60 protein-coding genes and 3 pseudogenes (1 of these 63 running past the window's edge) are annotated in these 57671 nt (G+C 39.8%); 24 read left to right on the forward strand and 39 right to left on the reverse strand.

Going from position 1 to position 57671, the window contains the following annotated elements; all coding sequences use genetic code 11:
• The 3 genes from J678_RS12650 to J678_RS12660 form a co-directional block, all read right to left on the reverse strand.
• A partial coding sequence (locus J678_RS12650) for a hypothetical protein (protein WP_017393281.1) occupies positions 1–305 on the reverse strand: 305 nt, incomplete at its 3' end.
• 180 nt (positions 306–485) lie between these two features.
• Positions 486–1007 carry a chromate transporter gene (locus J678_RS12655; RefSeq protein ID WP_017392906.1) on the reverse strand — a complete coding sequence of 174 codons (522 nt, stop codon included), beginning with the start codon at positions 1005–1007 and terminating at the stop codon, positions 486–488.
• Positions 1007–1567 (reverse strand): chromate transporter, encoded by a 561-nt coding sequence (locus tag J678_RS12660; protein ID WP_004709256.1) that lies wholly within the window; start codon positions 1565–1567, stop codon positions 1007–1009. Before J678_RS12660 ends, J678_RS12655 begins: the two co-directional genes overlap by 1 nt.
• Before the next feature lie 101 nt (positions 1568–1668).
• Here J678_RS12660 and J678_RS12665 point away from each other — a divergent pair, with 101 nt between their 5' ends.
• The gene (locus J678_RS12665) at positions 1669–2571 is read left to right on the forward strand and encodes a LysR family transcriptional regulator (protein ID WP_017392907.1); all 903 of its coding nucleotides are present in this window, start codon (positions 1669–1671) and stop codon (positions 2569–2571) included.
• An 88-nt stretch (positions 2572–2659) separates the two neighbouring features.
• Here J678_RS12665 and arsB read toward each other — a convergent pair whose 3' ends face one another.
• Together arsB and J678_RS12675 are read right to left on the reverse strand one after the other, a co-directional pair.
• The gene (gene arsB / locus J678_RS12670) at positions 2660–3694 is read right to left on the reverse strand and encodes an ACR3 family arsenite efflux transporter (protein WP_017392908.1); all 1035 of its coding nucleotides are present in this window, start codon (positions 3692–3694) and stop codon (positions 2660–2662) included.
• A gap of 104 nt (positions 3695–3798) precedes the next feature.
• A complete protein-coding gene (locus J678_RS12675; protein ID WP_017392909.1) occupies positions 3799–4128 on the reverse strand; it encodes a metalloregulator ArsR/SmtB family transcription factor in 330 nt (109 codons plus the stop codon).
• An 84-nt stretch (positions 4129–4212) separates the two neighbouring features.
• Between J678_RS12675 and arsC the strand changes: the two genes are divergently transcribed.
• Positions 4213–4641, forward strand: a complete 429-nt coding sequence (gene arsC / locus J678_RS12680) for an arsenate reductase (glutaredoxin) (protein WP_017392910.1) — start codon at positions 4213–4215, stop codon at positions 4639–4641.
• A 68-nt stretch (positions 4642–4709) separates the two neighbouring features.
• Here the strand turns inward: arsC and J678_RS23050 are convergent, their stop codons facing one another.
• From J678_RS23050 to J678_RS12695, 3 genes are all read right to left on the reverse strand, one after another.
• Positions 4710–4871, reverse strand: coding sequence for a DUF1427 family protein (locus J678_RS23050; RefSeq protein WP_000784879.1), 162 nt, complete (start codon positions 4869–4871; stop codon positions 4710–4712).
• Between the two features lie 57 nt (positions 4872–4928).
• Positions 4929–6803, reverse strand: a complete 1875-nt coding sequence (locus J678_RS12690; protein WP_017392911.1) for an amidohydrolase — start codon at positions 6801–6803, stop codon at positions 4929–4931.
• A gap of 109 nt (positions 6804–6912) precedes the next feature.
• Complete coding sequence (locus J678_RS12695) at positions 6913–7599, reverse strand: hydrolase (protein WP_017392912.1); 687 nt, start codon at positions 7597–7599, stop codon at positions 6913–6915.
• A gap of 195 nt (positions 7600–7794) precedes the next feature.
• Here J678_RS12695 and J678_RS12700 point away from each other — a divergent pair, with 195 nt between their 5' ends.
• Positions 7795–8685, forward strand: a complete 891-nt coding sequence (locus tag J678_RS12700; protein WP_017392913.1) for a LysR family transcriptional regulator — start codon at positions 7795–7797, stop codon at positions 8683–8685.
• Between the two features lie 39 nt (positions 8686–8724).
• Here the strand turns inward: J678_RS12700 and J678_RS12705 are convergent, their stop codons facing one another.
• Positions 8725–9474 carry a GntR family transcriptional regulator gene (locus tag J678_RS12705; RefSeq protein ID WP_017392914.1) on the reverse strand — a complete coding sequence of 250 codons (750 nt, stop codon included), beginning with the start codon at positions 9472–9474 and terminating at the stop codon, positions 8725–8727.
• Positions 9475–9872: 398 nt separating this feature from the next.
• On the opposite strand from J678_RS12705, the gene J678_RS12710 reads away from it, so the two are divergent.
• Positions 9873–11342 carry an NCS1 family nucleobase:cation symporter-1 gene (locus J678_RS12710; RefSeq protein ID WP_017392915.1) on the forward strand — a complete coding sequence of 490 codons (1470 nt, stop codon included), beginning with the start codon at positions 9873–9875 and terminating at the stop codon, positions 11340–11342.
• The gene (locus tag J678_RS12715) at positions 11339–12073 is read left to right on the forward strand and encodes an aspartate/glutamate racemase family protein (protein WP_017392916.1); all 735 of its coding nucleotides are present in this window, start codon (positions 11339–11341) and stop codon (positions 12071–12073) included. Before J678_RS12710 ends, J678_RS12715 begins: the two co-directional genes overlap by 4 nt.
• A gap of 66 nt (positions 12074–12139) precedes the next feature.
• On the opposite strand, the gene tauD is transcribed toward J678_RS12715, so the two are convergent.
• The 4 genes from tauD to tauA are packed head-to-tail and all read right to left on the reverse strand — an operon-like array spanning position 12140 to position 15740.
• Positions 12140–13021 (reverse strand): taurine dioxygenase, encoded by an 882-nt coding sequence (gene tauD, locus J678_RS12720; RefSeq protein ID WP_017392917.1) that lies wholly within the window; start codon positions 13019–13021, stop codon positions 12140–12142.
• A gap of 8 nt (positions 13022–13029) precedes the next feature.
• Positions 13030–13899: a taurine ABC transporter permease TauC gene (gene tauC, locus J678_RS12725; protein ID WP_017392918.1), complete on the reverse strand. Its 870-nt coding sequence runs from the start codon at positions 13897–13899 to the stop codon at positions 13030–13032.
• A complete protein-coding gene (locus J678_RS12730) occupies positions 13896–14690 on the reverse strand; it encodes a taurine ABC transporter ATP-binding protein (RefSeq protein WP_017392919.1) in 795 nt (264 codons plus the stop codon). Before J678_RS12730 ends, tauC begins: the two co-directional genes overlap by 4 nt.
• A 9-nt stretch (positions 14691–14699) precedes the next feature.
• On the reverse strand, positions 14700–15740 hold the full coding sequence (gene tauA, locus J678_RS12735) for a taurine ABC transporter substrate-binding protein (RefSeq protein ID WP_025466113.1): 1041 nt from the start codon (positions 15738–15740) through the stop codon (positions 14700–14702).
• A 442-nt stretch (positions 15741–16182) separates the two neighbouring features.
• On the opposite strand from tauA, the gene J678_RS12740 reads away from it, so the two are divergent.
• Positions 16183–17367 carry a hypothetical protein gene (locus J678_RS12740; protein WP_017392921.1) on the forward strand — a complete coding sequence of 395 codons (1185 nt, stop codon included), beginning with the start codon at positions 16183–16185 and terminating at the stop codon, positions 17365–17367.
• 60 nt (positions 17368–17427) lie between these two features.
• Here J678_RS12740 and J678_RS12745 read toward each other — a convergent pair whose 3' ends face one another.
• From J678_RS12745 to J678_RS12760, 4 genes are all read right to left on the reverse strand, one after another.
• Positions 17428–18894, reverse strand: coding sequence for an MFS transporter (locus J678_RS12745; protein ID WP_017392922.1), 1467 nt, complete (start codon positions 18892–18894; stop codon positions 17428–17430).
• A 194-nt stretch (positions 18895–19088) separates the two neighbouring features.
• Positions 19089–20480 (reverse strand): LLM class flavin-dependent oxidoreductase, encoded by a 1392-nt coding sequence (locus J678_RS12750; RefSeq protein ID WP_001986580.1) that lies wholly within the window; start codon positions 20478–20480, stop codon positions 19089–19091.
• Positions 20481–20658: 178 nt separating this feature from the next.
• On the reverse strand, positions 20659–21954 hold the full coding sequence (locus tag J678_RS12755; RefSeq protein WP_017392923.1) for an acyl-CoA dehydrogenase family protein: 1296 nt from the start codon (positions 21952–21954) through the stop codon (positions 20659–20661).
• Positions 21955–22072: 118 nt separating this feature from the next.
• Positions 22073–22891 (reverse strand): hypothetical protein, encoded by an 819-nt coding sequence (locus J678_RS12760; protein ID WP_017392924.1) that lies wholly within the window; start codon positions 22889–22891, stop codon positions 22073–22075.
• Positions 22892–23545: 654 nt separating this feature from the next.
• Between J678_RS12760 and J678_RS12765 the strand changes: the two genes are divergently transcribed.
• From J678_RS12765 to J678_RS12785, 5 genes are all read left to right on the forward strand, one after another.
• Positions 23546–24991, forward strand: coding sequence for a cytochrome ubiquinol oxidase subunit I (locus J678_RS12765; protein ID WP_004709299.1), 1446 nt, complete (start codon positions 23546–23548; stop codon positions 24989–24991).
• Positions 24984–25988, forward strand: coding sequence for a cytochrome d ubiquinol oxidase subunit II (gene cydB / locus J678_RS12770; RefSeq protein WP_002049414.1), 1005 nt, complete (start codon positions 24984–24986; stop codon positions 25986–25988). Before J678_RS12765 ends, cydB begins: the two co-directional genes overlap by 8 nt.
• Positions 25989–26002: 14 nt before the next feature.
• The gene (locus J678_RS23060) at positions 26003–26137 is read left to right on the forward strand and encodes a hypothetical protein (protein WP_000749814.1); all 135 of its coding nucleotides are present in this window, start codon (positions 26003–26005) and stop codon (positions 26135–26137) included.
• Positions 26138–26237: 100 nt separating this feature from the next.
• Complete coding sequence (locus J678_RS12780) at positions 26238–27656, forward strand: PLP-dependent aminotransferase family protein (protein WP_017392925.1); 1419 nt, start codon at positions 26238–26240, stop codon at positions 27654–27656.
• A 100-nt stretch (positions 27657–27756) separates the two neighbouring features.
• On the forward strand, positions 27757–28674 hold the full coding sequence (locus J678_RS12785; RefSeq protein ID WP_017392926.1) for a LysR family transcriptional regulator: 918 nt from the start codon (positions 27757–27759) through the stop codon (positions 28672–28674).
• Between the two features lie 54 nt (positions 28675–28728).
• On the opposite strand, the gene madM is transcribed toward J678_RS12785, so the two are convergent.
• The 9 genes and pseudogenes from madM to mdcA all read right to left on the reverse strand — a co-directional run bounded on the left by madM (position 28729) and on the right by mdcA (position 36068).
• The gene (gene madM, locus J678_RS12790; protein WP_002114328.1) at positions 28729–29490 is read right to left on the reverse strand and encodes a malonate transporter subunit MadM; all 762 of its coding nucleotides are present in this window, start codon (positions 29488–29490) and stop codon (positions 28729–28731) included.
• A 44-nt stretch (positions 29491–29534) separates the two neighbouring features.
• Positions 29535–29936, reverse strand: a complete 402-nt coding sequence (gene madL / locus J678_RS12795; RefSeq protein WP_000587899.1) for a malonate transporter subunit MadL — start codon at positions 29934–29936, stop codon at positions 29535–29537.
• Positions 29937–29989: 53 nt separating this feature from the next.
• On the reverse strand, positions 29990–30922 hold the full coding sequence (gene mdcH, locus J678_RS12800) for a malonate decarboxylase subunit epsilon (RefSeq protein ID WP_017392927.1): 933 nt from the start codon (positions 30920–30922) through the stop codon (positions 29990–29992).
• A 12-nt stretch (positions 30923–30934) separates the two neighbouring features.
• A complete protein-coding gene (locus J678_RS12805) occupies positions 30935–31543 on the reverse strand; it encodes a malonate decarboxylase holo-ACP synthase (RefSeq protein WP_029771716.1) in 609 nt (202 codons plus the stop codon).
• Entirely contained in the window at positions 31534–32361 is an 828-nt protein-coding gene (gene mdcE, locus J678_RS12810) for a biotin-independent malonate decarboxylase subunit gamma (RefSeq protein ID WP_017392929.1), read from the reverse strand. The genes J678_RS12805 and mdcE overlap by 10 nt, the downstream gene beginning before the upstream one ends.
• Complete coding sequence (locus J678_RS12815; RefSeq protein ID WP_017392930.1) at positions 32358–33209, reverse strand: biotin-independent malonate decarboxylase subunit beta; 852 nt, start codon at positions 33207–33209, stop codon at positions 32358–32360. The genes mdcE and J678_RS12815 overlap by 4 nt, the downstream gene beginning before the upstream one ends.
• Positions 33202–33501 (reverse strand): malonate decarboxylase subunit delta, encoded by a 300-nt coding sequence (locus tag J678_RS12820; protein WP_016804796.1) that lies wholly within the window; start codon positions 33499–33501, stop codon positions 33202–33204. The genes J678_RS12815 and J678_RS12820 overlap by 8 nt, the downstream gene beginning before the upstream one ends.
• Before the next feature lie 2 nt (positions 33502–33503).
• Positions 33504–34389, reverse strand: a pseudogene (locus tag J678_RS12825) (triphosphoribosyl-dephospho-CoA synthase).
• Positions 34389–36068 (reverse strand): malonate decarboxylase subunit alpha, encoded by a 1680-nt coding sequence (mdcA, locus tag J678_RS12830; RefSeq protein WP_017392932.1) that lies wholly within the window; start codon positions 36066–36068, stop codon positions 34389–34391. Before mdcA ends, J678_RS12825 begins: the two are co-directional and overlap by 1 nt.
• A gap of 402 nt (positions 36069–36470) precedes the next feature.
• Between mdcA and J678_RS12835 the strand changes: the two genes are divergently transcribed.
• Positions 36471–37658: an MFS transporter gene (locus J678_RS12835; protein WP_017392934.1), complete on the forward strand. Its 1188-nt coding sequence runs from the start codon at positions 36471–36473 to the stop codon at positions 37656–37658.
• Between the two features lie 7 nt (positions 37659–37665).
• Here the strand turns inward: J678_RS12835 and J678_RS12840 are convergent, their stop codons facing one another.
• Complete coding sequence (locus J678_RS12840) at positions 37666–38259, reverse strand: GNAT family N-acetyltransferase (protein WP_017392935.1); 594 nt, start codon at positions 38257–38259, stop codon at positions 37666–37668.
• 41 nt (positions 38260–38300) lie between these two features.
• Positions 38301–38936 carry an FMN-binding negative transcriptional regulator gene (locus tag J678_RS12845; protein ID WP_004887629.1) on the reverse strand — a complete coding sequence of 212 codons (636 nt, stop codon included), beginning with the start codon at positions 38934–38936 and terminating at the stop codon, positions 38301–38303.
• 115 nt (positions 38937–39051) lie between these two features.
• Here J678_RS12845 and J678_RS12850 point away from each other — a divergent pair, with 115 nt between their 5' ends.
• Positions 39052–40542, forward strand: coding sequence for a PLP-dependent aminotransferase family protein (locus J678_RS12850; RefSeq protein WP_017392936.1), 1491 nt, complete (start codon positions 39052–39054; stop codon positions 40540–40542).
• Between the two features lie 7 nt (positions 40543–40549).
• On the opposite strand, the gene J678_RS12855 is transcribed toward J678_RS12850, so the two are convergent.
• Both J678_RS12855 and J678_RS12860 read right to left on the reverse strand, forming a co-directional pair.
• The gene (locus J678_RS12855) at positions 40550–41239 is read right to left on the reverse strand and encodes an LrgB family protein (protein WP_004887631.1); all 690 of its coding nucleotides are present in this window, start codon (positions 41237–41239) and stop codon (positions 40550–40552) included.
• A 13-nt stretch (positions 41240–41252) separates the two neighbouring features.
• Complete coding sequence (locus J678_RS12860; RefSeq protein ID WP_017392937.1) at positions 41253–41684, reverse strand: CidA/LrgA family protein; 432 nt, start codon at positions 41682–41684, stop codon at positions 41253–41255.
• Positions 41685–41794: 110 nt separating this feature from the next.
• Here J678_RS12860 and J678_RS12865 point away from each other — a divergent pair, with 110 nt between their 5' ends.
• The 3 genes from J678_RS12865 (at position 41795) to yghU (ending at position 44342) form a co-directional block, all read left to right on the forward strand.
• Complete coding sequence (locus J678_RS12865; protein ID WP_017392938.1) at positions 41795–42700, forward strand: LysR family transcriptional regulator; 906 nt, start codon at positions 41795–41797, stop codon at positions 42698–42700.
• Positions 42701–42820: 120 nt separating this feature from the next.
• Positions 42821–43447: a glutathione transferase gene (yfcF, locus tag J678_RS12870; protein ID WP_002049443.1), complete on the forward strand. Its 627-nt coding sequence runs from the start codon at positions 42821–42823 to the stop codon at positions 43445–43447.
• Positions 43448–43481: 34 nt separating this feature from the next.
• Positions 43482–44342 (forward strand): glutathione-dependent disulfide-bond oxidoreductase, encoded by an 861-nt coding sequence (yghU, locus tag J678_RS12875; RefSeq protein ID WP_031996644.1) that lies wholly within the window; start codon positions 43482–43484, stop codon positions 44340–44342.
• Between the two features lie 37 nt (positions 44343–44379).
• Here yghU and J678_RS12880 read toward each other — a convergent pair whose 3' ends face one another.
• The gene (locus tag J678_RS12880) at positions 44380–45300 is read right to left on the reverse strand and encodes a LysR family transcriptional regulator (protein ID WP_017392939.1); all 921 of its coding nucleotides are present in this window, start codon (positions 45298–45300) and stop codon (positions 44380–44382) included.
• 125 nt (positions 45301–45425) lie between these two features.
• On the opposite strand from J678_RS12880, the gene J678_RS12885 reads away from it, so the two are divergent.
• From J678_RS12885 to J678_RS12905, 5 genes are all read left to right on the forward strand, one after another.
• Positions 45426–46163 carry an SDR family oxidoreductase gene (locus J678_RS12885; protein ID WP_017392941.1) on the forward strand — a complete coding sequence of 246 codons (738 nt, stop codon included), beginning with the start codon at positions 45426–45428 and terminating at the stop codon, positions 46161–46163.
• A gap of 237 nt (positions 46164–46400) precedes the next feature.
• A complete protein-coding gene (locus J678_RS12890; protein WP_000992245.1) occupies positions 46401–46910 on the forward strand; it encodes a rhodanese-like domain-containing protein in 510 nt (169 codons plus the stop codon).
• 18 nt (positions 46911–46928) lie between these two features.
• Complete coding sequence (epsC, locus tag J678_RS12895) at positions 46929–47870, forward strand: serine O-acetyltransferase EpsC (protein ID WP_079378142.1); 942 nt, start codon at positions 46929–46931, stop codon at positions 47868–47870.
• 240 nt (positions 47871–48110) lie between these two features.
• A complete protein-coding gene (locus tag J678_RS12900; protein WP_001107594.1) occupies positions 48111–49043 on the forward strand; it encodes a family 2A encapsulin nanocompartment shell protein in 933 nt (310 codons plus the stop codon).
• Positions 49018–50979, forward strand: coding sequence for a family 2A encapsulin nanocompartment cargo protein cysteine desulfurase (locus J678_RS12905; RefSeq protein WP_017392943.1), 1962 nt, complete (start codon positions 49018–49020; stop codon positions 50977–50979). The genes J678_RS12900 and J678_RS12905 overlap by 26 nt, the downstream gene beginning before the upstream one ends.
• Positions 50980–51242: 263 nt before the next feature.
• Here J678_RS12905 and J678_RS23840 read toward each other — a convergent pair.
• Positions 51243–51363, reverse strand: a pseudogene (locus J678_RS23840) (hypothetical protein).
• A gap of 88 nt (positions 51364–51451) precedes the next feature.
• Positions 51452–52090 (reverse strand): LysE family translocator, encoded by a 639-nt coding sequence (locus J678_RS12910; protein WP_017392944.1) that lies wholly within the window; start codon positions 52088–52090, stop codon positions 51452–51454.
• 91 nt (positions 52091–52181) lie between these two features.
• On the opposite strand from J678_RS12910, the gene J678_RS12915 reads away from it, so the two are divergent.
• The gene (locus J678_RS12915) at positions 52182–53117 is read left to right on the forward strand and encodes a LysR family transcriptional regulator (RefSeq protein ID WP_002049444.1); all 936 of its coding nucleotides are present in this window, start codon (positions 52182–52184) and stop codon (positions 53115–53117) included.
• Positions 53118–53193: 76 nt separating this feature from the next.
• Positions 53194–53314: pseudogene (locus tag J678_RS23070) on the forward strand (hypothetical protein).
• Positions 53315–53363: 49 nt separating this feature from the next.
• Here J678_RS23070 and J678_RS12920 read toward each other — a convergent pair.
• From J678_RS12920 to J678_RS12940, 5 genes are all read right to left on the reverse strand, one after another.
• Entirely contained in the window at positions 53364–54230 is an 867-nt protein-coding gene (locus tag J678_RS12920) for a cysteine ABC transporter substrate-binding protein (RefSeq protein WP_017392945.1), read from the reverse strand.
• Between the two features lie 83 nt (positions 54231–54313).
• Entirely contained in the window at positions 54314–55174 is an 861-nt protein-coding gene (locus J678_RS12925) for a transporter substrate-binding domain-containing protein (RefSeq protein WP_017392946.1), read from the reverse strand.
• A gap of 30 nt (positions 55175–55204) precedes the next feature.
• Positions 55205–55936: an amino acid ABC transporter ATP-binding protein gene (locus J678_RS12930; RefSeq protein ID WP_001130362.1), complete on the reverse strand. Its 732-nt coding sequence runs from the start codon at positions 55934–55936 to the stop codon at positions 55205–55207.
• Between the two features lie 2 nt (positions 55937–55938).
• Entirely contained in the window at positions 55939–56604 is a 666-nt protein-coding gene (locus J678_RS12935) for an amino acid ABC transporter permease (protein ID WP_000418067.1), read from the reverse strand.
• Positions 56594–57253, reverse strand: coding sequence for an amino acid ABC transporter permease (locus J678_RS12940; RefSeq protein WP_001104469.1), 660 nt, complete (start codon positions 57251–57253; stop codon positions 56594–56596). The genes J678_RS12935 and J678_RS12940 overlap by 11 nt, the downstream gene beginning before the upstream one ends.
• A gap of 64 nt (positions 57254–57317) precedes the next feature.
• On the opposite strand from J678_RS12940, the gene J678_RS23075 reads away from it, so the two are divergent.
• Positions 57318–57422 (forward strand): hypothetical protein, encoded by a 105-nt coding sequence (locus J678_RS23075; protein ID WP_079378143.1) that lies wholly within the window; start codon positions 57318–57320, stop codon positions 57420–57422.
• A gap of 116 nt (positions 57423–57538) precedes the next feature.
• On the opposite strand, the gene J678_RS12945 is transcribed toward J678_RS23075, so the two are convergent.
• Positions 57539–57671 carry the end of a GNAT family N-acetyltransferase gene (locus J678_RS12945; RefSeq protein WP_017392947.1) on the reverse strand. The gene runs 152 nt beyond the window's last position, so only the last 133 of its 285 coding nucleotides appear in the window; its start codon lies beyond the right edge, outside the window; the stop codon is at positions 57539–57541.

Raw genomic sequence — 57671 nt, forward strand, 5'->3', positions numbered from 1 at the left:
TTAGGTGCATAGCCAGACACTTGTAACAGAGCCAAGATCAAAGATGTAAACTCATGTCCCATTGGTAAGCCTGCAAAGAACACACGAGGCTGTTCACCTGCTTTAGCCACACCAAAGCTTGGACGACGTGTATTGTTACCGTCAAAACGTGCAGTCACTTTGTCAGAAAGCTCAGCGATTTCAGTTACTAATTCTTTAATTTGGGCAGCTTTATCTGATTCATCTAAAGCAGCAACTAATTCGATTGGACTTTCTAAACGTTCTAGGTAAGCTTTTAATTGAGTTTTAATGTTTTGATCTAACATCTGTTTTTACTCCAATGCATCCAAATTCTTTCAATAGATGCATAGTACGTGAAAACAATGAATAGGTAAAACAGTATGTTTTTATGTATTTGATCGGTTTTTTAGATTTTATTATTACTTACTTCAAATCAAAAAAAGCCAACCTGAACTTATCCCACCGCAGATCGGCAAACTGGTCAACTAGAGCAACACGACACCAAATACAGCCCCAGCAATCAAAACATGCAAGGGATGAACTTTTTTAATTAAAGATAATAAAGTCGCAATGACTACCATAATGATAAGTAAAGTATTTATTGCTGCCGCCTCAGAAATAATCCAAGCACTGGCAAGCACAGTCCCCACAGTGACAGGTTGTAAAGCAAGCTGTAAAACACGGCGCCATTTTTTTTCTTTAAACTTAGACCAGCCTCTCATTACAAATACAGTAATAAGAGATGACGGTAAAAATTTAGCAGTGGAAGCCACAAGTAAACCTGATAACCCTGCTACATGCCATCCCACCAACGGTACAATCATCATGTTTGGACCAGGAGCTGCTTGCGCCATGGCAAACAAAGCACTAAATTCTTGTGCCGTCATCCAATGATGAATGTCGACTACTTGGCGTTGCATTTCAGGTAAAATTGTATTCCCGCCACCAAATGCAATAAGAGACAACTGAGTAAAAATGATCGCTAAAGCAAGTAGAACTGCGCCCATTACACACGTCTCCAAATAATAGATGAATAAAGTGCCAATAAAATCAACATAGTCAAAAGTAAAGGAACTTTTAGAAAAGCAATACTGACAATTGCAGCTACGACAACACACATCGCTATTGGATTACGTAATAAAGGCTTAATCATTTTCAATCCAGTTGCAACCAAAAGCCCAGCTGCTGCTGCCCCTAAACCTTCGAAAAGATGCTTAACCATCAAGTTATCTTGGAACTGTTCATAAACATAATGTAAAAGTACAACAATTACGGTAGGGGCAAGAATCAAACCAATAAGTGAGCTCACTGCTCCACGGACACCGCGAAACTCCATGCCAATCGCAACAGATAAATTAATAATATTGCCGCCTGGTAAAAATTGACACAAACCAAGTAACTCGGTGAACTTTTCAGGACTTAGCCATTGCCTTTGCTCTACAATAACTTTGCGGGCTAAAGGCAAAACACCACCAAATCCCATTAAACCTAATGTTAAAAAACCTAAAAATAACTCTGTGCAGGTGGGTACACTCTCCTTCTGCACGGCAATCTCAACATGGTTCATTTTCGTTACTTTTCACTTTATCTGACCAAGATAGAATGATACTTTTGTGATATATCTACAAATGCTTTTATTTTCGTTAACCATACCCTAAAGGTATTTCTATGCTTGATTTACATAAGCTTCATGCCTTTGTTGTAGTGGTTGAAGAAAGAAACATTACGCATGCAGCAAACCGTTTGTTTATTCAACAGCCTCCTCTAACGCGTTTACTCAAAAAACTTGAAGAAGAACTCGGTACACAGTTACTTATTCGTCAACCGCGTGGGATTGAACCGACAGAAGCAGGTTTAGCACTATTTAAAGAAGCACAACTTTTATTAGAGCATGCCCGCCATATTCCCAAATTGGTCCAAGACGTTAGCCAAGGTAAAACTGGACAGCTTAATATTGGTTTTACAAGTTCCGCAGGTTTACATCCGCTCATTTCACTTGTATTACGTTCGTATCGGGAAATGTACCCTGCTGTGCAAACCAAACTGGAAGAAGCAGGCAGTCAAAAGCAACTGGACTGGTTAATTTCAGAAAAACTTGATATTGCTTTTTTAAGAGCGCCGATTAGCCGAGATATTGGTTTGAAGCATCTTCATATATTAGACGAGCCAATGGTGGTGGCCTTACCTATCGGTCATCCGCTTACACAGAAGAAAAAAATTAGTTTAAGTAACTTGTCAGAGGAAAATTTTGTTTTATACCGTCGCTCTTCAGGGCAAGGCTTATATGACAATATTTTATATAGCTGCTATCAAGCAGGATTTAGTCCACGCATTATTCAAGAAGCACCGCGTCCTACTGCGACGCTCAATTTAGTGGCTGCTGGTATTGGAATTAGTATTGTACCAGCATCAATGCATAACTTTTGGGACCATGAAATTGTCTATCGCGAGTTTGATGATTCGATAAAACTAAATGCGCCTATTTACTTGATTACTAGAGAAAATGAAAAATCAGCTAAAGTTTCAAACTTCATTGAACTCATGCAAAAACTTTTACCGACAATGACTTAAGTTTAAAAGCCAGACAATAAAAAGTGCCTATATATAGGCACTTTTTTAGTGATCTTTAGAAAATAGTTCAAATAAATTTTGCGATTTTTTAAGAGTAATACTTTTTCTTTAACCAAAGCGAAACCGAAACCAGTGAGATCAGCACTGGTACTTCAACCAATGGCCCGATCACTGTAGTAAAAGCAACTGGTGATGCCAAACCAAAAGTTGCAATGGCTACGGCTAAAGCCAACTCAAAGTTGTTTCCCGCTGCGGTAAATGAAATAGCAGTGGTACGTGGGTAGTTATTCCCCATCCGTTTACTCATAAAAAAGCTGATAAAGAACATCACCACAAAGTAAATCGTCAGTGGAATCGCAATACGTAATACATCTAAAGGTAAGTTCACCACATCACCACCTTTTAGGCTAAACATAGCAACAATGGTAAAAAGTAATGCGATTAAACTTAATGGACTGATCTTTGGCAAAAACTTGGTTTGATACCAATCTAACCCTTTTAATTTAACTAAAAGCAAACGAGTTAAGAATCCCATTAAAAATGGAATACCCAAATACACTAAAACAGCATGGGTAATGGTCCAGAAATTGACATCAATCACTTGCCCTGCCACACCAAAATATGGCGGCAAGAAAGTTAAGAACAACCATGCATAGGTGCTAAAAAATAAAATCTGAAAAATACTATTAAAGGCAACCAATGCTGCAACGTATTGGTTGTCTCCACAAGCTAAGCCATTCCAGACCAATACCATTGCAATACAACGTGCTAAGCCAATTAAAATAAGGCCTGTCATATACTCTGGATAGTTATGCAAAAAAACAATCGCAAGGATAAACATTAAAACTGGAGCAATAATCCAGTTCTGTACCAACGATAAAGTTAAGGTTTTCTTATCCTTAAATACTTCTGGTAACGCAGCATAATCAACCTTTGCTAAAGGTGGATACATCATCAAAATTAAGCCGATTGCAATTGGAATATTAACGTTATCTACACTTAACTTATTTAAAGACACAGATGCCTGAGGAAAGAAAACTCCAATCGCTAAACCTAAAGCCATGGCTATAAAAATCCATAGCGTTAGATTTCGGTCTAAAAAGGAAAGTCCTTGTTTGGTCATGTTTTACTCGAAGAAAGAATTGATTAATTTTGTTCAATACACACAAATGACTAATACATTTATGCTAAGAAAATCCGAATTTTTAAGACAGAAATCTAGAAAGATTAATCACAGCACGTTGTAGTTATAGAAGGCTGATCTTGTTGTTTTACCCTTTTCTCAATCTCGTCATTTTCTATCACCTTTAAAATATCTAAAGCCCATATAGGTAAATCAGGATTTAAGCTGTAATAGACCCACTGGCCTTTTCTTTCATCCAGTAATACGCCATGAGTTCTTAGTAAGGCTAAGTGTCGAGAAATTTTGGGTTGGCTCAACTCGAGTTGTTCGGTGAGCTCACACACACAAATATTTTGTTTGTTTAGAACTAATTTAAGAATGTTTAACCGAGTTTGATCAGATAAACATTTAAAAAAATCGACTTGGTTGAGCATATCTTCAACAGAATATATTCGTTATTGCAAATATACGGATATCCATATATAAATGCAATATCTTAATTTGACAATAAATTTACCATGACTGAGCTAGTGAAGATTTACCATAACCCTGCTTGCGGAACCTCACGAAATACATTGGCGCTTATTCGTCATGCCGGGTTTGAGCCTATTGTTATTGAATATTTACAAACACCTCCAAGTAAAGATGAACTAATCCAACTCATTCAGGATTCAGGCTTAACTGTACGGGAAGCCATTCGTAAAAATGTTGATCCCTATAAAGAATTAGAGTTAGAACAAGACCATTGGACCGATGAACAGTTAATTGACTTTATGGTGCAGTATCCAATTTTAATTAATCGCCCATTTGTGGTTACACCAAAAGGCACACGACTTTGCCGCCCTTCTGAGGTTGTACTGGACATTTTAGATTCAAAAAACTTAGGCTATTTTGCAAAAGAAGATGGTGAAGTGATTATTGATGAGCAAGGCCATCGTATAAAGTAATTGAAGACACTTACCAATATAAAAAGCTAAATGGCATGGCACCACTTAGCTTTTTTGAATGAAACGGATTAAAAATAGGATTTAATAAAAGGAAGCAGCTGCTCTCCTATTACCATGCCCAATAAACCAACTAATGCAACAAGAGGTGGAGCTGGTGACTTCACATTTAAAACATAATATAAGACACCAACGAGTAACCCTACAGCCAAAGATAATAAGTACATTTTCATGGTACATACCTTAGAAAACCAAGCTATTTAAAGCGGCAGGTTCCCATACTGTTTTATTTAAAATGCAAAACACGAGCACCCTAGTGCACCCCAGAAAGACTTTTTATCTTTATCGTTTACAGGAACATCAAGCATCCAAGCGTGGCTGTGTCCATGCATGCCACAGCTGCTAGCACATGCACACAATGCACTTTGTGACTGTAGTGACTCATTGGAAGGCGCATTACGATTTTCAGATAACCGCCACTGACCACCAAAACGTTTTACTGGCGACCATGTTGGTGAAGCTGGTGGTAACGGCGGATCATCCTGCTTGAATTCTGCTCCTGCGTACACCACCTTGCCACCTAAAACAGTGAGTACAGACTCAATCCACTGGATATCTTCTGCTTCAACTTTGAAGTAGTCATCTGACAGCACAACCAAGTCAGCAAGTTCACCTGCTGTGAGTGAACCTTTGATATCTTTTTCACCTGAGAACCACGCCGAACCTTTAGTCCAGAGTTTTAGGGCTGTTTGACGGTCTAATAGATTTTTTTCATCATAGAGCGGTAAGCCACCCACTGTTTTACCTGTAGTCAGCCAATACAAACACACCCAAGGGTTATAAGACGCAACACGAGTCGCATCTGTTCCCGCACCCACAGGAACACCGAGTTCTAACATTTTTTTAACTGGTGGCGTTGCCTGAGCGGCTTCGACACCATAACGTTTTACGAAAATTTCACCTTGATATGCCATACGGTGTTGAATGGCAATACCGCCACCCAACGCACCAATACGCTCGATATTGCGCTCAGATACAGTTTCGGCATGATCAATAATAAATCGGGTCGCAAATGGCTGTTTGGCATTTACGCGCTCAAATACATTCAGTAACCGACTAATACTTTCATCATAAGTTGCATGAATACGGAATGGCCATTTCTTTTCAGCCAAGTGCTCTACAATGGCTTCGAGTTCGCCTTCCATTTTTTCTGGTAAATCTGGACGTGGCTCATAGAAATCTTCAAAGTCACCCGCAGACCACGTCAGGTTTTCACCGGCTCCATTCATTCTAAATAGTTCATCACCATCGCCCGGAAATGTCATTTCTGTCCAGCGGCGATAGTCATCAAGCTCTTGGCCTGCCTTTTGAGCAAATAGGTTATAAGCAATACGTACGGTCATTTGATTTTGGTCGTGTAATTGCTTAATCACATCATAATCTTCAGGATAATTTTGACCGCCACCGCCTGCATCAATTGCAGAAGTAATGCCTAATCGGTTCAGCTCACGCATGAAATGACGAGTTGAATTGACTTGATCTTCAACTGGCAATTTCGGTGCTTTACCTAAGGTTGAATACAAAATCATAGCGGATGGCGTTGCGAGCAACAGTCCTGTTGGCTCACCTTTTTCATCTCTTACAATCTTGCCACCCGGCGGGTCTGGCGTGTCTTTGTTAAAGCCTAATACATCAAGCGCGGCTCGGTTGAGCATTGCACTGGCATATAGATGTAAAACGAATACAGGAGTATCTGGCGCAGCTTTATTAATTTCTTCTAAAGTCGGTAAACGCTTTTCGGCAAACTGGAACTCAGTCCAACCACCTACTACACGAACCCATTGTGGAGCTGGAGTATTGTCTGCTTGTTCTTTGAGTAAGCGTAACGCATCGGCAACGGATGGCACACCTTCCCAGCGCAACTCCATATTGTAATTGAGACCACCACGAATAATATGCAAATGACTGTCATTTAGCCCCGGTATAACACGACGACCATTTAGGTCTACAACTTTACTTGTTGGTGTTACGAGCTTCATGATCTCATCATTTGTACCCGTGCGGAGAACTTTACCATCTGCAATCGCAATTGCTTGTACTTCCGGGTTCTGAGGATCTAATGTTGTGATTTTACCGTTTTTGAGTATAAGGCTTATTTCGGTCATTCTGAACTCCATTCTTGTGAATTATTGTTCTAAAAAATAAAGGCATATCTGTATTAATATCACTTAAATATTGAATACTAGACATGCCTTTACCTAAATCATTAGTGTTTTATTTTGCAGGAACTGGTGCAAGTACTTCGTGTTTTGAAGTTGTACGTTCAGGCACCTTATGTACCATGGTATAAGCATAGTCCACACCCATACCGTAAGCACCTGAATGTTCGCGTACAATTGCCATGACTGCATCATAAGTATCGCGATTTGCCCAATCACGTTGCCACTCAAGTAATACTTGTTGCCAAGTTACCGGAACAACACCTGCTTGAATCATACGTTGCATGGCATAGTCATGTGCTTCTTTCGATGTACCACCAGAGGCATCTGCGACCATATAAATTTCATAATCACCTTCAAGCATGGCACCGAAAGCAAAGGTGTTATTGCACACTTCAGTCCACAAACCTGAAACGATTACTTTTTTACGATTATTTTTTGCAAGTGAATCACGTACTTTTTGGTCATCCCATGAATTCATTGAAGTACGTTCTAGTAATGGAGCATCTGGAAATACGTCTAAAAGTTCTGGATAGGTATGACCGGAGAAGCTTTCAGTTTCAACCGTGGTAATGGTGACAGGAATATTGAATGTTTTAGCTGCTTTTGCTAACCCGACCGTATTATTTTTTAATACTTGGCGATCTATTGACTGTACCCCAAAAGCCATTTGTGGCTGATGATCAATAAAAATAACCTGACAATTCGTTGGTGATAATTGTTCTAAAAGTGATTTATTCATGGGTAAACTCCATTATTCCTTAAATGAGGCTTTTAAAACTGCCTTCTGCTTATTATCAAAGCAGATAAAAATGTAAAAACATAGACAGCAAATCAGCTCGAATCTGTATGCTGTACGAATACAATCAAAACAATGATTGCTTTTTAATTTTTATAGTTTAATCATAGATATATATTTTTTAACTTTCGCTTATCCATGGATCGATTAGACTGTATTTCCACTTTTGTAAGTGTCGTAGAACATGGGAATTTTAGTAGCGCAGCCAGAGCACTCGACATCTCTCGTGACTTAGTGGCCAAACGTGTTTGCTACCTTGAAAATGACCTGAAAACCACACTGTTAACCAGAACAACAAGACAGATGAATCTCACCTCTTGTGGGGAAAAATTTTATCAACATAGTAAAGTCATTTTAAGTGAGTTTGAATGGGCTGCTTATGAAATTAGCTACAATCAGCAGTACCCTGAAGGCGAACTTAAGCTCAATACCCCCATGTCTTTTAGCAATATTTTTCTTCAACATATCATTTCAGACTTTATAGAGAAATATCCCAGTATCAAAATTGATTTATTCATGACTGATCAGCTATTAGACACAAATAATAATAAATTTGATTTAACCATTCGTGTAGATGGTTCACCTCCAAATTTGGCAAATAGTAAAATATTAAATACCTATCAACGATATTTATATGCAACACCGGAGTATTTTAATCAGCATGGCCTTCCAACCTCTTTAGAAGAACTTAAAGAACACAAGTTTCTAATTTACTATCAAGATAGCCGACATAAAAAATTGATTTTCCAAAAAGATCAAAAAGAAGTGTCCTTTAATTGCTTCCCTGTGATGACGTGTAATAATGGGGAATTATTATTAGATATGTGTCTAAAGAATCACGGTATCGTTTTTCTTCCAGAGTTTATTGCAGAGCCTTATTACAAAGAAGGCAAATTACAGAAATGTTTGGAGGACTACACCAGTCAGCCGCTTCATTTATATGTCACATGGCCAAACCGTAAGATTTTATCGAAGAAAGTAAAACTATTTATTGATTTTTTAACACGTCAAATCGTTCCCATAGAATAACCAATCTGGGCCTTTTCCATAGAAATTGGCCCACGATTTTTAGTTAGTTTGCGGCGTTTCAATCTTCTTATTTTTAAATAAATTTAATAAATTTTGCTCTGCAGACACTGTACTGTTTTCTTCAATAAATGTGGTTGCGTAGTGTTCTAAATGCTCTTCCATCAATTGAGTTGCGCGCTTTTCATCGCTTTGTTCAATGGCATCTAAAATTGCACGGTGTTCATCTGCCGAACAATTATTATGTTTTGGAATCTCATACAATCCAATTAATAACGAAGTTCTCGCAATAAGCGTCTGCAAATAACTAGACATAATGCTATTTTGATTAGCTTCAATTAGCTTTAAATGAAATTGACCTGATAGCTTAATCCACTCAGCCCAATTTCCAGCTAAACGCTCTTTAGACTCTTGATCGACCAAGCCTCGAAGCTCACCAAAATCTAAGCTATGTGACTTTTGAGCCAGCTTTTTTACAGTGGCAATTTCAAGCATGCTGCGCGCTTCAAAGACCTCTTTTGTTTCATGAGCACTATGTTTTGCGATGAGTGCCCCACGATTGGGCTGAATTTCAATAACCTTATCATGGGCAAGTTTGACAAAAACACGTCTTAACATGCCTCGTGTTACACCAAATGCTTCACATAAGGGTGCTTCAACTAAACGTGCACCAGGGGCAAGTTGTCGATTTAAAATAGCATCTACAATAGCGTTATATATATGGTCATCAATTTCATCATTGCTCATTTCTACGGCTTTTTTTGGTGCACTCGATGACATTGATTTCTCCATTTTTATTAACGTCCCCCTTTTTAGAACTTTATCTCTTTTGAAGAGTGTAAGTTTAACTTAAGCATTTGGGAATATTTCTCTAACTTTCACAATATATATACTGAGCTGAACAATTCAATATTAGATCTCTAAATATCTACTTATACACCTAAATTTATTTACTTTTTATAAAAAATTAAGCACGTCTCAGTTTATAAATTTGTCTATTCATATTCCGAAATCGTATCAAGCTAAATCACTCATCAATATTACATCTCAAGTTTGGCATAACTTTTGCTCAATAAAATTGTGCACAATCCAAACAATATATTGTGCACAATTTTAATTTCATTCTTTTAGTCAGAATTTCAAGCTGCTGAAGAACGTGCCCGCCCAACATAGGGAAGTGAGTGTTCAAGATGAATAATAGCGAAGCAATAATTAAGCCTTCTTATGATACGAAGCTAACAAATCAAGACTTAGCTCCTTTAAAAAAGCAAACTTGGGGCGCTTATAATATTTTTGCCTTTTGGATGTCGGATGTTCATAGTGTCGGCGGTTATGTCATGGCTGGGAGCCTTTTTGCACTTGGGCTCAATAGCTGGCAGGTACTTCTCTCTTTACTCATCGGCATTGCCATAGTTCAGTTTTTTACAAACCTGATTGCCAAGTCTAGCCAACAAACTGGTACGCCCTATCCTGTTATTTGCCGCGCAACCTTTGGTGTGCTTGGTGCAAATATTCCTGCTGTTATCCGTGGGCTTATTGCTGTCGCATGGTATGGCATTCAAACCTATTTGGCCTCAAGTGCTTTCTTATTGGTCATTTTAAAGTTCTTTCCAGAATGGTGGGTCTATGCCGATGTTTCAACTTATGGCTTTCTTGGGCTTTCCTATTTAGGATGGGTTGGCTTCATGCTGCTTTGGCTACTACAAGCGATTGTTTTCTGGTCTGGCATGGACAGTATTCGTAAGTTCATTGACTGGGCGGGTCCGGCTGTCTACATCGTAATGTTTGCCATGGCAGTTTGGCTGATCTGGAAAGCTGGCTGGCAAAATATTGATTTAAACTTGAGCGGTGTTCAATACGACGGTTTTGCGGTTGTACCAGTCATGATTGGTGCTATTGCGCTTGTTGTTTCATATTTTTCAGGGCCTATGCTGAACTTTGGCGACTTCTCTCGTTATGGCAAAAGCTTTAACGCGATTAAAATGGGGAACTTTCTTGGGCTACCGATTAATTTCTTAGGCTTTTCTTTACTTACTGTGGTGTGTATTGCGGCAACGCTTCCAGTATATGGCAGGCTCATTACCGACCCTGTCGAGATGGTTGGAAAACTTGATAATACATTTGTAGTCATATTAGGTAGTTTGACCTTAATGATTGCCACCATTGGGATTAATATTGTTGCTAACTTTGTTTCACCTGCCTTTGATTTTTCTAATGTTTCACCAAGCAAAATTAGCTGGCGTATAGGTGGAATGATTGCAGCAGTAGGTTCAATTTTCATTACCCCATGGAATTTGTTCAATAACCCTCAAGTGATCCATTACACCATTGATATTTTAGGTGCATTTATCGGTCCACTTTTTGGTGTATTGCTCGCCGATTTTTACCTCGTTAAAAAGCAGAAAATCGTGGTAGATGATTTATATACTTTAGATACTCAAGGCTCCTATTGGTACAAAAATGGCTATAACCACTCTGCTTTTTATGCCTTAATTCCTGCTTCATTAATTCCTATTCTCTGCGTACTTTTACCACAACTATCGGGGCTAGCTAATTTCACATGGTTTATTGGTATGGGATTTGGTTTTGTTATTTACCGATTTCTTAACCAACCGCTTAGCCATGCTAAATCGGCAATGACTAAGGTAAAAGTACAATGAAAATTAAAATTATTAATCCCAATACTACTCAAAGCATGACAGACAAAATTGCAGCATCAGCAAATATAGTTGCAGGTTCTGGTACTCAAATTATTGCTGTGAGTCCTCAAATGGGCCCTGCAACGATTGAAAGTTATTATGATGAAGCACTAAGTGCCGTAGGTGTGTTAGAGGAAATCCGCCAAGGTGAACAGCTAAATGTAGATGCCTATATCATTGCCTGTTTTGGTGATCCCGCGCTTTATGCTGCCCGTGAAATGACGTCAGCACCGGTGATTGGGATTGCCGAAGCAGCTATGCGAACTGCAAGTTATGTAAGTACTGGTTTTAGTGTGGTCACCACCTTACAACGCACAGTGAATATGAGCTGGCATCTGGCTCATCGCTATGGGGCTACACCATTTTGCAAAAATGTTCGAGCTTGTGACATTGCAGTTGAAGAGTTGGAGCTTCCTAACTCAGACGCTTATCGGACCATACGAGATGAGTGCAAAAAAGCGCTCGCAGAAGATAAAAGCGATGCGATTGTTTTGGGCTGTGCAGGTATGAGTGATTTATGTCTAAAGCTACAAAACGAGTTGGGAGTAATCGTTATAGACGGCGTTACAGCAGCCGTTAAACAAGCTGAAATGCTAGTTCAATTAAATTTAAAAAACAGCAAAGTTGGTGATTGGGCCTCACCTCCTGTAAAGAACTACACAGGCATATTGTCAGGATTTGGAATGCGCTAAAGAGTTATTGTTTCAATTCCAGCTCAAAATTCAGAGTTGGAATTGAAACGGCTGAAAACTAAAGAATTAAACTTCGGCTAACTCTGGCTGTTGTTCTTCTTTATAAAATGGCACATCACCGTTAATGGTTGCACGGTGCATGATGCGATGAGCATCGCCATAATCAAATAATGCTTTATGTTGCGTACAACGGTTATCCCAAATCGCGACGTCACCGTCTTGCCATTTCCAGCGTAAATGAAATTGCTCTTGGGTCGCATGTTCAAACAAGAAATCAAGTAATTGCTCACTTTCTTGTTCAGGTAACTCATTAATGCGAGTAGTAAAGCCTTCACTTACGAACAACAAAGGCTCACCTGTAACCGGATGAGTACGCACCACTGGGTGAACCACTGGCGGGTTACGTTTAAAGGTTTGCAAAAGCTTTTCACGTTCTTCTTCATTATGGGCAAAACGCTCAAGTGGAAAAGACTTTCGAATATCGTGTGTTGCAGTTAAGCCACGTAGTTTTTGCTGCAACTCAAGCGGGAGCCCTTTAAAAGCTGCTGTATTGCTCGACCATAATGTATCGCCGCCTACAGGTGGAATTTTAATGGCTTGCAACACACAACCTAAAGGTGGAGTTTTACTAAAAGTCACGTCTGTGTGCCAAAGTTCATTGTCACGCAAATCTTGTTTCCAACTGTCGAGCACCATCACCTCAGGTACATCTTCAATTGAAGGATAAATTGGGTGCACATGTAAGGTGCCAAAACTACGTGCCAAGTCTGCTTGTGCTTGTGGTGCTAATTGTTGCTTTCGAAAAAAAATGACCTGATGATCAAGCAAAGCCTGCTGGATTTGTTGCGTTGTCTGTTCATTTAGCGCATTCAAATCAATATCATGAATAATTGCGCCAATGGTAGGCTTGATCACTTCTATATTTAAGTTTGCTACTACTGTATTCATCTTCTTTACTACAACTGCTGACCATACCAAGGAGAAAACTGTTTTTGTAACCAACGTAAAAACAGCTCAAAACTAACTGCGACAATCGCAATCACAATAATGCCCAGAATCACCGTATCGGTAATTAAGAACTGCGCTGCCGATTGCACCATAAAACCAATACCGCGGTCCGCTGCAACCAACTCTGCTGCAACTAATGTTGACCAGCCCACCCCAAGACCAATACGAATACCGGTAATAATATGAGGTAAAGCCGTTGGTAAAATGACATGCCAAAAGACTTGTGACTGCCTTGCCCCTAACGACAATGCCGCACGTTCACGATTCAGCTGATGGCTTAATACACCGTGTGCACTACTAATAATGACTGGCGCCAAAATCGAGAAGAAAATCAAAAGTACTTTTGTGGTTTCGCCAATACCGAACCAAATTACAAGCAACGGTAAATAAGCTAACGGCGGAATTGGACGTAATAATTCAACCAAAGGATCTAGAACAGCGCGAACCCATTTATTCAGTCCCATCCATAGACCTAGTGGTACACCAATCACTACAGCAGCAATCAAAGCCAAAAATACACGTGAGATACTGGCTGCCAAGTGTTGCCACAAAGTTGCCTTCATAAAGCCTTCTTGGCTAACCGATATAAATTTTTGCCATACTGCCTGTGGACTCGGTAAAAATAGTTCAGGTACGACATGCAAAGCAGTAATGAGGAACCAGAGCGCAACCACACTTCCTACACTGATTATGCTAACTGCCAAAGTGTGGTGCTTTTCAAAAAATGACGATAAAAATGAAGCTTTTTCTGTTTGCACATCTGGCTTAATTTTTAGCTCTGCTTTGTCATATTCATAGACGTTATCTTTAGTGTTCATGTAGGTAACGCCTCCTTACCGCTTTGTTTTTGTGCCCTTAAACTTTCAAATAACTGTTCTCTGAGCTGAATAAATTGAGGATCTGATTTAATTGAGCGGATAGGCTCACCCTGACGATATCGATTAGCAAAATCGAGATGTAGAGTTTCTACAATTTTGCCTGGATGCGCCGTCATCAGAACTAACTGATTGCTGAGTAATAATGCTTCTTCAATGTCATGAGTAATCAAAAAGAAGCTTTTATTTTGTTGAATCCATAAATCGAGCACTAACTGCTGCATGTTTTCACGCGTAAAAGCATCTAATGCGGCAAAAGGTTCATCTAATAAAATAAACGGCGCGTGACTGATCAAAGCTCTGGCAATACCAACACGTTGTTTCATACCACCTGAAAGTTCCCAAATATTGGCTTTTTCAACGTGACTTAAACCCACAATTTTTAAAATTGCGTTCACTTGTTTCTCAATCTCTGCACGCTTTAAACCTTTTAACTGCAAAGCGAAGCCAACATTATCTGCAACATTCAACCAAGGAAGTAAGGCGTGATCTTGAAATACAACAGCACGAGTTACATCTGGTCCAGTTACGACTTCATGATTTACAAGCACATCACCAGAACTTGGCTTTTGAAATCCTGCCAAGATATTAAGCAAAGTTGTTTTGCCACAACCTGACTCACCTAAAATTACGGTTAAAGAGCCTTCTTCAATGGTTAGGTTAATGTCTTGTAAAACTGGCTTTTGCTGTTTAGGAAAAGTCAGATGAATATGTTTGGCTTCTAATACACTCATGACAACTCCTTAAGGCTGCAAAAATGAAGAATTCACATTGCCTTTATAATCGGCTTTAAGTTGATCGACTTTGCCCTGTCCTTTTAAGAATTTCGCTGTATCAAAAATATTTTGCGCAAATTCACCATCTAACGTTTGTTTTTGCTGAGCGTGGTCAAGGTAAATATTTCCACTTAATAAAAGCGGGATATCTTTTGCATCAGAACCTGTGAGCTGCGCAATTTTTTGTACGTTATCGGCATCTTTAACGTAAGCGGCTGGGTCTTGGTTATATTTTTCGAGTTGCTCAAGTGTGGTTTGAACAAAAGCTTTCAAGAAGTCAGGATTTTTCTCTGCAAAATCTTTACGTACAACCCATAAGTCATAAGTTGGAGCACCCCATTCACCGACTTGTTTTGAGTCGGTTAAAACCGTACCAGATGCTTTGGCTTTACTTAAAGCAGGTTCCCACACATATGCAGCATCAATATCTCCACGTTCCCATGCAGCTGAAATTTCAGGTGGACGCAAGTTAATAATTTTTACTTTGTCTTCTGGAATATTCCAATGTTTAAGTGCAGACAAAAGGCTGTAATGGGTTGTTGAAACAAAAGGTACAGCAATGGTTTTGCCAATTAAATCTTGAGGAGTTTTAATGCCTGATTTATTACTTACCACGAGTGCTTCAGACGCACCAAGTTTTGAAGTAATTAAGAATACCTCAATCGGTAAATTGCGGCTTGCCGCAGCAGCAAGTGGGCTTGAGCCAATATTACCAAGTACGACATCACCTGAAGCCAGAGCGTTAACAACGTCTGAGCCTGCATCAAATTTTTTCCATTTAATATTACGTTGACTATTTTTTTCATAGTCTCCGTTAGCCTGTGCAACTTTGCTTGGGTCAACCCCAGTTTGATAAGCAATCACAACAGGTTTGTTATCACGAACTGAAGCACTTGTATTATTGTCTTTCTTATTTTGCCATACGATAAATGCAACAATTGCGACGATAACAATTGCCGTGACAATCAGCGGTTTGGTCTTCGTGCTCATAATTTCATGATCTTTCAATAATATAAGCCTATGGTATGCAGCTGGCTTTATAATGAAAAATAAAAAAATATGAGTTGCTTATCTGGTTTTTATAAATAACTTTTCTTCATAAGTTTTTATCTTTTGGTAAAAAGCAAATTTTAAGTAATCTTATAGAATAGATACAAAATTAAAATACTTATATATCAATAAGTAAAAACGTTATTCCCAAATCATATGATTGGAAAAGCCTGACATATGCCCTCTAGTATTTTATCCTACTCGCCTTTAATCATTTTTTCTTTTGGCCTATCGCATTAGACATTTTGCATCTAATCAATTTTCGCCATTTTTTATAAAGATCAGATTTTATTATCTTTTTATCTTAAAACTTCTGCAAATATTGAGATTTGGACAAATCTTTTTCTGGTTTATACATGACGCAAATTTAATTTTTATTTTTAAGAGGAGAAAAATTCTTTTGTTTAAACATTCTCAAATTTTGAAAAAAACATTAATTACGACGTCTTTCATTACACTCAGCCTCTCAAGTCATGCTGCGCTTACCTTTGGTAATACTGAAGAAGGCCAACTTAAAGTGAGTGGTACTGTTCGGGCTAAATATGTTTATGATTTTGACTCTGAACCTTCTACCAGTAAATTTTCCTTTAATGACGCGGTCTTATGGCTGGACTACAACTCCCCGAAATGGATTGGCCGTTTAGATTATCGGGTTTATGAATATTATGGACGTTTAGGTGATGCAAATTGGCTTACCGATGCATGGTTAGGTTATAAAATTAATGACAACAGTAAAATTATTGCTGGCTTAAACCCTGTTCCTTTTGGCTTGGGGCGCTTTTGGGGAAATACTTACTATTTAGGCATTGCCAATAGTGCCGGTTGGGAAGATGTACACAACCTTGGGGTGAAATATGATTTCAATGATGGAATCAATGAGGCACAATTTGCCTTTTATCCTACCGATGGTGGCACCTATAGAGGTAAAAGCAAAGACTCGAGTCGATTTAGTATCAATCCTGTCAATGCAGATGACTCTGTACCAGAAGGCACCAATACCAAAGAAAAGAACTCGATTGTTGTTCGCGGTGCTCATACCTTTAAAAATGTCTTAGGACAAGAAAATTTATCTACCCAACTTGGCGCCTCCGCATGGTATTCCACTATTGAAAACAAACGTTCAGGGCAAGATGGGAATCGCCAAGTCTATTCGGTTTTTAGTAATACCAATTACAACCAATGGAATTTACAGCTTTTGGCTGGTTATCAAGACATTGATAATGCCGACAATCAATATAAAGATCATCTGACCTTGGGTGGTTTCGATTATTCATTTAACTCGGCAACCAAAGGTCAGATTTATTCAGCCGAACTGAGCTATTTGTTCCCTCAGCAGTTTGGCCCAATTACCTCTGTTCGCCCGTATTTAAACTACAGCTCTTATCGAAAAGAGCAAGATGGCTTTAAAGACTCTACCCGTTTTATTCCCGGCATTGCATTCAACTATCAAAAATTGACTGTACAAGCCGAGTTGCTGATGGGTAAACATGATCCATATCTAGGAGACAGTGAAGGTCTTGCGGCTGGCGGAACCAATAATAAATGGAACAAAAAAGCATTTGTGATTTTTGCTTACTACTTCTAACGCTTAAAATAAAGGTCAACAGATGTTGGCCTTTATTTTCTTTAGATATCTATTTTCACTCTAGTCGATTACTGGTGAATTACTGAGAGAAAGTTCTGGAGAAGATTCATCAATAACATCGACATCTTGAGCGGTAGGCTCAAACTTAATTAGCAGTCCAATCACAATTAAAGGAATAAACGCAAAGATAGAAATAATCAGGTAAACATCGGTTTTATAACCTGCCATCCAGATCGGTAAAACAAACAAAGCAATTGCTTGAGCAACACCCGTTACCGCACGGTTAAAGCCGACCCCAACGCCACGAATCGAAGCAGGATAAGCCATTGTTGGATAAACCATCATTTGTGCCCCTGGCCCAAAACCTTCGGCAAAAAGCCACAAACCGAGCATGCCAATTGCGGTGTAGAGTAAAAAGCTATTACCAGGCTCACCAATGAATGCCAAGGCAATGAGGGCAATAAACTGAAGTAAAAAACCCGTGAGCAACACATGACGAGATTTAAACCTGCTGGCAACAAATATACCCAACAGCCCACCCGTAAATGCAAACAATAAATTAAGCCCAAGTGTGGTGGTAATGGTCGTCAAGACATCAGTATGAAAGAACCGCGTTAAAATAGAAGGTAAAAAGAAAGCAATAGTGGTGTACTGAAATGCCACCGAAATATGAATCACAATTGCCACAATAGTTCTTGGCAAATAGGTTTTATTAAATAAAACAGCAAAACCTTCGCGCTTTTTCTTTTCAGCAGTTCTTTCTACTTTTTCAACTGTAGCGACTGCATGAATTGCATAAGACTCTTGTAGAACTTGAGCTGCGCCTTTTAAATCGCCTTGATTCGCAAGCCAAATGGGTGACTCAGTTAAATATTTACCGCGAATAAAGATAATGAGTAATGCAGGCACCGCTCCAAAAATTAAAGATGCTCGCCATAACCAGTTGCTATGCTCAGGTGGCAAAAGAAAGTAAAGCGCTAAAACCAGACCAAAACACACCGAAGAAGCGGCGTACCACATTGGGCACCATGCAGCTAAACGCGCTGCTTTGTTGCTACTTCCGTTAAATTTGGAAAACTCAGATAGGTATGACATTGCCACAGGCAGATCAATACCCACACTAATGCCCATAATAAATCTGGCTAAAATCAAAACCCATACATTCGGTGCAAAACCTGCGACAATTGCAGCAATAACAAAGAGCACCATGTCTGCCATAAAGACTCGATAACGGCCAATTTTATCTGTCAGCCAACCACCAATCAGGTTACCAACAATGGTTCCGCAGACAATTGCTGAAGCCACCACACCGGTCATAACAGGGCTTAAAGAAAACTCTGAGATGACTTGCTCAATACCAAAGGACAGTGTTGTTAAATCATAGGCATCAATAAACACACCTATCAATGCCAACCAAATAACTTTATTCGACTTACCCTTCCCTGCAAATTTGGAAATTAATTGTGAAACATCATCGGGAGATTTAATTTCATAACGGTGGTTATGATCGAGTTCTTGTGTGCTCACTTAATAATTCCTGTATTTTAATCACAGAAATAAAATAATGATTATTCGCACCATACAAAAACAAATTAATCTGATGTTTTAATCTAAATTATAGAATTATCTTTTCATTATTAACTCAGCAGTAAATCCGATATAAAAAGAAAAAATAAAAGCTGGTATTTAACCAGCTATTTATTTAAAGGCTTTCCAAAATATTAACTCGCCTCAGCAAGTTTTAACTCTTTTAGATTACGATATTTTGCACCGCGATGATTTTCAGGCAAATATGGCCCAGCACCAAATAATTTTTCTCTTAATGTTCCTTGTGTATACGAAGTTTGATATACCCCTCGTTTTTGCAACTCCGGAACAATAAACTCAACCACATCGGCAAAGGTTTGATGCGCCAAAATATAGGCAAGGTTAAAGCCATCAACATCGGTATCTTCAACCCATTGCTGTAAAGCATCCGAAACGGTTTCTGCCGAACCCACTAACACAGGTCCATTACCACCTAAGCTGTTCCAATTTGCAATTTCTTCAATTGTCCAAACACGCTCTGGATCTGCATTTACATAAGAATCTAATAAAGATTGAATCGCGTTAGTTTGAATATATTCAACTTTGTCCGTTGGCTGGTATTGTGAAAAATCCACACCAGACCAGCCAGACAGCAATGTTAAAGCGCCATCGTAGCTTCCATAACTTTGATATTCTTTAAACTTAGCCTGTGCTTTTGCATCTGTTTCATCAGTGACAATTGACAAAAGTGCATAAATTTTAACTGAGTACGGGTCGCGACCTTCTTGAGCCAATTTTTGGCGAATGCCCTGTACCACTTTTTTAGTGGCAATTTTAGACGGCGCTGCAATAAATACACACTCGGCATTTTGACTAGCAAACTTCTGCCCGCGTGAAGATGCCCCCGCTTGATAAAGTACTGGTGTTCGCTGCGGTGATGGCTCACAAATATGGATACCCGGTACAGTAAAGTATTTACCTTCGTGCTGAATTGGATGCACTTTTTTGTGGTCAGCAAAGATACCGCTTTCACGGTCACGAAGTACCGAACCTTCTTCCCAAGACCCTTCCCAAAGTTTATAAAGGACTTCTAAATATTCATCAGCAATATCATAACGATTGTCATGATTAACCTGAGTTTTTAGACCCAAGTTTTTTGAACCACTTTCCAAATAAGACGTCACGATATTCCAACCAACTCTCCCTTTGGTTAAATGGTCTAGCGTGCTAATACGTCTAGCAAAAGGATAAGGATGCTCAAAGGAAATCGAAGTTGTGACACCAAAACCCAAGTGCTTTGTGACTGCCGCCATCGCTGGCACAATCTGTAGCGGATCATTGACTGGAACTTGTACTGCCCCTGTTAAGGCATGTTCGGCACTTTGATGATAAACGTCGTAAATGCCAAGTACATCTGCAATAAAAATACCGTCAAAAAAACCACGCTCAAGAATTTGAGCTAAATCTGTCCAATATTCTAAATCTTTATATTCAACAGATCGGTCTTGAGGATGCCGCCATAATCCAGGAGATTGGTGAGCAATACAATTCATTTCAAAAGCGTTAAAACTAATTCTCTTAGTCATAAAATATCAGCCAGCATTTTATTTATTTTTTATACTAAAGCAATTTTTATATTTTCTTTATAATATAAACCCCAAACAAAATATGATTTTATTCTAATAGTTTTTTATAATTTATTTTAAAAAAATATAAATAACATTAAGCCGCTAAAAATAGCAGCTTAATATCTAATACTATAATTTATTGTTTAGAAACTTCACCAATTCGCCATTGATATGGTGGTAATGTACCGTTCACACTAAAATCACCGATAATTCGATTTTTAAATACTCTCGGGTTATGTGAAGATAAAGTTCGTACGTTACGCCAATACCGATCTAGACCTAAATCTTTGTCTGTTGCAGAAGCACCCAAAGCGTCAAATAAAATTGTAGAGGCATTTAAAATTAAATCAGTAATGACCGTTTGGGACTGCGCACTTTCAAGCTCGGCAAGTGCATTTTGCTCTTCTTCAAGCTGTTCATTATTTTGAAATGCAGCTAAGTAAGCACGCTGTAAGCTTTGTGCAACTTTTTCAACAATCGCCCCTGCACTATAAGCCGCGCCACGAATTTGTCCTACGACTTGTAAAATTTGGGGATCTTGTTTTACAAATTGAGCATTTGCATGCGTGTAGTTTCGGGTACGTTTTGCTACGGCTTGAGAAACATCATAGGTTGCAGCACGCCCTAGACCTGTAATGATTGCCAGTTGGACCAGTTGATAATAAGCCGCCGAATACTTAAAACGGTCATCATCAGGTAAAATTTCAGCTTCATCGACCAATACATCATGGAAATATGCCGTACCACTTGCAGTAAGCTGCTGTCCAAAGCCATTCCAGTCATCGACAATTTCGACACCTTCATCTTCACGGCGAACAACAACTGAGCCAGACTCTCCTTTTAAATCTGTTACCCCAACATCCACCCAATCTGCATATAGGCTCCCTGTGGTGTAGTATTTTTTGCCTTTAACGCGAATTTTTCCGTCACTATCTCGATATAAGTGCGTTTCAAACTGATCGATTGACTCTTTGCCGCCTTCAGACCATGCACTACCGACAGTTTCCCCATTGGCAATTCGGCTCAGCCAACGCTGCTGAAACGCTTTATCTTTACTTACCAAGACATCCTCAGTAAAACCAAAATGCACACGCAAAGCTTGCGGTAAGTTTGAGTCGGCCTCTGCAAGTTCAATAAGCAATGCAAATAGTTCAGGAATAGTTGCATCAAAACCACCATGAGCTTTTGGAAGTCGTAATCGTGTAAAACCAATATCTTTGAGCCACTGGAGTTGCTCATACGGCAAAATATGCTGCTGCTCACGGATTAAAGCCGCTTCTTTAATACGGGCAAACGTCGGTCTGAAGTTACTTGCCAATTCATCATACCGTGATGACGGTCCTTCACCCCATACCCGCGAAATGATTGAAGCCTGACTCAGTGCAGCGTGAGTTAATGAACCGAGATGATGCTCAAAATTTAAATTTGTCATGTAAGTAAAACCAATATTGCTTTGCTTTTACCATAAAATATTTATTTCACATGAAAACGATTATTTTTTTATAACAGTATTCAATCTTGATATAACACCAATTAAAAGCATGACAGCCCTAAGCGATCTCTTTCTTGGTAAGACTATGCTGACTTTGCAATAAGGTTTGCATATATTCTGAATAGACAGATAACTTTTCAAAAATATGTTCTGAATAAAACATATCATCGATTAAGTGCGTCATTTGACTAGTAGTAAAGGTATCGCATAACCCGACCAGTGCTGCATTTATTTGCGCAAAATGAGCACATAACTGTACATATGCTTCATCTTTATTTTTAAATAATAATTTTCGCATATCCAACTGATCTACACTTTTTAGACCCTCATCTTTTACGTCTTTCACCCAATAAATTTTTATTTTTAAGAACTGTTCAAGTTCTTTTAATGCGTCTAAATCCAGCTCTAAATGAGTGATTAAAAAAACTGTAGAGATATCACTTCGACATAATGCTTTGATTAATTTTAAATAAATAAAGTCAGCTTCTCCCATCTCTATTAATTCTAAATCTAGATATATTTTTAGGCTTTCTAAAACTTCATCTATCTTAAATACGACCTTCTTGTCAGCTTGATAGTATTTATTCAGAATAGTAAGCACAGGTGGTGTTGCTGGTGTTGTATAAATAGCAGCCTTGTTTAAGTTTGCAAAAATAAATGGCGAGAATAGATAAGCCAGACTACTTTGCTGTGGCTCAATATGCGACTGAATTAAATACACGATTTGAGTTTTAGAAAAATCCCTGAGTACTTTCGCTCTAAGTAGGGTTGCTTCAAGATTCACATAAGACTGTTCCAACTGATCTACTACCGAAGTGGAAATAGACTGATTTTTAATAATTTTATGAATGATATTCAGTTGAGACGTGATAAACATTTTTTAACATCCAAGCTATTTTAGAAGCGCTACACTTACACTTAGGTCTTTAAGAAACACGCAGCAACCGGACCCTACGCAAAACAACAATGGAAATAGAAAAGAAGAACATAATCATGTGCTTAAATAAAATCTAAAGCAGCGTTCACATTGAGTCTTGAAAGTTGGTTTAGGTCGACGGTAAATCCTGTTCATTTTTATTCTGAACTTTAGAGGACTGAATATATAGCTACAGATGATTGAAAAAAAACTATAGCACACCTTCGAAACCATACTGAACTGTTATAGTTTTATAAAAAATTTCTGTATCTACATATACAAATAGAGCGAGTGCATGATTAAGAAAACTTCTTAAGGTAGGTAGTTTTCATGAGACGATCTATTGCATATCGCCAGATATTTCATCAATGTTTCAATGCAACATGCATTTTTACAAATGCAACATCAAGCATAAACTTTGCTAACAGATTGAAAACAATCAATCGCCCTATTCTATTGAAATATCAAGCAATTATATTGCTTTACCCTGTTGGCATTTTACTTGCTAAGAACATTTATCACAGAAGTAAGTTTAATCGCCAGAATACTTTTTTGCCTGAAAATAAGTATTTAACTCATTCAATCATCATCAGCTAGTTCACAGGGGGAAAGTTTATGAGCCTCGGTCTAACCGCTCTAGAATTAGCGCGAATACAATTTGCTTTCACAGTATCCTTCCATATTATTTTTCCGGCCACATCCATCGGACTTGCCTGCTTTTTAGCAGTTTTAGAGTGGAAATGGTTAAGAACGCAAAACCCAATTTATAAAGATCTATTTAAATACTGGATTAAGATCTTTGCCGTTGCGTTTGGTATGGGAGTTGTTTCCGGTGTCGTGATGAGCTATCAGTTTGGTACCAACTGGAGTGAATTTTCACGAGTAGCCGGAAGTATTACTGGTCCTTTACTTACCTATGAAGTGTTAAGTGCCTTCTTCTTAGAAGCAGGTTTCTTAGGCATTATGCTGTTTGGCTGGGGCCGTGTTGGTCCTAGAGCCCATTTCTTTGCAACGCTTATGGTTGCCATCGGAACATGTATTTCAATGTTCTGGATTTTATCGTCCAATAGCTGGATGCAAACACCGCAAGGTTTTGCCATCGAAAACGGCATTATTGTGCCAAAAGACTGGCTAGCTATTGTCTTCAACCCGTCCTTCCCTTACCGCTTTGCACATATGGGTGCTGCTGCCTTCTTGGTTTCATCTTTATTGGTGGTGGGAACATCTGCTTGGCACTTGGTAAAAGGTCGTCGTGATGAATTGGTTAAAAAATCATTCTCGATGGGTTTATGGATGGTACTGGTGACTTCTTGTTTACAAGTGGTGATTGGCGATAACCACGGTTTAAATACTCGTGAGCATCAGCCTGCCAAACTTGCTGCGATGGAAGGTCACTGGGAAACCAATCATAACGAGCCTATGCCGCTACTGTTATTTGCCATTCCGGATATGAAAGAAGAACGAAATCACTTTGAGGTGGGCGTTCCATATTTGGGTAGCTTAATTTTGACTCACAGTTTAGATGGGCAAGTGACTGGCTTAAAAGAATTCGCACCTGAAGATCGTCCAAACTCGACCATTATTTTCTGGAGTTTCCGAGTCATGGTGGGTCTTGGCGTCCTTATGGTCACCTTATCACTGATTGCTCTTTGGCTGCGTAAAAGTGGAAAACTCTATGAAACATCATGGTTCCATAAATTTGCTGTAGTGATGGGGCCAGCAGGTTATGTGGCAATGCTGGCTGGATGGATTACTACCGAAGTAGGCCGTCAACCTTGGGTGGTATACGGCATTATGCGAACCAAAGATGGTTTATCACATACTGTTTCGGCAGATCAGGTGGGTCTAAGTCTCTTTATTTTTGTGGTGGTTTACACCATCGTTTTTGGTAGCGGTATCTACTACACCTTAAAACTCATTAATAAAGGCCCTGTATTTATCGACACACCAAATATGGAAACAGGTGGCGTAGGACACTTCAAAACACCGATGCGGCCACTTAGTGCAGTCGATGAAAATATTGACAGCAAACAAAACTCTGGGGAGAACCGTCATGATTGATCTTTCTTTAATATGGGTCGGTATTATCGGTTTAGGTGTTTTAATTTACGTGGTCATGGATGGCTTTGACTTAGGAATTGGGATCATGTTCCCCTTCATTAAGAATAGCCAAGAACGTGACGTGATGATGAATACCGTTGCTCCTGTCTGGGATGGCAATGAAACCTGGATGGTACTTGGGGGTGCTGGCTTGTATGCAGCCTTCCCACTGGTCTATTCAACGGTTTTATCTGCGCTCTACCTGCCTATTATTTTCATGGTGATTGCCTTGATTTTCCGTGGAGTTGCTTTTGAATTCCGTTTTAAAGCTCATCGAACCAAACATCTTTGGGACTTAGCTTTTATTTGGGGTTCGGTTTTAACAAGCTTCCTCCAAGGGATTATTTTAGGTGCCTATATTCAAGGCATTAAAACCGAAAACGGTATTTTTGCCGGTGGTCCTTTTGACTGGCTTACTGCATTCTCCATTTTCACAGGTATTGGTGTAGTTGCGATGTATGCCACTTTAGGCTGTGGTTGGCTCATTTTGAAAACTGAAAAAGGCTTGCAGCAACGTATGTATGAGCTTATGCCAAAGTTAATTATTGCGCTGCTCATTATCTTTGGTGCCGTTAGCTTATATACACCTTTAACACACCCTGAAATTGCAGATCGCTGGTTCTCTTTACCAAATCTGTTCTATTTTAGTCCAGTGCCTATTTTGGTCTTATTGTTTGTTGGCCTGATTTTATCGGCATGTAAAAAGCAGCAGGACCATAAACCATTTATATATACCTTGGCATTGGTCTTCCTTGCCTTTACTGGTTTTGTAATTAGCTTATGGCCAAATATCATTCCACCATCAGTTACGATTTGGCAGGCGGCAGCGCCTCATTCCAGCCAAATGTTTGCTTTAGTGGGTGCACTTATTCTGATTCCAATCATTATTACTTATACGGTTGTGTCTTACTGGGTATTCCGTGACAAAGTTCGTGTAGGTGATGAAGGTTATCATTAAGGTACGGGGGAGCTATGAAAAAGTCGTCAGTTAAACTCAGTCAAACCCAATGGTTTATTCTGTTATGGCTTGGTGGTTTTTTAGCCTTAGCTGTGATTGCAGGTTTATTTAAGGTGATATTGATTTATGCAGCCCCTTACTTAAAGTAAAAACCCATCTTTATAAACAAATGCCGTTTGTAGATTCTACAAGCGGCATTTATTATGGGTTCAGTGCATCTTTTATTTTATTCTTTCGTGCAGCTCATACATGTATAAATCAGAACAACTCGCGCATAGCATTCGCCAACTTATTGAAAGTGGTACTTTAAGTGCACATGAGAAATTACCTTCATTAAGAGATCAGGTCCAACGTTCTGGTTTTAGCTTAATGACTGTGATGAATGCTTATCAAGAACTTGAATCACAAGGGCTAATCTTTTCAAAGGAAAAGTCTGGCTACTTCGTTGCCGAGCAAATTGCACTAAAGCCACTCGAGCAATATTCAGTTGTTTCACTAAACTCTAAAATCGAAATTAACTCATTAGTTTTTAAATACCTTAAGTCAATTCAACATGAATCTGTCGTACCTTTTGGTTCAGCTTTTCCAGATAGTCAGCTTTTAGCTGCTCCCAAACTTATTCAAATTATGGGACAACTTGCTCGGCAAAGACAAAGCTATGACCAGACAGCAAGCCTACCTCCCGGTAATTTAGCGTTAAGAAAACTGATTGCTCAGCGCTACTGTATGCAAGGCATACAGACCGATCCAGATGACATTGTGATTACATCAGGAGGGTTAGATGCGCTCAATCTTTCTTTACAAGCAGTAGCCAAACCGGGCGACTATATTTTATTGCAACAAACCGTGTTTTACGGTGCTTGGCAGGCTGCTGAACGTTTAGGACTTAAGGTCATTACCATTCCCGAGCATCCTCAATATGGTTTTGACTTAGAGGCTTTTGAGCAAGTTATTCAAACATATCCTATCAAGGTGTGTTGGCTCATGCTGAATACCCATAACCCGATTGGGTTTACGGTCAGTGATGAGATTAAATATAAAATTGCCAAACTACTTCATGAACACCAGATTTACTTAATTGAAGATGATGTGTATGAAGAGCTTTATTATGGCGGGCAAAAACCACTTTCGATGAAGTACTTTGACCAACAAAATCTGGTACTGCACTGCTCTTCATTTTCTAAAACTTTAGGGGCAGCTTTTCGGGTAGGTTGGGTCTATGCGGGTAAATTTTCGGACCATATTCAACACTTGCAGCTCATGAGTACTATTTCAGTAAATGCACTCATTCAAAATGCACTGGTTGAGTTCTTATCTCATCATCATTATGAAAAGCATTTGCGCACACTTAGACTTTCACTTGAACGTTATAAAAAGCAGTTTTACCACTATTTGAAGCAACATCTGCCCGCGACCTGCGAGATTTATTATTACCCAAGCGGTTATTTTCTATGGATTAAATTGCCTCATAAACTCGATAGCATGCAAATTTATGAAGAACTCATCCAACAAGACATTGGCGTTGCGCCAAGCCCACTCTTTAGTGTTTTACCCGCACAGCAGCATTATTTAAGAATCAATTGTTCTTTTGAGTGGAACGAAAAAATTCAAGTTGCTTTAGATCAAGTCATCCAAACTATTCAACAAAAAGTTGAAGCAAGTTTATAAAGATATGGTTCGACCTAAGCACAATTTTATAGACTTTATTTTGTGGTAACTTTATAGCTCAAATCTATAGTTTTAAGGGAAACAGGCTCAAGGAATTAAGATGGAAATAGATGAAGAACTGACCCTTAAAAAAATACAGATTTTTTTAGCTTTTATGCGCTGTGGCAATTTGTCTAAAACCGCGGCAGAAATGCAGCTGAGTAATGTCAGTGTTCACAAGGCATTACATTCGTTAGAAAGCGCTTTACGTTGCCCTCTTTTTAAAAATGAAGGCCGTAACCTCATTCCTTTAAAAAGTGCTTATGTATTTGAAGAGCGGGCGCAAAAAATCGTACAAGACATTTTTATCACCGTAAATAAAACTAGAGAAGCGGCAGGCTTTGCAGCTAAGGTTTTACATTTAGGTTCCCTTTATTCTTTAACGGTAAACACAATTCCAAATGTAATTAGCGGTCTTAAACTCAGACGTAGTGAGCTTGATATTCAATTATTACTCAGTTCAAATCAGGATTTGGTGAAAAAGCTTAAAGCAACTGAACTTGATGCCATTATCGTGGCTTTAAATGAAACCACTCAAGATGATGACTTTGAAATTTTGCCAATGTTTTCCGACGATATTTTTTTAGCCGTCAATAAAGATTCAAAATATGCTGAGTTTAAAGATATTGATTTAAGCCTTTTAAAAGAAGAAACTTTTTTAACTTTAACCAAGGGTTTTGCAACTCATAACGACAGCGATATCATTTTTAAAAAAGCTGGTTTTTCACCTAAAGTTGCTTTGCAGGTCAATGATATTTTTACCCTCATTAGTATGGTCAGTTCAGGCGTAGGTTTTGCTCTATTACCCGGTCGTATTTCTGCCGTCTATGAAAGTTCAGTAAAACTTATTCCGCTAAAACAGCAATATCACATGCAACAAGAAATTGGTCTGGTCTTTTTAAAAAGTAAAGAGCGCGATCCAAACTTACTTGCTCTCATTGCTGAATGTCGTATGTTCGCCACTAATTTTAAAAGATAAATATCGGCAACTTATTAAAAAATAATGAGTTGCCGTTATAAGATTTTCAAAAATTTATCCAAAAATCGCATTAACCGTTAAGAAAAATACAGAAGGTCCAAGTAAGCAGCCTAGTCCTGTATAGAAGGTTGCAACTAAAGCGCCATAAGGTACCAATCGTACATCTGTACCTGCCAATCCAGCAGCCGTACCACTGGTTGTTCCTGCCAAGCCACCAAACACCATGGCAGAGCGTGGACTTTTTAGGTACATAAATTTAGCAAGCAGCGGCGTACCGACCATAAAGAAAACTGACTTGATTAAACCAATTGCAATAGAAAGTGCGATGACATCAGAACTTGCACCAATTGCAGTGCCTGTAATTGGACCCACAATATAAGTCATTGCGCCTGCACCGATCGTTGTCATAGAAATAGGATCTCGATAGCCCATAACCCATGCAACCATAACCCCAATTGCAAAAGGCACAACACAACCAAGCATTAATGCAATTAGACCAATTTTGCCTGCTTTCTTCACTTCTTTCACATCAACTTCAAATGCAGTTGAAGCAATAGCCAAATCACGAATCATGGCTCCGCCCAACAGCGCAAAACCAGAAAAAATAGCGATGTCAGAAACACCTTTGGTTCCTTGGGTATAAACCCCTGCAAAGTAAGCAACAACCAAACCTAAAGTAATCGCGATTGCAGAGCTTTGTAGTTTTCCCTTCGTCAAATATTTTGAGAGTAGATGGGAAACAAACATCATTAAACCCGTTACGGCAAGAGCAGTAACTAATGCATTTTTTGATAACACAGCAATTATAGCGTCCATCATTTAATTCCTTTTTGATTGAACTTTTTGTAGTTTATATTTGCTTAGGCTATTTTTTCCTTACTTTCTAACGTCCATTCATAAGTTTCATAGTCGCCACTAATTCTATTTAAATAACGGATGACTAAAACCGTGCCAATTAACGATGCAATAGAGACAATTAGCCCTAACATGCCACCTGATAAAGCTGCAACGACATTTTGACCTGCCGACATCGCAACAACGATTGGAATATACATACCAGACCAATATAAAACGCCAAATTGTGTGACTTGAGGTAAGTAACCTTTTCTTGCCAACAATTCTTTAGACAAAATTAAGAGAATCATTGAAATAGCAACGCCACCGACATTTGCTTTAACACCTAATAGCATGCCTAAGGTGTTACCAAGATAGTCGCCTAATAAATGGCAGATCGCTAATATTGCTGTTCCATAAATAATCATTGTAAATCCCTCATATCCTTGGGTTATTACTCAATTTTTAATTTGTATTGTAATTACAAAGAAGCTTTATTTTCGTTTTGCATTGCCAATTGAATGCTGTCTAAACGTGTTCCCTGAAATGACAATACCGTTCCTTCTTTAAATGTTCGACGTGCAAGTGTAGTAAGCACCGTTCCCGGTAAAGCTTCGATCTGCAACCTTACACCTCGCTCCCATGCAGCTTGGATGGTACTTTCCCAATCTACAGTTCGACTCATATTAAAAGCTAAGTCATCTCTAATCTGTTCTGGGCTGCTAAGTGTACGAGCCGTTGAACCACTTAAATATCGAATTTTAGGTTGATTTAAAGTGACTCCCTCCATAGATGCTGCAAGTTGCTTTGCTTGCTGACTTAATAATTCACAGTGCGATGGCACCGATACATCTAATTTTTTTGCCACCACCCCTTGTTGCTTTGCCAAAATAGCAACTTGGTTCATGGCTTCAAAACTTCCTGAAATAACGATCTGGTTATGTGCATTAATATTTGCGACAAACACCTCTGGCGTTATTTCATAAACTTGTTTCACCCATACTTCTACTACTGAACGATCTGCACCAATCAAGGCGGTCATACCATAGCCAACCGGATAGGCGTTTTGCATGAGTTCACCGCGATAGGCAACCAAACGAACGGCATCCTCAAAGGCTAAAACTCCTGCTACAACCGCCGCTGACCATGCACCAATTGATAAACCTGCAACATAATCTGGTGTTAAGTTTTCCGCAGTTAATAGTGCAGAACTCACCACACCGGAAATAAGCAAACACAGCTGTACTGCACGCGTTGACTGTAATGCTGCCGAACTGTCCAGCATCAAGACATCTTCTTTAAGTGCATCCGATGCACGCTCAAGGTATTCTTTGACCAGAGCGGTTTGAGGTAAACCGTGCAACATATTGCTTCGTTGCACACCTTGACCCGGATAGACCCAAATTGAAGCCATGATATCTGTTCCCTAATTCCATGGGTTTTCTACTAAAACAGCACCATCAGGACGTTTCAATAAAACTTTTCCGCTATTTCTCGCCCATTCTTTTAACGCCAAACCACCTTGTGGAAGTTGAAGCTGTATATCCACATTGAGCCCGGCTTGGTGAAAATTTTCGAGTAGCTCAATCGCCTGCTTTTTAGCAAAAAGTTGTTCCGCTCGAATCAACAGATCTATATCACTTTGCGGGGTTACTGTTTTAATGCCCGTTGCCAGTTCAAACCCAAAACTTCCTGTATATCCCCAACATCCTGCAAAACATTTCATAATGCTGGAAATGCTCTGTAAACGTTCTGCCAAGTGTTTAAAGTAACTTGGATTTACTTCAGCTAGTGCTTCAGGTTTAAGCTGTCTGCTAATTAAAGATCTTGGCATTTGCGCTGCATAACGTTGATAGCGAAATTGTCCTCTTACACCCACAGCCACCTGATCTTTAGGAGTAATTTCCCGTCGAACTACAACGGGATCACCGCGTAGTAACACCTCTTTCACCCAAAGTGGGGCATCATCGGCCAAGCAATCGACCGTCATACCCCATAGTAAATCATGGGCTTCGAACTTAAGTTTCATGACCATTGCTCGCGTAATAATTCACGGACTTTTTTAGACATTTGACGGTTTTGGCCGTGAAGTCTTTGTTCCAGTCCTTTCGATGCATCAGCTTTAATTTCTTTAAACGTTTGAGCAATCACCTGCTTCGCTAACAAAAGATCATCATTTGTCGGTTGTTCAGGGTTTTCAACAGATAGCAGTTCCGATAACAAACCAAGCGTGGCATAACTTTCAATGTCATAAGCCATTGGTGGAATGCTTGATGCCAATTGCTCTAACTCATCAACTGATCGTAAGGTAACGCGTGCAGCAGATTCTTTACCCATTGCATGCACCATAACACCTGAATCTTTTAAGGCAATAATACGATTGGCTTGGTATCCATGCGCCAAGAAAGCACCAGACATCGACTTACCAACTAATAAACTCACAATTGGATGACCTGCCAATCTGGCTCTAGCATAGCTATCTACTGCACCCGCTAAAGCTTGATGAATGCCTAATAATTCTTCACGGCGCCCATAGGCCTGACTTGGGACATCAACCAGACATAAAATACCGCGTTTAGTTTTAGCCTTTGCATCAGCTTGAATCACGTCATCAACTGCTTTTGCCAAGTTCCAGCCTTCCAAGAGTCCAACTTCACCTTGTTTTGCCCGTGGGAACAGATTATTGCTGTCTTGCACAACTGCAATCACACGCACCGCTTGCTGATCGATCTGACCATCAGCTACCCAAACAGAAGCTGGAAAACCTTCAACTGTCTTAAAACCCTGCGTAAGTGCTTTAAACCAATGTGCACCACGAGTAGATGCTTTTAATGTATCAACGGCGATATTCATGCTTGCTCTCCTTGATACAAAGCTTGAACTTGTGCTGGGGTAATCTGCTCAGCAGTATCAACTTGTTGTAGCTTTTCTAAATAGAATGAGTAATTTGAACTACGGTGCTGCTGAGGCACACCTTGAGTTAAATAATCGATAACCTGCTGACGAATTTTCTGGCGATCATCATCTACATAAGCATCTACCAAACCACTCGCGAAGCGTTGATTACCACCCGTAATACTCCATATAAATGGACGATCTTTGGCGTTATATTCTTGTACACCAGCTTCTTGTTCTATTACTTGTGGGCCATTTAGACCTAAACGTCCTTCTTGTGTCATTACAACATAGCTACATAGTCCAGCTGCAATTGACATACCGCCGAAGCACCCTACACTGCCTGCAACCACAGCAATCACAGGTTGATACTGACGTAAGTTCACAATTGCAGCCTGAATCTCAGCAATTGCAGCCAAGCCCAGATTTGCTTCTTGTAAACGAACGCCGCCTGTCTCTAACAATAAAATTGCCGCTGTTGGAATGCCTTTCAGATTGTCTTCAACCGCAAGTTCTAAGGCACCCGCAATTTTGGCACCACCCACCTCGCCTAAACTTCCGCCTTGAAATAAGCCTTCAATAGAAATTAGTACCACTGGGCGTTCTTGAATAGTTCCCTTTGCAATCACTACACCATCATCGGCTTGTGGGACAATATTTTGCTGAACCAACCAAGGTGACATAACACGTGCAAATGGGTCGAGTAACTCTCGAAAAGTCCCTTCATCTAATAATGCTTTGGCGCGGTCTCTGGCGCTGAGTTCAATAAAATCTTGTTTATTTAACAAGCTTTGAATATCAGTCATGAGCAATCTCCTCCAATGCTTGTTCCAGACGTAAGCGAACGACACCGGGAGTTGCACCAAAATCATGAATATCAATATTGACGGCAGGGGGTATTTGCGCAGTAAAAATCCGTTCAAAAAGATTGTGCCAACGCGCCGCACTGCCGTTTACCGAAGTCACTACCTGAATAGAAGCTTTGCCTGTTTCACCAGGTTCCATCAAAATTTCTAAATCGCCCGAACCAACACATCCTACTAGTGCTTTTTTTATAGGTGGCTTTGTCGCCACAAATTCAAAATGAAGTGTTTCCATAATCAAAATCCTTCTTTATTTTTTGACAGATGTCTGCTCAACACGATCTATAAATAGTGTTGCTGCCAACAAATCTGCGGCACCACCAGCAGAGGCTTTCATCCGCAGCAGATCAATTTCTAAAAGATGCAAAGCACGTCGACCTTCCAAGCTTGAGCTGCCACCCAAATCCAATACTTGCTGAGCACCTCGTTGCATACGCTTTAAACCAGATGTGCCAGAACGATAAAGCACACAGGTATCGGTCAAATCTGTCATCATGGCAAGTAAGGCATCTAAGCGAGCGAACTCTTCTTTCATGGGTTTACTACGACTTTGATAAAGTTGCTTTAAACCAAAATTCACAATAGTTGGAAAACCTTGTTGTGCCTGTTCTTTGGCACCTAAGACACCTAATTTTTTCTGTACTTGTTGACCATGACTTAAAGCCTGTTTTGGAATAAAGCGATCTTCAAGCTGGGCAATCTGGCCTGCTAACTGGCATAGCTCAACAGCCGATAAGTACTGTTGATTCGTGTGTGCTACTGCTGTTGCCGTAACCATTAACCCTAATGCCCAAATTGCACCGCGGTGGGTGTTGACGCCATTTGTTGCCAACATCATGGTCTTTTCACCTTGGCGGCCAATTTCTCCAATGTCTTCACGCAAAGCTAAACAGACTTTTCCATGATGCTTTGCAGCTTGCGCCATCGCATCAAACATGGGTCCTAAACTTTTTGCAGAGCACTCCATTAACTCCAAAGTCAGGTCATTGTGTGCACCACTACCACGGCGATCTACCAAAGCTGGTTTGGGTGTCAGATTCACTTCATCAATCAAAGCTTCTACTGCTAAACCTGCCAAAAGCTGACTATCGCTGAGCGTTTGATATTTAACTTGTGCCGTCATTACCAACTCCTGAATTTTGCAGGTGGTTGATATAAACCATCTGACCATGTCACCAAGTCAGCAATATTTTTTGCAGCTAAAAGCTCACGTGTGGCATCGGTGCGGCGAATACCTAAATCTTCAGGGAATACCACCAAACCTTCACGTCTTAAACGTGCTGTTGTTTTCGGATCTTGAGTTAAACCAATACTGGTCACACCTGCTACCGCAGCAATCATGGCTTGACGTTCTTCTTGGCTGCTTGCTTTATATAGATAAGCAATGCCTTCTTCGGTGAGTAAGTGAGTGACATCATCGCCATAAATCATGATCGGTGCTAAAGGTAAGCCTGCTGTTTTAGCAACATCAATCGCATCGAGACGATCTACAAAAGTTGGCTTACCTCCCTCTTGGAAGGTTTCCACCATTTGTACCACTAACTTTTTACCACGTGCCAAATAGGTTTCAGTTTCATTGGCACCTTGCAAACGCATATCTAGCCATGCAGGTGTATCGTGACGACGACCACGCGGATCATGCCCCATGTTTGGCGCTCCACCAAAACCAGCTAAACGTCCTTTGGTGACAGTCGAAGAATGGCCCATGCCATCAACTTGCAAAGTTGCGCCAATAAATAGATCAACAGCGTATTGGCCTGCAAGCTGACACATCATACGGTTGGAACGTAAAGCGCCATCACGACCTGTAAAGAAAACATCAGGCCGAGCAGCAACATATTTTTCCATACCGAGTTCGGTACCAAAGCAATGCACGCTTTCTACCCAACCTGTTTCAATGGCTGGAATCAAGGTTGGATGCGGATTTAGTGTCCAATTTCGGCAAATTTTTCCTTTTAAACCTAAAGACTCACCATAGGTCGGTAAAATCAGTTCAATTGCCGCAGTGTTAAAACCAATGCCATGGTTTAAAGATTGAACATTATGCTTTTCATAAATTCCACGAATAGCCATCATGGCCATAAGCACATGCACTGGCTTGATATGTTTCGGGTCACGAGTAAATAAGGGTTCGATATAAAATGGCTGATCTGCGACTACTACAAAATCAACCCAAGAAGCAGGAATATCGACACGTGGTAACTCTGAAACGTCATCGACCAGTTCATTGACCTGAACAATCACAATACCGTCACTAAACGCCGCAGGTTCAATAAGTGCTGGAGAATCTTCGGTGCTCGGACCTGTATAAATATTGCCTTGACGGTCTGCCATAAAACCCGCCGAGAGCACGACATTTGGAATAAGGTCAACCACCAAACGTGAATACAATTCAATATAAGTGTGTATAGCCCCAATCTCTAACAGTCCATCTTCAATTAACTGGCTAATACGTAAACTTTGTGGACCAGCAAAAGAAAAATCGAGCTTACGCGCAATGCCTTTTTCAAACAGATCGAGATGTTCCGAACGTCCCACACTTGGCATGATCATATGTAAATCATGCAAAATATCTGGGTTGGTTTGTGCCAAAGAACGCGATAAAAAATCTGCCTGCTTTTGGTTATTTCCTTCGAGTACAACTTTGTCACCCGGTGTAATTAAGGTTTCTAAAACTTTAATAATGTCTTGAGTTGGAATAACTACACCATCGGTATATTGGTTTGCCATCTCTAGTTTTAGTTGTTTGGCATGACGCCGCTTTGTCCATAACCGTTCTTTATTCTGAACTGATCCTTCCATGTACTTACCTATAGATCGCAGTTTTGTTCTGAATCTATAAAAACGCTTTATGAACTTCCGATCAATCAACCTAGATGAGTTGTTATTAACTTCAGGTTAACGATTAAATGTAAATTGACTAAAATGATCTGAAAGAATAAATCCAATAAACGTCGTGTATATCAATGCTTATTTAGAAAAAACGATGCTCAAATGTTTTGTGTCAAATTATCAGATGATAGAATATTAAGCTGATTATTCAGCTACAATTACTTGATAAGAAATAGTTTATGCCAAAGAAATATTGTTATGCCTGCCACCAAAAACACCTCAACATTTTCAAGCTGAGCTGTTGATACTTGCTTACTATATAAAAACTCAGCACCCATACTCATCGATTAACACATATAATTAAAGGCTCTCATGCTTCAAAACACCATGCACCGCCAAGTATTAATTTTGGCGAGTTCCCAATCATTTTTTCAAACTGTTTCTGTCATGGTCATGACCATTGGTGGCTTGGCTGGGGCCAATATCTCAAATACCCCTACACTTGCAACCCTACCCATCGCCTCTATGTTTTTGGGTACGGCTTTAATGATGTTCCCTGCTTCAATGTTGATGGCACGTATAGGGCGGCGTAACGGTTTTCTATTCGGTGCTTTTTTAGGTGTGCTCGGCGGCATTATTGCATCAATCGGTATTTTTTATAGTTCACTCATACTTCTTGCCTTAGGCACACTATGTGTTGGCGCATATCAATCCTTCGCTCAGTTTTATCGTTTTGCTGCCAGTGAAGTTGCAGATGATGCATTCCGTTCGCGTGCTATTTCTTGGGTGATGGCAGGGGGAATTGTTGCAGCATTGATTGGCCCGACTTTGGCGCGCTTTGGTGGGCCTTTATTCCAACATGTGGAATATGTCGGTTCATTTTTAATTATTAGTATCATTTCACTTGTGGCAATGGGCATTTTATCTAGCCTACATATTGCCGATACAGTTGAACAAAAGTCTGACTTTACTGCTGGTCGCGCATGGCATCAGATTGTCTTTCAACCCACTTATTTGGTTGCTTTGTTTGGTGCAATCACAGGTTATGGCATTATGATTTTAGGTATGACTGCTACACCGATTGCTATGCGACATTCACAGCATGAACTAGGCACGATTACGACAGTCATTCAATTGCATGTACTTGGTATGTTCCTACCTTCATTCTTTACTGGAAACTTAATTGCTCGCTTTGGTGTGCTTAAAATCATGTTTGCGGGTCTTTTATTATTTGCCTGCTATATCGGATTTGCTCTCTCAGGTATTCAGTTCACATCTTTTGCTATTTCTTTAATCTTATTAGGCGTGGGATGGAACTTTTTATTTATTGGCAGTACTTCTTTACTCACAGGAACTTATTCTGCGATTGAAAAAGCCAAGGCCCAAGCCATTAACGACATGACCGTTTTTGTTGTCGGTTTGATTTGTTCGTTTAGTGCAGGTGCTTTACTGGATTTATTTGGCTGGAAAGCAATGAACATAGCGTTAATACCATGGTTGGTGATTGCCGCAGTTTCTCTCTTTTGGCTAAGCCAAAAAAGAGAAAAGCAGTTTGTTTAAATCTTTTCTATCGCGGTTTATTCAACATCCATTCCAGATTTTGGCGAACCGCAGGCCACTCATGTTTTAAAATGCTATAAACGTGAGTGTCCCGTAAAATATCATCTTTCACAATTTGATGGCTTCTTAGCACACCATCGAGCTTTGCACCTAAGCGTACAATCGCGGCTTGACTTTGAACATTTAAAGAAGATGTGCGTAATTCAACCGCAATACAGTTTAAAGTCTCAAATGCATGGGCTAACAGTAGTTTTTTACATTCAGTATTGACAGGTGTACGCTGTGCAGATTTGCGGTACCACGTCGAACCAATTTCTACACGGCGATGCGCTTCTTCAATATGCATTAAAGTTGTCATGCCAAGCGCTCGTCCCGTTTTTCGGTCTTCAATATAAAATGGCAACATAGAACCAGATTTTTGTAAACCAAGACGTCTTTCAATTTCAGCAGTCATCTGTTCAGGTCTTGGCACACGGGTATACCAAAGATTATAGAGTTCCCCATCGCAAACGGCCTCTGCCAGTGATTCAGCTTGAGTGACATCTAGTGGCTTTAAAATAACGTGTTCGCCTACCAACTCAACAGGTGTAATCCAAGCCATCTTTATCTCCTCTATTAATATTAAGCTTTTATATTTCAAAGTTATTTATTTAAATCAGCCACACTATACATAGCGTCTGCTATGGTTTGATGACCAGATTTTGATAGGCCATCTGCCGCACCTAAAATGTCTCGACGTTCTTTGTTTTGCCCCAATTTTAATTGGCCTTGAAGCTTAGTAATTTCAATTTCTATTCCCACAATCGCCTTTAACATCGGTTCAAGATAGTCCTTTGGTGCATCTGACATTTTCCAGGGTTCAGGTTGAGAAGCTTCATGGCTACGGGTTAAACGAGCCACCACACCGCGAACATAACGTTCATCATCGTGAACTGTTACTTTGCCATGAGCATGCACAACCCTATAATTCCACGTCGGCACTTGTCTGTGCTGTTCATGTTTGGATGGGTACCAGTTTGGTGAAATATAAGCATCACCGGCTTGGAACACGACCAACACCTCATCTCCATTTTTAATGTTATGCCAGACAGGATTCACTCGAGACACATGCGCATGTAGAGCGCCAAACTTCCCTTCATTTTTCTGAAGTTCAAAAGGAAGATGATTTGCATCTAATCCATTGCTTCCATGAGTAAAAAGCACACCAAACGGATATTCTGTAATAAGAGAATGCAATACATCCAAACGGTTTTCTGCATAATCATCGGGGATATACATGGCTCAAAACCTCACTGTAAATCTCAGGGTTATTTATATTTTGTGTTGTAAATTTTCTGGTTTATGTGGTTTATTAAAAAGAACCACTTTGTATTTTTTTAAGTAGACCAGAATTATGGCAAGAATGGCAAAAGTTGTTGAACTTCCGTCGATTGCAAAGATTGATAAAAGCCAAGGAAAGATAAGTGCTCAACTGACCCAAGCCTTACGCGAAGCTGTACAAAGTGGTGATTTACAGCCAGGTGATCCCTTGCCTTCTTCACGTGAACTGGCTCAAACACTTGGGGTCGCTCGTGGAACCGTTATTGAAGCGTATGATCAACTTCTCGCTGAAGGTGTTTTTTCTTCACAAGCCCGAACTGGCACTTATGTATCTCATGCTTTAACTAAAAAAACTGTATTGGAATCTTCCCAGAAAGAAACAATTTCTAGCTCAATCCCTTTAACCAAATCAGCTCTTTGTTATGCCGAGGTACTCAAAGAGTTTAAACCCCTTCCTCATGCCCCTTTTGCAGTGTCTGTTCCGATTGCTCGTACTCAACCGAGTGATATTTGGCGTAAGTTTGGTAATAAATTTAGATCTCGGGGTGCTGGTGCTCCATCAGGTTATGGTGAACCTCAAGGGGTATTATCATTAAGAATCGCTATAGCAGACTATGTACGTCGATCCCGCTCTGTACACTGTGAACCTGAACAAATCGTGATTACACCAGGCATTCAACAGGCACTTTATATTTGCAGCCAGATTTTATTTGAAGCGAAAGATGAAGTCTGGATAGAAGATCCGGCTTATCGTGGTACCACAGCCATTTTTGAACATGCCGTAAAAAATATCCGTACGGTACGTGTTCCTGTCGATGAAGAAGGTATTCAAGTTGAAACTGGGATTAAACTTTCAAAACATGCGCGTGCTGCTTTTGTGACACCATCTCACCAATATCCACTTGGCATGCCAATGAGTCTAGCAAGACGCACAGCTTTATTGGCTTGGGCAAAACAGCAAAAAGCATGGATCATTGAAGATGACTATGACAGTGAACTTCGTTATAACGGCCAGCCCTTTCCATCTTTACAAGGTATGGCACCCAACCAAGTCATTTATCTTGGCACTTTCAGCAAAGTTCTATTTCCATCGCTTAGGCTTGGCTATGCCGTATTGCCTAAAGAACTGGTGGCACCTTTTTGTGGGCTCAGAGTATTAATTGATAGACACCCACCTGCTGCTGACCAACACGTTTTAGCTGCTTTTATTCAAGAAGGCTATTTAGAACGACATATTCGACGTACTCGACATGTTTATGCGGAAGTTCGGCAATACATTATTGGCTTGATTGAAAAACATATACCTCAAGAACTGGCTTGGTTACAGCCGGGGGATCAAGGCATGCATATGGTGTTATGGCTTGCTCATCATATTAATGATATTGACGTTGCAAGCTCGGCAGTCGATGCAGGTATTGCCGTTAAAGCAATTTCACCAACATTTTCAAAAGAGCAACAACGTCCGGGTTTAATTGTTGGCTTAGGTGATTTTGAACCCGAACAGATGCAACAAGCCATTAAAAAACTATCAAAAATTATTCAACAACATGACAAACCGTCTTAACCCAAGCTTACAACATCAACCATAGATGAATCGCAAATGGCCCAATCAACACCATTAAAATACCAGCGATGACCATAGTTAAACTCGCAATTACACCTTCTTCACTATTTCTTTGCTGTGCTCTGACTGTACCAAAACCATGAGCTGCATTACCAAAGGCAGCTCCATTTGCTACATTAGAACGGATTTTAGTAATCGCTAAAATCGCATCGCCGCAAATCATACCAACCAAACCGGTAATAACGGTAAATAGTGAAACCAATGCTGCCGAACCGTGAATATCTTCCGCTAGAATCATGGCAAATGGGGTTGAAATAGAACGTGCCATCAAACTGTTGGTCACTTCAGGGCTAAAATGGAACCACTGTGCCATCTCATAGGCAGACATCACACCTACACTCATACCCACAATAATCGCAATCGAAAGAACCCCAAGGTTTTTACGAATTGTTTCCCGATAGCGATAAATTGGTACAGCAAAAGCAACCGTTGCTGGTCCTAACAAATTAACAATCCACTGCGTATCTTCTGCATAAGTTTGATATGAAATTCCAAAAATCGTCATCAAAATAATGGTGAGTACAGGCACACTAATTGCGGGTGATAACCAAAGTTTTGGATTTTTCTGATAGATTCGCTTTGCCACCACATAGGCAACCAAAGTCCAGATGAGACAAAGAATTGACCAAATATTCATGTCGTTTTGCTCTCTAGATATGCTTATGTTGAAGACGTTTTCGAGCTTGTAAATAAGCTTTTAAACGATTGTAATAGTGAATAGTCAGCGAAGTACTTAGCATGACTAAAATAGTCCCAATGGCAATACTCAAGACGATTTGCCATCCTTCGGTCATAAACAGCGTTTTATACTGAACTACGGCAACTACAACGGGCACGAAAAACAGTAATAGCTCACCTAAAACCACAGTTGCTCCCATTGCCACCTGATCCATTTTGATAATTTTAAAGAACAGACATAAAAGCAATAAAAACATACCTAAAATACCCGCCGAGACAGGGACGCCGAGTTTTTGATGTAAGAGATATCCGATCCACCAAAATCCAGCCAAAATGAGAATTTGTTTAACTAATACGAACAGTGATGGTTGTAAGGGTGTTCCAGAAGCAGATTCAGTACTCATTTTTCCAAATTAAATGGTTAACTACATCATTATGCTATCTTGGTTAAAGCTGCTAAATATGAATTATTCATGTTAATATTATTCCAAAATGGAATAATCTATTCTTTATTATGCTTTCTCTAAAATCATTACAGTGCTTCGTTACACTGGTAAAAACTAAAAGTTTTACTCGCACTGCTGAAGAGTTATATTTGACTCAGCCCACCATTAGTAAAATATTACAACAACTCGAAGAACAGCTTCAGGTACAACTTTTTGTTAAACCCGATCATGGACGAAAAAGACAAATTGAATTAACGGAAATTGGAGAGCGTATTTATCAACATGCAATTGAGCTTCTTAAGGCAGAACAAAACATCTTTCTTGAAATAGAAAACTATCAACAATTAAAAACAGGTACTTTAAAACTTGGCGTTCCACCTTTAGGTTCCCAGCTCCTAACAACAGCCCTGTTTGACTTTCATCGCCAATGGCCAGCTATTGAATTAGCTTTTATGGAAGTGGGTTCACGCGGTATTGAACAAGCTTTGCTTAACAATGAACTAGACGTTGGCGTTTTATTGCAGCCTTTTGATGAGCAAACTTTTAATAGCATTGAGCTATGTAACTACCCTTTAATGGTCCTTTTGCGTCGTGATGCCACTTGGGCAACCCGCAAAAAAATAAATTTAGAAGAGCTACAACACCAATCATTTTTAATGTTTCCTGAAAATTTCTCTTTAAACAGTATTATTCTCGATGCCTGTAAGCAGTATGGTTTTTACCCAACCATTGCTTGCCGTACCAGCCAGTGGCATCTTTTGGCAGATATGGTACTACAACGTATGGGGATTGCGCTTCTCCCCCAATATTATACCGACATGCTTGACCCTAGTTTATTTGCAGCAGTACCACTTGAAAAACCAAATATTCAGTGGCACTTAGTCATGGCTTGGAAAAAAAATCTTCCTGTCTCACCAGCGGTACAAGCGTGGCTGAACATTGTTCGTGAGCATTTCCAGCACGTTAAGCCTTAACTTTGAACACTGAAATGGCTTAATTCAAAAATCAATAAAGCTTTTCCACAAAAAAGCTACCCAATCTTGGCTTAGCTCACTTAGACTAGATCCGATTGTTTTATGACATGGACAATAACAATGAATAACGAGCATTTTAAGCTATATACAGATTCACAATTTCTAAGCCCCTATGCATTTACTGTTTTTGTAGGGCTACATGAAAAACAAATTCCATTTGAAATAGCGACCATCAACTTAGGCCAGCAAGGACAGTTTGAAAAATCTTATGTAGAAAAGTCATTAACTGCCAAAGTGCCTGTACTTGAGCATAACGATTTTGCCTTATCAGAATCTTCTGCCATTTTGGAATATCTCGAAGAGCTCTATCCAGACACAGCTATTTATCCAAAAGATATTCAAGCACGTGCAAGAGCACGTCAAATTCAAGCATGGCTTCGATCAGACTTAGTGGCACTAAGAACAGAACGTCCAACCGATGTTATTTTTATTCAGCCCAAGTCCACGCCACTTTCAGAAGAAGGCAAAAAAGCAGCCGAGAAACTTTTCTTTGTTGCAGAAAAACTTCTTGCGTCTGATGCCGAATTTCTTTTTGGTTCATGGAGCATTGTAGATGCTGAACTTGCCCTGATGTTGCAACGCCTTATTCAAAATGGTGATGCTGTACCAGAGCACCTAAAAACCTATGCATTACAGCAATGGCAACGTCCGAGCGTACAAAAATGGCTTGCCTTGCGACATAACTAAACCCTTATATTTACACCAAACATGAGATAAAAAAATGAGTGATTCAAACTATATTCCTCCACAAGTTTGGCAATGGACTGGAGAAAAAACCGATTTAAACCAACCTACCTCAGGTGCTCGTTACGAACATATACTTCCAGTAGGAAAACATCCGCTCCAGCTCTACTCTTTAGCAACGCCTAATGGTCAAAAAGTCACTATTTTGCTTGAAGAGCTTTTAGCGTTAGGACATAAAGATGCTGAATATGATGCTTGGCTGATTAAAATCGGAGAAGGACAGCAATTTGGCAGTGGCTTTGTAGACATTAATCCAAACTCTAAAATTCCGGCATTGGTTGACCATAGCCAAACCCCGCCATTAAGAGTGTTTGAGTCTGGCTCAATTTTGCTTTACTTGGCTGAAAAGTTTAAAGCGTTTATTCCGACTGATATTGCTGCACGTACTGAATGCCTCAATTGGTTATTCTGGCAAATGGGCAGTGCACCTTACTTAGGTGGCGGTTTTGGGCATTTTTATGCTTATGCCCCAGTTAAAATTGAATATGCGATTAACCGCTTTGCCATGGAAACAAAGCGTTTACTTGATGTGTTGGATCAGCATCTGGCAAAAAACGAATATTTAGCTGGTTCTGAATATTCGATTGCTGATATTGCGGCATTCCCTTGGTATGGTGGTCTTGTTAAAAACTGGGTGTATAACGGCGCGGAGTTTTTAGGTGTCGATCAATATAAAAATGTTCAACGTTGGGCAGATGCGATTTTAGCGCGCCCTGCGGTTCAACGCGGGCGTATGGTCAATCGTACTTTTGGTGATTTAGCTACTCAATTGCATGAACGCCATGATGCGAGTGATTTTGAGACTAAGACTCAAGATAAATTGCAGAACCAGTCTTAAAAATATCATTCAGTTTTTGACTTACCCGCAAGATATTTCATTTTTGCGGGTATTCAAAGTTGGCAAAATAACTCGTATATAACTCATTCAGCCAAGCGACAAAAACGCGTACGCGTGGCAAGAGCTGCCGATGCTGCGGATATAGTGCAGAAACTGACATCTTCGGGATTTCCCACTCAGATAAAACCTGAACCAGTCGCCCATTTTTTAATTCATTTGCCACATGGTAGCGCGGTACTTGAATTAAGCCAGCCCCTTGTAAGGCAGATAATACATAGTTTTCAGCATCATTTACCGCGATCCAGCTTTTCAAAAAATAATCTTGTTTTTTGCCATTCACTATCAATTCAAATGGATAATTCCGCCCGCCTGATGTCGAAAAGAAATTGACACAATAATGTGATAACAAATCCTCTGGTTGCTGTGGTGTTCCATATTTATTTAAATAATCAGGACTTGCACAAATGACTTGTGGCATATCGACCAAATGTCTAGCAATTAAAGTGGAATCATCCAAACGCCTCGCTCTCACCACACAGTCTATCCCCTCCCTAATCAGATCAACCAAGCGATCACCCGTACTGATTACCAGTTCAATGTCGGGGTACAACTCGTGAAATTGATTGATATTGGGTAAAACAATTTTAGTTGCATGTGCACCGGATAAATCGACACGTAATAAACCACGGGGCTGAGCAATTACATTGCGTAAAGATGATTCGGCATCATCGAGTTCCGATAATATTTGTGTGCAGCGTTCATAAAATGCCTGTCCATCTAGTGATGGTCTTACATGCCGAGTCGTCCGCTCTAATAAACGGCACTGTAAGTTATTTTCTAACTCTTTAATGGTATTACTTGCTGTAGCGCGTGGGATATTCAGTTGATCGGCTGCCTGACTAAAGCTTCCTAGCTCTACAATACGGGTAAAAAGTTGTAAGGTATCAAATTTATCCATGGAGCTCGCTTTTAACCCTATCTATTATTAATGCATATGGAATTATCTTATCCAATTCCAACGATTTATCCCATATTTCTATATTATTAAAATAAGCCATACTTACTCAAACAGGCAATCTAAAAATGAATATTTCAAAAAAGACAGCTCTGATTACTGGCGCATCACGTGGTATTGGCCGTGCTATTGCAGAACGTTTAGCTCAAGATGGCTTTTATGTGATTGTTAACTATGCAGGCAATAAGGTGCATGCCCAAGCCACTGTAGATCATATTATTGAGCAAGGTGGTCAAGCTTCTGCTATTCAAGCAGACGTTGCAAATGAACATGAAGTGAGTCGTTTATTTCAAGAAGCTAAAGCGATTAACGGTCAATTAGATGTTGTGGTTCATAGCGCAGGCATTATGCATATGGCAAAAATTACACCTGAAAACCTGCCAGATTTCGATACAGTGATTCATACCAATTTACGTGGCGCATTTTTAATATTGGCGCATGCGGCCGAAACGGTGCCAGATGGTGGTCGGATTATTGCGCTTTCAACCAGTGTAATTGCCAAATCTTTTCCAGCATATGGTCCTTATATTGCTTCAAAAGCAGGTGTTGAAGGTTTAGTACATGTGTTAGCAAATGAGTTACGTGGCCGCAATATCACTGTAAATGCAGTTGCGCCCGGCCCGACAGGTACTGACCTTTTTTATAATGGAAAAACTGAAGAGCAAGTGGCGGCTATTGCAAAACTTGCTCCATTGGAACGAATCGGAACACCTGACGAAATTGCCAGTGTAGTTGCCATGCTAACTGGTCCAGATGGACGTTGGGTAAATTCTCAAGTCATTCGAGTAAATGGTGGATTTGCTTAATTTTAAAAACTGTGCGGATTATTTTAATCTGCACGGTTTTTACTAAATAATAAAATTTATTAAATCTATTTTACTTTAATAACTTTATAAGATTAACTAATACTGTTTTATATAAAATATTCACCGCTCTTATTTATCAAAATAATATATATAAATAGATATTCCTTATTTTTGCTTATATTTAAAACCGCGTAAATTGATCCTTAACAATCTGAATCAAAGATAAGGATATATTCAATGAACGCTAAATTAAATACTGAAACTCCACAAAGTTTTATCTCAAATGGTTCAAATACATCCTTTTCGGCCGAAGATATTCTTGCTAAAGCACAGCAATATGCACAAGAACACGAACTAAATTTTAGTGGCAGTTTATCACCTGTTGACGCATGGCAACTCGTACAACAAGGAGAAGCTGTTTTAGTTGATGTGCGTACCAATGAAGAACGTAAATTTGTGGGTTATGTCCCTGAAAGTGTTCATGTTGCTTGGGCAACAGGCACATCGTTTAACCGTAATCCACGCTTTTTAAAAGAACTCGAATCAAAAGTTGGCAAAGACAAAACCATTCTTTTGTTATGTCGTAGCGGCAACCGTTCAGCACAAGCTGCCGAGGCCGCATTTAATGCAGGTTTTGAGCACATTTATAACGTTCTTGAAGGCTTCGAAGGTGATCTAAATGATCAGCAACAGCGTAATCAGAAAAATGGCTGGCGCATCCACCAACTTCCTTGGCAACAAGACTAATACTCTAATCAATTTTCAGTGAAACAAGGAAAGCTTGTGACTCAATGGAACATTAATGTGGTTGTACAAGGTTTACAACAAGCAAGGCATGACTGGCGTCAGCAACAGCACAGAACAAAAGAATTTGGGGGCCGCGAACTTCCATCTAAAGAAGCTTTAAAGGCCATTTTAGATGACCTGTGCGGCATTTTATTTCCAATGCGTTTAGGCCCTGCTGACTTACTCCAAGAAACTGAAGATTCTTATATTGCCTATACTTTAAATCGGGTACTCACAGCCTTACATGCGCAAGTACAACTGGCTTTGAATTATGAGGCAAAACGTCATTTGGGCCATTCAAGCACAGTCCAGCAACCACAAGAACTTGCCCAAACTATTGTTCAGGATTTTGCCAACACTTTGCCCTCTATACGACGCCTTTTAGATGGTGATGTACGGGCGGCTTATGAAGGTGATCCAGCAGCACATAGTGTAGATGAGGTACTACTCTGCTATCCGGGCATATTTGCGATTATTTATCACCGAATTGCGCATCAGCTCTATGCTCAAGTGCCTTTATTGTCACGCATTATTTCGGAGTTAGCTCACTCTGCAACAGGTATTGATATTCATCCGGGTGCACAAATCGGTAAAGGCTTTTTCATTGATCATGGTACGGGTGTGGTGATTGGCGAGACTTGTGTGATTGGGGAACGCGTTCGTATTTATCAAGCCGTGACCCTTGGAGCAAAACGCTTTGAAACCAATGATGATGGTGGTTTGAAAAAAGATTATATACGCCATCCGATTGTTGAAGATGATGTCGTGATTTATGCAGGCGCGACTATTTTAGGCCGTATTACGATTGGTCGAGGGTCCATTATTGGGGGAAATGTCTGGCTTACGCATAGTGTTGCAGCAGGTAGCCAGATTTTACAGTCACCGAATGAGTCGTATCAAAAAAATCATATTGCCGGTTAAAAACTATAGATGTGAAATAAATAGATAAGGAGATAAATAAACAAAGAACGTGCAGATTAATAAAATGCTTATTTCTAGTTTAAATATATTTTTATTTAGAAAATAGATAACTCATTAATAAGCTCAGTATTTAAAAAATTTATAACGCGATTTTAATTTTAAAACCAGAACTAATTCTAGTTTATATGCATCCTAGAATTTTTATTTTCAAAAAGCCAATGCAATAAGGAAAAATGATTCATGGCGAAAAATACAGACAAAGCCCAACTTGCACTTGGGGACCATGCGGCCCGTCAACTGGCCAATGCAACCAAGACAGCTCCCCAGCTTTCTACAATTACTCCCCGCTGGCTGACTCACTTACTTCAATGGATTCCTGTTGAAGCAGGTATTTATCGCCTAAACCGTGTCAATAATACCGATGATATTCAGGTGGCTTGCACACAACGTGATGAAGCAACTTTACCTCAAACTTTTGTTGATTATGATCCAGAACCACGTGAATACTTTTTAAATGGTGTATCTACTGTTTTAGATGTACATACACGCGTTGCTGACCTTTACAGCAGCCCACACGACCAAATTAAAGAACAGCTCCGTCTAACCATTGAAACCATTAAAGAACGTCAAGAAAGTGAGCTGATCAATAACCCTGAATACGGTTTATTGGCTAGTGTGACAGATGACCAACGTATTTCGACCTTAAATGGCCCACCTACCCCCGATGATCTTGATGACTTATTACGTAAAGTCTGGAAAGAACCGGGATTTTTCCTAGCACACCCGGATGCGATTGCAGCATTTGGCCGTGAATGTACACGCCGTGGTGTACCGCCTCCAACGGTTAGTCTGTTTGGTTCGCAGTTCATTACATGGCGCGGAATTCCACTTATTCCATCAAATAAAATTCCTGTAGAAGATGGTAAAACTAAAATCTTGCTGCTTCGTGTTGGTGAAAAGCGTCAAGGGATTGTTGGTTTGTTCCAACCGGGTCTTGCGGGTGAACAGTCACCGGGGCTTTCAGTACGCTTTATGGGAATTAACCGTAACGCAATTGCGTCATATCTAATCTCGTTATATTGCTCACTTGCAGTATTAACAGATGATGCGTTAGCAGTGTTAGATGATGTGGAGGTGGACAAATATCATGACTACCCAGTTAACTACAAATAATCTGCAAGGTAGTCCAACAGGGCCTGAAGTGACTGGTGTTAACCCACCAGCCAACTTCCCCGATGAGTCCACCATTACTCGACTTGCTAATGAGTTTTTTTCAGCATTACCAAGCTCAAGCAATTCAGCTTCTCCATCGGGCCTTAACTTGGACTTACCTGTCGGAGCGCCACCACACCCACCGCAACCGGGTGAACCATTTTCTGCACTCAGTGGCCGTGCACCCAATATCGCTTTTCAGAAAAGTCTCAATCCGGAATATCCTGAGCATATTCCAAATTTGCCAGACTACCCTGAACGTCGAATAGTAGCTTCCGCGCCTGTGATTGGTGGAGCTAATTTGCCACGTCCACCATTTGAACCACATTTGCCACAAGCTGCTCATAGTGAACCAAATGTGCCGCGCATTGAACCCAGCTTACCCACTGGTGCAGGTGAATCACCTTATTATTTTTTAAATGATTTTTATGCCCCCAATGCAGCAGAACCATCTGTTAAAGGTGTTGAAGATAATTATTCAGTTGCGCAGTCTTTTCAATTGCCACATGGTGATCAGCTCAAGTCCTTACTGACGGAAGATCGTTTTGCAACGAACACGCCTACCCAAAGTTCGGCAAGCTCTGCATTTTACTTTTTAGACTTGCCTCAAAGTGGACAAAGTTATAGTCACTATCAACCATCGCAACCCACTTTTGTAGCAAGTAGTGCTCAACCACTCGATGTGCATGCCATACGTCGCGATTTTCCAATTTTACAGGAACGCGTCAATGGTCGACCTTTGGTCTGGTTTGATAACGCCGCAACTACACAAAAACCGCAGCGCGTGATTGACCGGATTGCTTATTTTTATCAGCATGAAAACTCAAATATTCACCGTGCTGCACATGAGTTAGCAGCCCGTGCAACCGATGCCTATGAACATGCAAGAAATGTAGTTGCCCGATTTATTGGTGCACCCTCTTCCAAAGAAATTATCTTTGTTCGAGGAACAACCGAAGGCATTAACCTGATTGCAAAAACATGGGTTGAGCAAAATATTGGCGAAGGTGATGAAATTATCGTTTCTCACTTAGAACACCATGCCAATATTGTGCCTTGGTATCAACTCACTAAAAAAACTGGAGCGAAATTAAGAGTCATTCCTGTGGATGACACGGGCCAGATTATTTTAGAAGAGTTGCCAAAACTGATTAATGAGCGCACTAAACTACTGTCGATTACTCAGGTTTCGAATGCTTTAGGCACAGTCACACCTGTTGCTGAAGTCATTAAAATTGCACATGCCAAAGGTGTACGCGTTTTAGTTGATGGTGCTCAATCTGTTTCGCACATCCCTACCGATGTACAAGCCCTTGATGCAGACTTTTTTGTGTTTTCTGGACATAAAGTGTTTGGGCCAACAGGTATTGGCGCGGTCTATGCCAAACCAGAGCTGCTAGAAAGCATGCCTGTCTGGGAAGGCGGCGGTAACATGATTCAGGATGTTACCTTCGAACAAGTAGTTTACCAACCTGCACCAAACAAGTTTGAAGCTGGAACTGGAAACATTGCCGATGCTGTTGGTTTAGGTGCTGCACTTGAATATGTCGAAAGTCTAGGCATTCATAACATTGCTCGCTATGAACATGATCTACTCGAATATGGTCAAAATGCGCTGAGCAGTGTGTCAGGTTTACGCTTGATCGGAACCGCACATCACAAAGCCAGTGTAATGTCCTTTACCTTACAAGGCTATTCAACCGAACAAGTCGGTAAAGCTTTAAATCAACATGGTATTGCCGTACGTTCTGGCCATCACTGTGCACAGCCCATTTTACGTCGTTTTGGTGTAGAACAGACCGTGCGTCCATCTTTGGCTTTTTATAACACGACTGAAGAAATTGATTTATTGGTGTCGGTTTTACATCAACTGACGCGTAATAGGCGTAGCAATTAAATCTATTTTTAGACTAGAAAAGACTGCTTTTGAGCGGTCTTTTTTATGGATTATTTATTAAAACTACTTTAGCTATAAAGTCATATATAGATGTAATAAGTCAAAGTAGTTATCACTGCGGAGTCTTATTATTTTAAATGCGATTTCTGAATTAGCCTTCGGCTCGAGTTAAAAGTCATTAATAATCTAAAAAATTTAAAGTGCTTATCACGGCAGAGTCTTATTATTTTAAATTTGATTTCTGGATTAGCCTTCGGCTTGAGCTAAAAGTCATCTACAGCCTGCCCATAATTTATAAAGATAATGTTTTGGCAACATTTCCTGATAGATGAAAACAGTGAACAGGTTCTGTAGATGACAAAGTTTTTTGGTTACTTTTTCCAAAAAAAGTAACAGAATTAGCTACTTTATTATGACCTATACACGGTAAGACTCCGTCGCGCTAACCCATCCACTTATAAATAAAACCAACTTAATTAAACACCCCCCAAATCAATCTCAACGCAATCCCAATCAACAACACTCCCATCATCCGCTCAAAATAAACCCCGAACTCCAAAAACCGTTTACGTACGATAGGCTGTGCAAACAGTACACTCACCACCATAAACCAAATAGCGTTAACCATACACATCCATATCCCATAAAAAACCTGAACTTTCATCGGTGTGGTCGTACTTACAATCGTCGTAAAAATTGCCAGAAAAAAGATAGTGGCTTTGGGGTTTAACGCATTAGTAAGAAAACCCATTGTAAAAGCTTTAAATAAGCTCGGCGCATCACTATCTGCTTGGCCATTAATCTCAATATTGGTATTCGGCTGGCTACGTAAGCACTGCCATCCTAAATACACTAAGTAAGCCGCCCCCGCTGTTCTGATCAGAGACATGAGCCATTCACTTTGCTGAATCAAGAAGCCAATACCAACAAGTGTATAAAACACATGTACTGAAATCCCGACACCAATACCAATTGCAGTTAGACATCCAATCAAATAACCATAACGTACGCTTTGCCTTACCGTAATCACAAAATCTGGTCCCGGTAAAATCACCGCCATAAAGTGAATAAGAGCTAGCGTTAAAAACTCATGTCCATACAACTGCCACATAACAATTTAGTTTCCTGAAAATCACTTAAACGATTGTATTGATATTTTTTAGACGCGATAATCCAATAAAAATCCAAATAACTTTTGCCTCATGAGCACAAATCAAAGTCTGGTTCTGTTAAATGAAATGGCGACTTTCGTTAAGGTTGTCGAGTCGGAAAGTTTTTCTGAAACTGCAAGACAGCTTGGTACAACACCTTCTGCTGTGAGCCGCGCCATTGCCCGTTTAGAACGTGCTTTAGGCACTCGTTTACTCTATCGAACTACACGGAAACTTCGTTTAAGTGAAAGTGGACAACAGGTCTATCAACGCTGTCTAGACATGGTGAATGCAGCACAAGCAGTCATGGAAAGTTCTGGACAATTTCATGTCGAGCCAGAAGGTGTTATTCGTATGAGTGTTCCGAAAGCTGTGGGACATTTTATGATTCACCCACATTTACCCGAATTTTTAGAACGCTACCCAAAAATTGATATACAAATGCTTTTAGAAGATCGTTATGTAGATCTCATTGATGATGGAGTTGATTTAGCGCTTCGAATTACAGAGCAGCCACCGGGTGGACTAATGGGCCGAAAACTCATTGATATTGATCATTTGGTTTGTGCTACGCCTGAATATTTGGCCAAGCATGGTACACCGAAGCATCCTCATGATTTAAAGCAGCATGAATGTATTTACTTGGGTGAGCAAGCCAGTGACTCAAAATGGAAATTTCAACAGGGAAATAAATCGATAAGTGTGGCTGTGCGTGGTCGTTATGCAGCAAACCATACCGGTGTGCGTTTGAGTGCTGCATTACAGCATTTAGGTATTGCGAGCTTGCCATACTTCGTTGCACGCCATGCACTACAACAAGGTAGCTTAGTTCAGGTTTTGCCCGACTGGGATTTTAAAACCTATTATAGCGGTGGGCTGTGGTTACTGTACCCACCGACACGGCATGTTCCGCCTAAGTTGAGTGTGTTGATTCAATATTTGGCAGATAAATTAGCAGCAGAGCCGACTTTATTTAAGTTAAAGTAATATAAATTCAATGAATTAGCACGATAAAATTCTATCTTTGAATCTCTAAAGCGATCAGCTCATTCTGTTACTTTTTTTGAAAAAAGTAACCAAAAAACTTTCTCATCTACAGAACCTGACCACTGTTTATATCTATAAAAAAATATTGCAAAAACATTATCTTTATAGATTATAGGCAGGCTGTAGATGAATCCTAGCTCAAGCAAATCCTATCTAAATCCTAGTCATTAGGGGCTATGAATAAAACTACTCAACCAATAGATCTTTTGGATTAATCGTATCGCCATAGACTGGTTTTAACGTTTTTTCATAAGCCTGATGAATCACGCCTTTTTTCGCCAATTTCTCTAAATCTTGGTTTAACCAGTCCAATAACTCTTTGTCACCCTTTTTCACTGCTGGTGCAATCAAGTCCTGCTCACCTAAATTGGTAATGCCAACAGTGTAATTTGGATTTTCTTTAGCCCAAGCTAAAACCAGCAAGTTATCATGTGCAAGCGCAGCACCACGACCATCTTTTAAAGCATCAAAAGTTTCAGTGTTTTTCTCATATTTTTGTAGTTTAATTTCAGGGTGAGTCTTGGTGAAGAATGAATCAGCCGTTGTACCTTTGTTCACCAACAAAGTTTTATCTTTAAGTTGAGCAACATCAGTGATTGGATGACTTTTAGGAGAAACGACACCCAAAGCGACTTTCAAATAAGGTTTAGCAAAATCGACCACTTCCTTACGTTCTGGTGTAACGGTAAAGTTTGCAAAAATAATATCTACTTTATTGGCTTTTAAGTATTCGACACGGTTAGCCGCTTCAGTTAAAACAAACTCAACTTTGTTTTCATCACCTAGCAGATCTTTAGCAACATGCTTAGCAATTTCTACATCAAAGCCCTGATTTTTACCTTCGGCATCTAAATATCCAAACGGCGGTTTATCACTAAATACACCAATTCGTACCACACCATTCTTTTTAATCTGTTCAATACTCGACACAGTTTGTGTAGTATCTGCCGTTTTTTCAGTAGACTGAGTTCCTTTGTCACATGCAACTAAACCTAAACTCAGTAAAGAGGCAGCTAAAATATGCTTCACGTTTTGAAATGTTAATGTTGTCATTATTTCACCCTATCGTTTTTGTAAAAGTCTTATTTAAAAATAGCAGCGCCTACTTTTAGGTACTGCTCTAGCGATATCGAAAATTATTGGCCTACATCTAAAAACACATTTGGATTGACCGAGTCACCGTAAATTGGCTTCAAGGTTTCATCATAAATTTTCTTAATTTCACCGCTTGTTCTTAGCTGCTTAATTTCAGTATTGAGCCAATTCAATAATTGGGTATTGCCCTTTTTAACTGCTGGTGCAATAAACTCTTGATCACCAATAGACTGAATACCTGCAACATAACTTGGATTCTTCGCGGCCCACGCCAAAGCATATGTACTATCTTGTGAAATTGCGTCACCACGACCGTCGGTTAAAGCTTTGAAGGCATCCGAATTTCTTTCAAACTTGAGTAAATTTACTTTCGGATAATGCTTGGTAAAGTAAGTATCTGAACTTGTGCCTTTATTTACAATTAAGGTCTTACCTTCTAACTGGGTAATGTCGGTAATCGGCTTAGCTTTAGGTGAGACAATGCCAAAAGCACCTTTTAAATAAGGCTCGGCAAAATCGACAACTTGCTTACGTTCTGGCGTTACTGTAAATGTCGCAAATACCACATCGGCACGATTTGATTTTAAAAACTCCACCCGATTTGAAGCTTCAGTCACAATAAACTCAACTTTCTTTTCATCACCGAGCAAATCTTTAGTCACCCGTTTTGCTAAAGCCACATCAAAGCCCTGATTATTACCTGCACTATCTACATAACCAAACGGCGGATCATCGGCAAAAACGGCAACGCGTAGAACCCCATTTTTTTTGACTTGCTCTAAAGAATGGTCTTCTTGAGCATTACTTACCTGTTCAGTTGATGGCGTTTTACTACATGCAGTTAATAACACCCCAGCAACAGCAAGACTGCTTAATATTTTTATTGAATTACGTTTAAACATTCATTTCCTCATGATTCAAATAATAAAAATTTAGTACGACAAAATATTTAAAAAGGCTTTCGCTCGTTCTGTCTTCGGCTGTTCAAAAAATTCTTCTGGTGAAGCCTGTTCAATAATCTTGCCCTTATCCATAAAAATAATGCGGTCAGCAACCTTACGTGCAAAGGACATCTCATGTGTCACAATCAACATGGTCATTCCTTCATTCGCTAACTTGAGTACTACATCGAGCACTTCCCTCACCATTTCTGGGTCAAGCGCAGCGGTAATTTCATCAAGTAAAATCACTTGAGGTTGCATGACCAGTGAACGGACAATGGCTATACGCTGTTTTTGTCCACCAGAAAGTTGTCGTGGATAATCAAGTTTTCGCTCATATAGCCCGACTCGCTTTAGCAATTCATCTGCGACTTGTTCAGCTTCATCACGGTGGCGTTTTTGTACTTTGAGTGGTCCAAGCAAAATATTGTCAATGACGTTCATATGCCCAAATAGCTCATAGTTTTGAAAAACCATGCCAATTTTTTGACGAGCATTAGTCCAGTCCACATCTTTACCGAGCACGCCTGAACCAGTTAAACGAATCTCACCACCCTGAATCGGTTCTAAGCCATTAATACAGCGCAATAAAGTACTTTTACCGCAGCCCGATGGACCTAAAATAACAACCACCTCTCCTTGTTCTACATCCAGATCAATGCCCTGTAAAATATGACTTTGTGCAAATGATTTCTGTAATTGTTGTATCGATAACAAAGGCATAATTACTCCCAGACCTTTTCCAAATGTGCCGCCAAACGAGATAAGGGGTAGCAAATCAGAAAATACAAAATAAAAATAAAGCCATAAATCCAAAGAGAAGCACTCGGCACGGTTAACAGCGAATTTTCAATAATTTGCTGGCCAACTTTAATGACCTCAACCACACCAATCAGGACTGCCAAAGAGCTGGTTTTCACCATTCGGGTAAATAAATTAATCGCGCCTGGTGTTACTCGTTTTAGACTTTGCGGGAAAATGACATAGACCAAAGCTTGAACATGGGTAAGTCCAAGCGCATAAGCCGAATCGCGTTGATGCTGGTCAATTGAAGTAATGGCTGCACGAACTAAATCGCCCATTTCAGCCGTACCCCATAAAACAAACACAACAACGCACACCCACATTGCAGAAAATTGCCAGTTAAACCATGTCGCAAAGCCGAAATAAAACACAAACAGCAAAACTAAAATTGGAATGATTCGAATGGCTTCTAGATACAGGCGGCACAGCGCTTTAACGACTATGTTTTTAGAAGTCATAATGACGCCGAAAACTGTGCCGAAAATTGCAGAGAAAAACACCGAAATAAAAGCAATTTTTGCAGTTGCCCAAAGTCCCCACATTAAACGTTCGAGGTGACTTGCTTGAAATAGATAATCAAGTTCCATGGCTCACCTTCCGACTTCTGTGCTCCAGATAACTGGTTAAAATAGACACGGGCAATAAAATAATCAGATAAGCCATGATGAGTAAAAACAGAGCTTCCGTAGTTTTATAGTCCATGCCAATTAAGTCTTTGGTCACAAAAAGCAGTTCAACGACAGCAATAGCACTCACCACAGAACTTTCTTTAATTAGAAATAGGCAATTTGCCCCTATTGCCGGAATTGAAATAGCCAGTGCTTGAGGGAAAATGACATATCTAAAAATTTGAATCGGTTGTAGACCAATACTTTTTGCTGAGTCAATTTGCCCTTTAGCAACAGACTGCAAACCTGCTCGAAAAGCTTCAGCCATATAGCTTCCGCCTAAAAAGGTCAGTCCGATTACACCGCAAGTAAAACCATCGATTTTGATGCCCAGTTTTGGCAAACCGTAATACAAAAAGAACAGTTGAATTAATAAAGGGGTATTTCGAGATAACTCAATATAGAACTGGGCAATTCTATTTAGTACCCGCACGCGATATGTGATTAAAATGCTGCAAATCAGCCCTACAATAATCGCCAAAATAATGCTGATAATTGAAATTTTCAGCGTGGTCAAAGTTGCAGAGAAAAATTGCGGCAACACACTATGGATATACTGCCAGTTCAAGGAAAATTCCAACAAATAATATTAAAACGTTATAAATATTTAGCTTTCGTCAGCCATTAAATATTTGTGTAACGAGTTTATTTTTTTCCCAATTGGTCTAAAACTATTTTTATTAGATAAGCTTTTCTATAAGTTTGATAAATTCGATTTGGCAATCGAAAAGTGTTAAATCAGTTGAAAACAACCGCTTAAAACATATTCACTAAAACAAAGATGAATAATAAAGCCAATAAAAAAATCGGACACCAACGCCCGATTTTTATTAAATGATTTTCAATTTATTGCTTATTTTCTAAGTACATCACCAATACTTGGGTCTTTATCAAAAACTGATTTTGCATATGGGCAAAGTGGAATTACTTTTACGTCTTTTTCACGAACAAAAGCTACCAAAGCGTCCAGTAATTGGCGTCCTACC

It is taken from the genome of Acinetobacter sp. 1424608 (genome assembly GCF_000588255.1).
In the GTDB taxonomy this organism is placed as follows: domain Bacteria; phylum Pseudomonadota; class Gammaproteobacteria; order Pseudomonadales; family Moraxellaceae; genus Acinetobacter; species Acinetobacter nosocomialis.

What these genes read in the sequence shown, in the direction of transcription:
- J678_RS12885 (WP_017392941.1), top strand. Translation starts at nt 45,426, where the DNA reads ATGAATATTTCAAAAAAGACAGCTCTGATTACTGGCGCATCACGTGGT.
- J678_RS12705 (WP_017392914.1), bottom strand. Translation starts at nt 9,474, where the DNA reads ATGGAGAAATCAATGTCATCGAGTGCACCAAAAAAAGCCGTAGAAATG.
- J678_RS12845 (WP_004887629.1), bottom strand. Translation starts at nt 38,936, where the DNA reads ATGTATATCCCCGATGATTATGCAGAAAACCGTTTGGATGTATTGCAT.
- J678_RS12865 (WP_017392938.1), top strand. Translation starts at nt 41,795, where the DNA reads ATGCTTTCTCTAAAATCATTACAGTGCTTCGTTACACTGGTAAAAACT.
- J678_RS12860 (WP_017392937.1), bottom strand. Translation starts at nt 41,684, where the DNA reads ATGAGTACTGAATCTGCTTCTGGAACACCCTTACAACCATCACTGTTC.
- J678_RS12765 (WP_004709299.1), top strand. Translation starts at nt 23,546, where the DNA reads ATGAGCCTCGGTCTAACCGCTCTAGAATTAGCGCGAATACAATTTGCT.
- J678_RS12890 (WP_000992245.1), top strand. Translation starts at nt 46,401, where the DNA reads ATGAACGCTAAATTAAATACTGAAACTCCACAAAGTTTTATCTCAAAT.
- J678_RS12785 (WP_017392926.1), top strand. Translation starts at nt 27,757, where the DNA reads ATGGAAATAGATGAAGAACTGACCCTTAAAAAAATACAGATTTTTTTA.
- arsB (WP_017392908.1), bottom strand. Translation starts at nt 3,694, where the DNA reads ATGACCAAACAAGGACTTTCCTTTTTAGACCGAAATCTAACGCTATGG.
- mdcE (WP_017392929.1), bottom strand. Translation starts at nt 32,361, where the DNA reads ATGAATATCGCCGTTGATACATTAAAAGCATCTACTCGTGGTGCACAT.
- J678_RS12760 (WP_017392924.1), bottom strand. Translation starts at nt 22,891, where the DNA reads ATGTTTATCACGTCTCAACTGAATATCATTCATAAAATTATTAAAAAT.
- J678_RS12805 (WP_029771716.1), bottom strand. Translation starts at nt 31,543, where the DNA reads ATGGTCATGAAACTTAAGTTCGAAGCCCATGATTTACTATGGGGTATG.
- madM (WP_002114328.1), bottom strand. Translation starts at nt 29,490, where the DNA reads ATGGACGCTATAATTGCTGTGTTATCAAAAAATGCATTAGTTACTGCT.
- tauD (WP_017392917.1), bottom strand. Translation starts at nt 13,021, where the DNA reads ATGAATACAGTAGTAGCAAACTTAAATATAGAAGTGATCAAGCCTACC.
- J678_RS12900 (WP_001107594.1), top strand. Translation starts at nt 48,111, where the DNA reads ATGGCGAAAAATACAGACAAAGCCCAACTTGCACTTGGGGACCATGCG.
- J678_RS12690 (WP_017392911.1), bottom strand. Translation starts at nt 6,803, where the DNA reads ATGACCGAAATAAGCCTTATACTCAAAAACGGTAAAATCACAACATTA.
- J678_RS12675 (WP_017392909.1), bottom strand. Translation starts at nt 4,128, where the DNA reads ATGCTCAACCAAGTCGATTTTTTTAAATGTTTATCTGATCAAACTCGG.
- J678_RS12710 (WP_017392915.1), top strand. Translation starts at nt 9,873, where the DNA reads ATGAATAATAGCGAAGCAATAATTAAGCCTTCTTATGATACGAAGCTA.
- J678_RS12935 (WP_000418067.1), bottom strand. Translation starts at nt 56,604, where the DNA reads ATGGAACTTGATTATCTATTTCAAGCAAGTCACCTCGAACGTTTAATG.
- J678_RS12840 (WP_017392935.1), bottom strand. Translation starts at nt 38,259, where the DNA reads ATGGCTTGGATTACACCTGTTGAGTTGGTAGGCGAACACGTTATTTTA.
- J678_RS12755 (WP_017392923.1), bottom strand. Translation starts at nt 21,954, where the DNA reads ATGACAAATTTAAATTTTGAGCATCATCTCGGTTCATTAACTCACGCT.
- J678_RS12835 (WP_017392934.1), top strand. Translation starts at nt 36,471, where the DNA reads ATGCTTCAAAACACCATGCACCGCCAAGTATTAATTTTGGCGAGTTCC.
- J678_RS12660 (WP_004709256.1), bottom strand. Translation starts at nt 1,567, where the DNA reads ATGAACCATGTTGAGATTGCCGTGCAGAAGGAGAGTGTACCCACCTGC.
- tauC (WP_017392918.1), bottom strand. Translation starts at nt 13,899, where the DNA reads ATGAACACTAAAGATAACGTCTATGAATATGACAAAGCAGAGCTAAAA.
- J678_RS12920 (WP_017392945.1), bottom strand. Translation starts at nt 54,230, where the DNA reads ATGACAACATTAACATTTCAAAACGTGAAGCATATTTTAGCTGCCTCT.
- madL (WP_000587899.1), bottom strand. Translation starts at nt 29,936, where the DNA reads ATGATTATTTATGGAACAGCAATATTAGCGATCTGCCATTTATTAGGC.
- J678_RS12915 (WP_002049444.1), top strand. Translation starts at nt 52,182, where the DNA reads ATGAGCACAAATCAAAGTCTGGTTCTGTTAAATGAAATGGCGACTTTC.
- J678_RS23060 (WP_000749814.1), top strand. Translation starts at nt 26,003, where the DNA reads ATGAAAAAGTCGTCAGTTAAACTCAGTCAAACCCAATGGTTTATTCTG.
- J678_RS12905 (WP_017392943.1), top strand. Translation starts at nt 49,018, where the DNA reads ATGACTACCCAGTTAACTACAAATAATCTGCAAGGTAGTCCAACAGGG.
- cydB (WP_002049414.1), top strand. Translation starts at nt 24,984, where the DNA reads ATGATTGATCTTTCTTTAATATGGGTCGGTATTATCGGTTTAGGTGTT.
- J678_RS12855 (WP_004887631.1), bottom strand. Translation starts at nt 41,239, where the DNA reads ATGAATATTTGGTCAATTCTTTGTCTCATCTGGACTTTGGTTGCCTAT.
- J678_RS12730 (WP_017392919.1), bottom strand. Translation starts at nt 14,690, where the DNA reads ATGAGTGTATTAGAAGCCAAACATATTCATCTGACTTTTCCTAAACAG.
- J678_RS23050 (WP_000784879.1), bottom strand. Translation starts at nt 4,871, where the DNA reads ATGAAAATGTACTTATTATCTTTGGCTGTAGGGTTACTCGTTGGTGTC.
- J678_RS12750 (WP_001986580.1), bottom strand. Translation starts at nt 20,480, where the DNA reads ATGACTAAGAGAATTAGTTTTAACGCTTTTGAAATGAATTGTATTGCT.
- yghU (WP_031996644.1), top strand. Translation starts at nt 43,482, where the DNA reads ATGAGTGATTCAAACTATATTCCTCCACAAGTTTGGCAATGGACTGGA.
- mdcH (WP_017392927.1), bottom strand. Translation starts at nt 30,922, where the DNA reads ATGGCTTCAATTTGGGTCTATCCGGGTCAAGGTGTGCAACGAAGCAAT.
- J678_RS12695 (WP_017392912.1), bottom strand. Translation starts at nt 7,599, where the DNA reads ATGAATAAATCACTTTTAGAACAATTATCACCAACGAATTGTCAGGTT.
- arsC (WP_017392910.1), top strand. Translation starts at nt 4,213, where the DNA reads ATGACTGAGCTAGTGAAGATTTACCATAACCCTGCTTGCGGAACCTCA.
- J678_RS12925 (WP_017392946.1), bottom strand. Translation starts at nt 55,174, where the DNA reads ATGTTTAAACGTAATTCAATAAAAATATTAAGCAGTCTTGCTGTTGCT.
- yfcF (WP_002049443.1), top strand. Translation starts at nt 42,821, where the DNA reads ATGAATAACGAGCATTTTAAGCTATATACAGATTCACAATTTCTAAGC.
- J678_RS12910 (WP_017392944.1), bottom strand. Translation starts at nt 52,090, where the DNA reads ATGTGGCAGTTGTATGGACATGAGTTTTTAACGCTAGCTCTTATTCAC.
- J678_RS12815 (WP_017392930.1), bottom strand. Translation starts at nt 33,209, where the DNA reads ATGACTGATATTCAAAGCTTGTTAAATAAACAAGATTTTATTGAACTC.
- J678_RS12715 (WP_017392916.1), top strand. Translation starts at nt 11,339, where the DNA reads ATGAAAATTAAAATTATTAATCCCAATACTACTCAAAGCATGACAGAC.
- mdcA (WP_017392932.1), bottom strand. Translation starts at nt 36,068, where the DNA reads ATGGAAGGATCAGTTCAGAATAAAGAACGGTTATGGACAAAGCGGCGT.
- J678_RS12850 (WP_017392936.1), top strand. Translation starts at nt 39,052, where the DNA reads ATGGCAAGAATGGCAAAAGTTGTTGAACTTCCGTCGATTGCAAAGATT.
- J678_RS12880 (WP_017392939.1), bottom strand. Translation starts at nt 45,300, where the DNA reads ATGGATAAATTTGATACCTTACAACTTTTTACCCGTATTGTAGAGCTA.
- J678_RS12780 (WP_017392925.1), top strand. Translation starts at nt 26,238, where the DNA reads ATGTATAAATCAGAACAACTCGCGCATAGCATTCGCCAACTTATTGAA.
- J678_RS12655 (WP_017392906.1), bottom strand. Translation starts at nt 1,007, where the DNA reads ATGGGCGCAGTTCTACTTGCTTTAGCGATCATTTTTACTCAGTTGTCT.
- J678_RS12665 (WP_017392907.1), top strand. Translation starts at nt 1,669, where the DNA reads ATGCTTGATTTACATAAGCTTCATGCCTTTGTTGTAGTGGTTGAAGAA.
- J678_RS12820 (WP_016804796.1), bottom strand. Translation starts at nt 33,501, where the DNA reads ATGGAAACACTTCATTTTGAATTTGTGGCGACAAAGCCACCTATAAAA.
- J678_RS12700 (WP_017392913.1), top strand. Translation starts at nt 7,795, where the DNA reads ATGGATCGATTAGACTGTATTTCCACTTTTGTAAGTGTCGTAGAACAT.
- J678_RS12930 (WP_001130362.1), bottom strand. Translation starts at nt 55,936, where the DNA reads ATGCCTTTGTTATCGATACAACAATTACAGAAATCATTTGCACAAAGT.